We start from the raw sequence: 56,303 nt of genomic DNA on the forward strand, positions 1-56,303 counted from the left end.
TGCCATCTAAGACCATCCCTTTCATTGAGCCTGAACATCTCAATTTTATCGGGATGGTCTTGTTGGTCAAACCCTCGATCCCTCCACCCGCATAGCGGGTGGTTTTATGTTTCGCACGCTATCGCGTGCTCAACTGACTAAAGTCATAATAAAAAAAGCCGCGATTTACGCGGCATCATTACCATATCTCCTGGTGCGGTGCATCCTAATGACCGCCCAGTCGTTATCAGCCTCAGCGTCTCTTGATCTGAATTGCGATATACGGTGGTGTACGATAACAACGGAAACGAGGTTGGAATAGAAGTTTTTCTCCATATAAAATCTTTTCCCGACTCTTCGCTCTCGGCCTTCAACTCTTCAAGCAAAGCTGCGATATCCGTCTCGGAGCCCCCATAAGCGCCGAATGGAGCCAGCTCATATGGCGAAGTCGCTTCAGGGCATGATGGTGCCTGGATTTTACGGGACCTAATGGAATTTTTAACAAATGGGCGATTTCTTCAAGCGTGCAGTCCTGATAATACCTGAGGACGACAACCTCTTTGAGCTTCAAAGGCAGCGCTTTGAGCATCGGAATCAGCTCCAGGCGGTCGCTAAGAAGGGATACTCGATCTTCCTGGCCAATTGAGGCGGTTCAGAAGACATCCCTTTCATCTTTTCCAAAATGCGAATCCTGCGCCAGCTTTTCCGCTTCCAGCTCCGAACTTGCTGGATAATCAATCCGTTGAACCAAGAACTGAATTTCTGCTCCAGCTGATAATTGTCCAGGCTCTTGAACAATTCGATATACACCTCGCTCATAATATCCGGAACATCGTGCTTGTTGGGAGCCAGATAATAGATTAAACCGAAAGCCTGATCACGCGTTAAATCATAAATTGTTTGGAACGCTTCTTCATCTCCCTGACTCACCCGGATGAGCCAAGGTTTGATATCCATTTCATTCATAGGGCCGGCCTCCATTTAAGGACTTACACCTGATATTGGCTCCATGCCCAATAAGGTTCAATTTGATGTCAAAAAAGAAAAAACGCAGCTTTCCAGCTGCGTTTCATCTAATTATGCTAGGACCTTACAGTATGACGATTAAATAGAAGAGCGCTGCTAAGACAAAACGATATAGAGCAAACCATTCCAATCGAAGTCGCTTAATCAGTTTGATGAACGTCACTACTGCAATCATGGCCACAATAAAGGATGTCGTAAAGCCAACTAACATTAGAAAGAGATCGTCAGCATTCAGCAAATCACGACTATCGTATAAATCTAACAAGCTTGCGCCAAACATAACAGGCACGGAAATAAGGAATGTGAAATCTGCGGCGGCTTTTTGACTAGTACCAAGCAATAGTCCACCGGAAATCGTGGACCCCGATCTTGAAAATCCCGGCCACAAAGCCAAACATTGGAACAGGCCAATCCCGAAAGCTTGTTTGTAATTAATCCCATCCATCGTATCAGCGGTTTTAGTTCTCCTGCTCCGTGCTGCGACGATCATCAACAAGCCACCGGCAACTAGACCGATCAAGACAGGGGTTGGGCCGAATAATAGGCTTTTTATTGTGTCTTTGAAGACAAGATATAGGATTAATGCTGGTAACATAGCCAAAATCATATGAATAACATTTAATCCTTTACTTTGGGAAAAATCCATTTTAATCAGATTAGCCCCAATCTGCAAATACCTTTTCCAATAAAGAATTAGAACTGCCAAGACTGCACCCAACTGGATCACAATTTTAAAAGTTATTGCAGCGTCTCCCTCAAAGCTAAGCAGATGGCCTGCTAAAATCAGATGTCCAGTAGACGATACCGGTAAAAATTCAGTTAAGCCCTCTATTATGCCTAGTATTATTGCTTTAACTACATCAGTCATCAATGGATGTCCTCCTTCGGAAAAAACTCGTTCAAGCCTTTTCCAGTATAAGGTAGACGTCTATATATTCCCATCGATTAACCTAACAATATTCCATTCCGTATGACATTCTTGTCACATTGCTCAAAAGGATAGAAGAACAACAGAAAGAAGCCGATATACCATAGCTTACGGCTCCTTATCCAAGTCTAACTATGAACAATTACGTTATCCAGTCACACGATTCACAATTTTTAGAACAGTGTCCCGCGTTAATTTGCTTCCGCCCGCAGAAATGAGTTTGACGGTAGCATGAGCTAACGCTAGTGGAATCTTGCAAAATTTTAACGCTGGACCATCCTTTAGGTCTGCGACATAAGAATCGGCGATTTGTAAATTACGGCATGTGTACTGGTGCATTTCATTAAATCCCCAACCATCAGGAAAGAAGTCAACACCACGTTTAAGATCCTCATCTCTATTTCGGAGTATATTTACTGCTTGTAGTCCTCTTCCGAAGGCAATCGCCTTTGTTAGATCAGATTGCGTCCCGTCATGCCATAACCAAAGTTCTGATAACATCTCTCCAACCATACCAGCCACGCTATAGGTATATCTGTCCAGATCCTCTTCTGTATGAATATTCCACCCGTTCTGAACCCAATCAGACATATGTAACGACATCTTTGCGATGTAATGATTTACGATGGCGACTCCGGAAGACGGACAAAGAAGCACCCATTTATCTAGCTGCATCGTAACTTCCGGTAATACCGCCCGATAAGGTGATAGTAATCTTCGTGTTGCTTCCATAACTTCCATAACATCCTGGGATTTAAATATTTCAGAAATCCCAAAAAGTAATTCAACTTTCAATTCGTCAGTGAGTTCATGATGATCTTCGATTTCGTCTATTGCTCGCATACATAGATAGGCAGATGCAACTGCCTCCCTTATTCCTAATTCCAAATAGCTTATGGGTATATAAAAAGTACGGCTCGTCTTCTTTAACATGGACATTGCTTCATTCAGGTCGACGTTATTAATGAGTACTCCCTCCAAGTATTCGTTCAGTTTTAAAATTACTCATTGCTTTACTATGATAACATACGTTGATATGGTCAATCCAAATACAATAATCTAGACTTGTGTTTTGATCCGATTCGACGATCAATTTGACGAACTTATATACTTAAAGCAAAAAAAGCTGCAATTTATGCGACTTTCAAAATCTATTTAGTCATCACTTCTATTCTACTTTAATCCCTCTTTTTTCCAACTCAACTCCAATACATTTAAATTCATGATCTGTAATATATACATTTTCATTTATAGGCAGACCATTTGTTGCAAGTCTGGAGGAGTCTTCTAATGTTACATATATTTTATCCCAACCTTTAAACTGTTCAGGTATGCCATCTAATAATGCTTCTTCACAAACGATCATTAGCCCTTCTCTAACCAAGCTCATAGCACAGTCAAGATGAAGGATTGTATGATGAAGGGGTACCTCGACCACCTTATATCCAAAATTACTCACTAAATTCCTCATCCATCGAATACCAATTTCATTTGATGCAAGTCCAGATCTACCTACAAATATAGTTTGATCCAGTACTAAAACATCTCCTCCCTCTAAAAATGGCCCATCCTCTGAGTATTGCCCTTTTGATATATCTGGTTTTGGAATAGATAAGTATAAGCACTTATTGTTGTCTGATTCCATTGCTAATATATTTCTAACGGGTAGTATCTCATTTCTTCTATGTGGAAATTTAAGAGACCCTTCTATTAAAAAATGTCCTACTGTGAAAAAGGGATCTCTTATAAAGAAATTGCTATAACCATCCTCTTTTCCTATCTCCTTTTCATAGTCCGTTAGCAGCCTAGGAACTTTGACTTCTACATTATATTTTTCTAAAACTTTCTTTAAATTACGCAACAATCGTTTGGGATATTAGTGAGGAAGAAAAATTGAGGTTTCCCGGGGCACAGCGTTTAGTCGAATTCCGACTCGATGGAGTCATCCAAACAGAACAGGTCATCCCATTTGACGGGAACTTATTGGGCTACACTCCTCACAACCCAAGTGATGATTTTTTGAAGAAGAAGCAACTCTGACGGTGGAAAAGGTTTAAGAGGCGATTTACTCCAAGTAATACTACTGGGGATAAATCGCCTCTTACTTCACCTATTCAGTCATCACAATATTTCGATATACCCTTCTGTTCCATGCACGCGAATTCGTTGCCCATCTTTTATCAGCTTAGTGGCATTTTCCACCCCGACCACGGCGGGTAAGCCATATTCACGCGCGATAACGGCTCCATGGGTCATCAATCCACCCACTTCGGTGACCAGGCCTTTTATGGATACAAATAAAGGTGTCCAGCTGGGATCAGTAAAGGAGGTGACTAATATATCTCCATCATCCAGATCCGCATCTTCCATGTTTAAGATGACACGTGCTCTTCCGGATAAGGTCGATCATTCGTTTGGTTTCTTTGGCTTTTTGTTCACCATCTGGCAATTGCTTCAATCGCTCTAATAGTTCTTTTTCTTTTTTTAAAGCCTCCTGTTGCCCCTTCTCAAATTTTCGACCGCTTTCATTAGGTTCAAAGTTTTTGATGTTACCCAGAATCAACGGGTTGCTATACCTCCAAGCATAAACTTCATGAACAGCTGAAAGACCGCCAGCCCGGCGGTCTTTTTGTGATCAAGGATAAAATTGATGTACTCCAGAATGCCGATATCGAGCATCGAAGCCGTTAGTGTGCCATCATTTCATGGGCAATGCTATGGCCATCCATTGCGGATGGGTAATAGGTAGGCCAATTCGTAACCTCTTGAAGTAAAGCCTCGCGGTCGTCTCCCCAATATAAATGGAAATGATCAGACTTGCTTGGCGTGATGCGATGGTCGCTAAATTGAATGTAGCGAGGCAGTCCCTCGATGTCATCAACCGACTTAAATATGTAACGGACCCCGCGGTTACCTGCTTCGTAAGTCAATATTTCGTATCCATCGGCTTGGTATTCGACCGACTGCTCCTGACCGTTCGTGAAAAACGTGACGGTGTCACCTTCGATGACAATACGTTCCGTATCGGTCTTGTAGCCGACTTCATAATATTCCTTGTACGCTGCCGCCGTCATTTTTCCGGTATCCTCCGCTTTGTGCACAAACACCTCATCCAGTGTTCCATCCAGCAAGTATGGATAAACCGATTGCCAGTCTCCTTCCCAATCTGACAGTGTACGATGCTGGATTTGGCTGTCATCAAAGAACCCCTTGTAGATCGCTTCTGCTTCCTCATCATGATTGTGGTTGTGGTTGTGGTCGTCCTCATCATCATGACTATGATTGTTGCTGCTTTCATGAGTACCGCTGTCTGCCTCAGTCTCATTGATAGGACGATTCTCATTAGGATCAGCGCTTTGACACCCTGCAAACAATAACCCCAATGCTACTAAAATTACTCCCATCCCAAGTTTAAGTTTCATACTTAATCCCTCCATTTAATAGTAATCATTACGATTAAGGATTATACGGTGGGGATTTGCCTTTGTCAATATAAATCGTAATAATTACGAAATAGAAGCGACTCAAAAAAAGGACCATCCCACACAGAATGGCCCTTCTGGTTATAAACGATGCTTTACCTGTGAAAGGTTGGTCTCTAGAGCATGCCTTCCGCTTCTCGGACGAATCGGGACATTATTTTTACGTGCCCATCTTATGGCATTGGCAACATCCTGTGTTTTTTGAGCGAAGACAAAAACTTTAGGGAATCTGTCCGTATGTGGATCCCAATTCTTACGAGCGGCTTCATAACCAGGATCACCCTTAAAAATCACTCGCCCTGTAAGCTTAATTATTGTTTTGGGTATAAAACAAAAAAAGCCGCGGATTCCGCGACTTCTTATGTGTGTTACTTTTGCACAATCTGAATAAGGTTGCCACATGTATCGTCGAATACAGCTATTGCGAGTTCGCCCATTTTTGTCGGCTCCATCGTAAACTCCACGCCTTTTTCCACTAATCGTTTATACTCTTGTTGAATATCCGCCACACCAAACATTGTCGCTGGGATCCCATCGGCAAATATCTTCTTTTGATAATCCTTGGCAGCAGGATGGTCATTCGGTTCGAGTAAAAGCTCGGTACCGTCTTGCTCATCGGTAGAAACAAGCGTTATCCACCTAAATTCTCCGACGGGAACGTCCTCCTTTTTTAGAAACCCCAGCTTTTCTGTATAAAACTCCAGTGCCTTGTCTTGATCTTGTACGAATATACTGGTAACAATGATCTTCATTTACTCTATCCATCCTTTCAGCAAATTTTTAAGTGGTTCGTTGTTGAATATAACTACTCGATATTTTCCCTTTCGTTTTGATTTTACGAGCCCTGCATCTTCTAATGTAGAAAGATGTTTGGCTATCGCTTGTCGCGAAATGGACAGGTCGTGCTTCATAATGAGACGTACCGTTAGTTCATACAACGTAAGCTCGTTGCGTTCGGATAGTTCGTCTAAAATAAGCCGCCGAGTCGAGTCTCCTAGTGCTTTGAATATTGCGTCTTTGTCCCAATTCATATATCCATTATAAGCAACCCTACGGTTGCTTGTCAATAATAAGCAACTGTAGGGTTGCTTAATCAGCGATCGCGAGGTCGAACTATGCACATCATGAGCGATTGGATGAAATGCTGCAAAAAGCAAAAAACACGCCGCAAGGCGTGTTTGCTTTTCGAGTTACTACTGATGAAGACTTTAATATTCTCCCTTAATGACGAAAAATGAGCCTCGAATCGTTCCAGCTAATTTAGACTTCTGCCTGGCAAACTTAAACTTTCCTTCTAACTCCGGTGGTACCTCCATCCCCTCAGAAAGCTTAAAACCAACGGCCCGCTTCTTAGGGTCATCAATCGTATACATGACGTTGAGTCCAAGACCATCCTCATAAAAGACGTAGGCAAATTGGATATTCTCCACTTGAAAACGCGACGTTTCTAATGGTTTGGCCGCAAACTCAATATCACGTTCTTCTTTTAAAATTCGGTTTACATAATCCAGGGTCTCCTGGCTTTCGCTTGCTGGTACAACCGTAAATTCATGTTTGTATTTGTTCATAAAGTAACGGGCTTCATTCGCTCGTAAACCAGCAAGCGCTTCTGCTACGGGGGAAGATTCTAAACCAACCGTAGACACGTTTTTAAAATCAACGATATAGGACATATTCATCCCTCCTAAAAAATTTTGTGAGCGTTACTTCTTAGAACCTGCTTCGAGCAAAGCTTACATCGGAAGCGTTCACTTATTTCCTAACAACGGGAATCCATACTTCACCAAATACTAGCCCGTTTCGCTGCCCCATCTCAACCGTTGCATTTGGCCCACCAACATAGGCAAAATTCTGTGCTTCCGGCAAAACTTGTCCGAAGGCAATGCCAGTAAGTGTATTACTCAATTCTTCAGCCGTCTTCCCTTCCCCTTTAACAACAAGGTATTCCCCCTTAGGAAACTGAATAACCCTGGTTGCTTCGGGTAGAGATGCCTCTGTCATAACACCAGCATAATACATCATCTTATTATTAACCGCTTCGTTCACGGCAAAAATGTAGTCATTTGCGGCGATGGTCTTCAGAGTATCAAGCCTACCATCTTGTTTCACAGCCTCCCAAAAGTCTGCTTTCTCTTGGTTTATGCCAGCATAGTCTGTGTAATCGCTCTGCAGCTCAGTTCCAATTCCTAAAACGATAAAGCTGTCTTTTTCCTCAAGCGTAAAATTTGTCATATTCAAAACCTTCCTCTTTTTTAAATTTATCAAATGATTTGTCTTTTCACTTGATGGGTTTATAATATCCTTAAATCGTGTCAAAAAATGATACTGTTTAGGGGAGGCCCTATGAAAAAAGTTGAACGGATTAATATTATTATGCGCTATATCAATAATCGTGCCCACTTTACCATATCTGAAATCATGCAGGAATTTAATATTTCTCGCTCGACAGCGATTCGAGATATCAGAGAAATCGAAGCGATGGGGATGCCACTTGTCGCTGAAGTTGGGAGGGATGGGGGTTATTTTGTCATGAACAACTCTGTCCTGCCTACAGTCCGCTTTACAGATAATGAAATTAAAGCTTTGTTTATTGCCTTTATGGCGACAAGAAATCAACAACTCCCTTATCTAAAGAGTCGTCAATCTTTAGCTGAAAAATTACTAGGGCTCATCTCGGAAAACCAGCAAGATGACCTTGTTCTGTTAAATCAGATATTGCTTTTTGAAGGAACCAACCCTCATAACCCCGACCTTCTTGATCTGTCTGACCTGCCCCATCCGATGTTAGAAAAGCTCATTCAGATCCTGCTTTTGGACAGATATTTATGGCTATCCATCAAAGAAGAGAAGGTAATCAAGTCTTATCCCATGTATCTCTTGCATCTTTATCGTGAAAAAAGCTTATGGCTAATTGAAGGTTTTGACTTGGAGGAAGAAAAGAGGCGGATTGTACCTGTCGACAATCTCACCCATGTAGAACCATACCCTACGAAGAAAAGAGTAAGTAAGAAAAAGATATTAGAACAACTAAGTAAGCAGGAAGAAGAAATCAACCTTGTCCTTGATCTCGGTCCAAAGGCGATTGCCCAGTTCAAAAAATACCATCCTTTAAAGTTTTCAGTTTCATATACGAATCCGTACCAAACCACAGCCACCTTAAAGACTTTTATCAATGTTCATCATTCAGAAGAATTAACCGAAATAACCAATTGGCTGCTTTTCCTAGGTGGAGATATCAAGGTCAGGGAGATACCCGGAGAAGTCGTAAAAGGTTTACAAGAGCGCTTAAGCTTATACTGCCCATAAGCAGAGCTGTGAAACGCCCCCTTCAGCGATACCCTTTCCGATGTATTTCTTTGCAAGCAGCATTCATAAAAAAATCCGCTTTAAAAGCGGATTTTAATGAAACTATGTTCTTGTCTTCCGGCAGTTCTTCTGTTGTCAGAGGACAAGAAATTATATCCCTAGAGCTATTTAATACCGCCCAAAAGAAGGTTTATTCGATAATTTTCCTGTAATAATAAAGCAGTCGGATCACAAACTCCGGCTGCTTTATGTATAGAATGGTTTGCTTATTTTAATGGCTGGGAATCGTTCCCTTATCAAACCTTGAAGATGAACGTATACATCTTATTCTTGCCACCATGCGAAACTGGACTTTAGTCGAGGTCTGCTACCTCCTGCAGTCTGTTTCGAATCACGGAGATATTCGTTACAATATAGCCAAGTATTTTTGAGGAGCGATTGATCATGAATTACGAACATAAAGTACAGAGGGAAATTGCCGACTGGGAGCATAAAATGTTCAAACCGCCAGGATGGCTGGAAAAGACATCGAAAACCATCGGCAATCGGATCAATCATTTGATTCCCCCGAAGGTGCACAGCATCATTACGACCACCATTCGATCAATCGTTCGCACGGCATTGTTCGGTGCGGAATATACGCCAAGTCGCGCGGTGGAGCGTACACTGGAATTGGAGGCTGCCGATCAAGAAGCGAAAGAGTTGTTTGCCCTGTACCAAAAAATCGCTGTTGCCGAGGGCGCTGGAACAGGGGCTGGCGGCATTATGCTTAGCATGGTGGACTTTCCAGCTTTAATTGCGATCAAGATGAAATATTTGTTTGAGCTGGCCCATGTTTACGGTTATGACACTAAACACTTCTCCGAGCGGGTATTCATTCTCAAGGTATTTCAAATGACATTTTCCGGGCCAGAAAACCGTGCAAGGTTGCTCGATTCCATCAAGCATTGGCAAATAGAAAAGGAACAATGGCGCTCCGATGCCGAATACGCCAAGAATATGGACTGGGAGACATTTCAGATCGAGTATCGCGACGCCATGGACTTTCGGAAAATGCTGCAGATGGTGCCTGGGATCGGCGCTATTGCAGGCGCATGGGCAAATTACAGCATCCTTGAGGAATTGCGTGAATTCGCTATGAACGCTTACCGCCTCCGCAGATTGCATGATGATTTCGTGGTTGTGGATTGATCCCTCTCTGTCGTCATATACATCCAAGGAAGATCGTTGCTTGGGAAACAACAAAGACAGCTAATCCATATGATTAGCTGTCTTTTGGTTTGCCTTCAATTGTCATTACTTTGCGATGAATGCGCCCACATCCGAAATTGCGAACCCCATCCCGAAATTCCAATACTACTATATTTTGGCAAAACGAATTATAATCCTTTTTGTGATCACATTAATTCTAAGTCAGACAGCCATATTCCACCGCCATACAAAGGAGGGATGCCGTTTCAAGCCCAATTGCCGAAGTTGACTTTATCCCCATACTAAAGGAGGAACTCTGATGATGCGAAAGAGAATGCCTTACCTGCTGATCCTGTCGTTGCTGCTGACCTCTTGTTTCATCTTCGGTACGAAAGCCGAAGCTGCAGACTATACGCAGGGCGTCGATTTATCCGGAAGTACAGCTACCGTATGGTTCAAATCCGCCGTCAATACGAGTTGGGTCGATGTGCATTATAAAGTGAACAGCGGAGAACAGCAAAATCTCAGAATGGCTTACAACGCTAGCAAATCCCGATATGAACAGGCCATCTCTGGCATGGCCACCGGCCACGTGATTGCGTATTCTTTTACTTACAATAACGGAACTCCAGCCTACGACACCGGTGTCTTTACTTACACCGCCGGATCCATTCCACCTCCCTCTACTTCCGGCTCCATTTATGACATTCATCCGTCCTCAATTCCCATGCCTCCAAACGGATCCGTCTCGGTGAAGATCATGAACGGGACCAATGGCGCTTATACCGACTCGCAAATATACTGGGGCGTTCTCGGCATCAATCCCGTTAACAATCAGTGGAGCTATCTGGACCTCAATGGCAATCTGATCCCCATCTCCAGCGCCTTGAATGATGCACCAGAACATCTAACCAAGAACGGCATCAACTACGCCAACATTTATCACAAGGTCAGCGATGCTTCCTGGGTCACCTTGCCCCGGATCACGTCAGGTCGAATGTTCCTTAGCGTTGGCACTCCAATGTACCTGAAGACCTATAACGATGGATTCGCCGGCCCCGATCTGAACAATCCGACCGATCCAAACCGCGCTATCTATTTCGATTTCGTCGAATTCACGATTGACGCGGCTGGCTATCACGGCAATACGACACGTGTAGACGGATTCGGTTTTCCAATCCAGCATCGACTTATCAACAAAACCGGTTCCTTCGATCAAACCGTAGGTGAGTTCGAAAACGAAACCCGAAACGGAATCTTCGCCAAATTCCAGGCCGAAGTTCCTGCCCCCTTCAAATCGCTGGCCACGATTCAAGCACCTTATCGCATCGTCGCGCCGATTCATGGTTCTTTCGCACAAGGTGGCGCTAATGCCAACTATTTCGGCGGGTACGCTCCATACAGTACACAGGATATTTTCCGATGTGACGGCGCTTTAACGGATGCGGCAACCTGTGCAGCCATCAATCGCCATGTATATACGACTAATGACTGGAATAACGTGTCGAATTACTATCAGGCTGCGCCTGCCAATTATTACGCTAAATTCTGGCACGACCACAGCATTAACCGTTTGGCCTACGGGTTTCCATATGATGATGTCAACGGCCAGGCCGCTTACCTTGAAGTGGGCGATCCGAAGGGTCTGATCATCCGCATAGGCTGGTAAATCTTCAGTGAACGCTAAAGCGTTGGAAATCGCCGATAGGAAAAAGAAACGCCGTCTTGGTATGAATGAAGTTTCCTTTTTCCTGTTTAGTAGACCAATGTTGATCAACATCAGGCATCCATCTAATCGGCAAATGTATATGTTTTTGTCTACCGACAGTTGATAAATTCAATCTTCAATTATAAACAAAAACGATGCCACAAAGTCATCGTTTTTGTTTTTTAACTATCAAGTGATTGCATGAATCCCACTGTTTACGCTTTAGTTGTAAAACAGCAGCCATTACTCTGGTTAGCCATCCCTTCAGTTTTGTTGCTCAACGATTACATCGCTTTCGGAACGTTTGATGAATCTGTCGGTTTAGGAGAACGGATAAACATCAAGGCTAATATCGCACCCGCAAAAGCAACGATTCCAGACCAAAGGAAAGCTTGCTGAAAACCATGATTAAGAGCTGCCACAGGATTAGAATCTGATATGGAAGCCGTTGTTGATGCAGCGATCGCAACCATGATAGCAAGGCTTATAGCAGATCCTATCTGATAGCTTGTATTAGCAAGTCCGGATGCAAGCCCCGCTTCTTCAGGCTTGGCTCCCGACATAGCAGCCATCATAGAAGGAATATAGGCTAGAGACATTCCGAGAGCACCTAAAAGTGAAGCTGGAAGTACATGGATAAGGAAACTGCCATCCACAGGCGTATTGGTCGAGAACATGAGCATTGAGCCTCCAAGGGCTGTCAATCCAATCACAATGTTTGCTTTTATACCGAATCTACCGATCAATTTGCCCGTAATAACGATCATGAAGATAGCAATCAAAATCGTCATCGGAAGCAGACCAATCCCTCCAGCGAAAGCTGAGAACTTTAGTACCTGCTGCATATAAAGGTTCAGGAAGTACCATAATGGTATCCAACCACCAGATAACATGATAAGCGCGATATTGCCGGCAGCCAGGTTAGGCGCCTTAAAGATTCGAAGGGGTACAAGCGGTTCCTTTTTGATTAGCTGAATGATGAGGAAAAGAATAAACAATATCACTCCTGCGATAAGTGTCCACACGGTGATCGGTGCTCCCCATCCATTATGTTCTGCAGTCACGATGCCGTAAACGATTAAAACCAATGATGCTGTGACCGATATGGATCCTGCTATATCGATGCTTCCTTTTCTGCGTATACCTTTTGCTAAAAGACCAGGAGATAAGAGTAAGGCGACAATCCCAACAGGTACATTAATTAAGAAGGTCCATTGCCAACTTAGCCACTCCGTTATAACACCACCCAGAAATACCCCTGCTGATCCTCCCGCAGCTGCCGAAGCACCCCAGAACCCCAGCGCTTTACCCAATTCTTTAGGATTACCGCTGAACAACATCATCACGATGGTTAGAGCTGAAGGTGCTATTAAAGCGGAACCGAATCCTTGCAGTGCACGACCGATGTTTAGTGACTCTTCGTTCCATGCAAAACCAGCGAGTAAAGATGCTACTGTGAGAATCATGAAACCCCACATGAACATACGCCGTTGTCCAAAGAGGTCTGATAATCGGCCACCGAGTAGTAAGAGCCCCCCGAAGAAAATCACATAAGCGTTAAAGACCCATTGTAAACTTTCCTGAGTATATTCAAGCGCTTCTTTGATTGCTGGCAATGCAACTCCGATAATCGATGTATCCATAATCACCATAAAATTCGCAAGACATAACAATGCTAGTGCCATCCATCGTTTTGGATCTGCTTGTAAAAGAACCTGCTCTTGTTTTGACATTATAAATCCAACCTCCTTTAGCTACTTATCACCAGGTTCTTTTGATTCAATAAATTAACGCTCGCGGCGGCCGCCTTAGAAAGTGAGTTAATTTCAAACCATTATTTACCGGTGAGATTTGTAATTATAGTATACCCCCCTATCCTATAGTGTCAATAAAATTTTATTTTTAAAATAAGTTTTTTAACTGTTGTAAATTAACCGAGAATAGGCCAGTCGAAAAGATACAGTGATAATAAAAAAAGCGCAGAACATGAAGTTCTACGCTTCCAACTCGAAGAGGAGCATTAGCGATGTCGCATGTAATTCAAAATTCTCAGCCTTGTCTAAAAATGAGCGTGGTCCGGATACGCCGGCAGCGTGCATACGAAGCTTAGCTTACGGTACATCTCCATTGCCGTCTCCATATCTTGGACAACATGGCCGACACGATGAATTTTGTCAATTTCAGTCCCCATCGTACAACCTCTTCATCATCTAATATATTCAAACAAACACGATATAGCTGAACGCTATTTCATTGTTACAAGCATGTTTTGGTCATGATAAAATCCTTCTGTTCTTCATTCCCCATATAGAAAGAATGGGAACCTGTTTGAACAAACCCCATGTTCTTATAAAAAGCAATAGCATTTTCATTTCGTTCCCATACGCCTAACCAGATGCTCTTTTTATTACGTTCCATGGCGATTTCCATGGCTTTATTGAGCAGAAACTTGCCAAGCCCATGTTTTTGATATTGGCCCTTAATATAAATCCTCTCGATTTCAAGAGAGTCATTGCCCATCATTTCAGTCTGCGCATCATGGATGTTTACCTTTAAATACCCGGCGATTTCCCCATTATAATAAATAAAATAGAATTCTGAAGCGGTATTGGATACCTCTATTGCTAGTTGGTTAATGTTAAATGCTCTTTCTAAGTAGGTTTTCATATTTTCAGGTGAATTTTGATCCCTAAATGTCTCATTAAACGTCCCAATACTGATGTCTTGAAGTAAGCCCAGGTCTTCTGACGTGCACTTTCTTATTGTTAGAGTCAATTGGCTTCCCCTCCCTTTTGTAATTCAATACAATCTCTTGTTTCCCTTTTTTACAAACTCCCAATCTTTTTCTACGTTTTTTCTGACCGTCTGCAAGAGATTGAGCAGAGTTTCTGCTTCGCTTACGGATAATCCCTCTAATGCAACCCGATTGGAATAATCATGTTCTCTTTTTATAAAAGGATACACCCGCTTCCCTTTCTCCGTTGGAAAGAGCCTTTTGATTTTTCTATTATGTTGATCTTCTTTCTTTTCAATAAAGCCGTGAAGTTCAAGCTTCTTTATGGCACGGGCTGCAGTTGTCCGATCTACTTTTATCATCTCCGCTAACTTCTCTTGAATGATTCCTGGATTTTCACATACTCGCACAAGGTACAAATACTGTCCTTTCGTCAGGTCATATTCTTTAAATTCTATATTGCTTATTGAATCTAATGCCCTTGCGATCATGCCGATCTCACGCAGAATTCCCTTCATACACTGGCTCCTTCGTTCTCATATATGTTGTAAATGCAATAAAAATAGATATAGTTTAATCTATTTATGTTGCATTTGCAACAAATAAGATGATAAATAGATCGCGTGCGTAAAATGACCAGTATAAATTGATTCACTCGACTTATAATGCGTATTAACCTTGGATGGCGAAGGACACGGCACTTTCAGGCGGCGTTCCATGAACAAATGACCACTTCAATGAATTGTCCTGATTCATCGAAATGGTCATTTGATTCAAGCTGCACTCGTATTCTTGACGGCACCGTACCAGAAGAAGAAATCCATGAACTGATCAAACAGAGCTATGTTTTAACTATGGCGTCTTCTCGAGGTTAATATGGTTCACTTCATTCCCATCCGAATGATAGATGAGCTGTACAACCCCAGTGGAGAACGTTTTTGCATTTACCAGCTTTAAATTCAACCTTTGCTTGATATCCATAAACAACGGTTTTCCTTCTCCCAAAATGACAGGGTGAACCGATAATCTGAATTCATCAACCAGCCCTAACTGAATAAAGGTTGTAATAAGGCTTGCTCCCCCATATAACCAGATGTCTTTACCTGGCTTATTCTTTAATGCATGTACTTCCTCAAGGATATGATTGTTGATGTAAGTTGCTTTATGGTCGCTCCCTTTTTGCGTCCTGGAAAACACATATTTTTCTTTACTGTGAACGATTGACCATAATTCTTGTTCAGTTTCCGGATGATCCGTTTCAGGTGTAAATTGCCCCCATAAATCATAACTTTTTCTGCCATACAAAATCGTATCGATTTGATTTAAGAAATCCATAAACCCCATCTCCGGGTCCATAATGCACCAATCTACTTCCCCATTCTTCCCTTCAATAAAACCATCTAACGTAACTGCTAAATCTAAAATGATTCTTCGGCTCATGATTTATTACTCCTTTCGGGATTTACCACTCATTGTATCCCATCATTATGTCATCTAATGTCTTATTTAATAAGAACGGGAAGACTTTTCATTCTTGTGTCCATTGACCCAGTGCAAGTATAGACTTATTTCCTAAAAAATTGATTGCAAGCCGTGAACCTCGGCATATATGATAAGATCACGAATCCGTTACGGATTCCATAATCCGGCATGGATTCTACCATTTCATGAGGAGGATTTTATCTGAAACGTAATCTTATCGTCAAAGTAATGACCACAGCCGCGCTGCTGAGCGCATGCGCGTATCCCGTCCACGCGGGTTCCATTTCGCTGAGCGATATCAATCAATCCTACGCCAAGGATGCGATTCTGGAATTAGTGGAACAGGGCATTATCAATGGAAAGGGCAACGGCAAGTTCGATCCGACCGGCAAAATCGAGCGCCAGGACTTTGCCATTATCTTGGCGAAGGCATTAAACCTTGATGTGTCGCCGAAGCCGGCGGATTCAACGTTCAGCGACGTCCCACAGGACCACTACTCCTACTCATTCGTAGAGGCTGCGGTTAAAGCCGGCTTAATCAAAGGCCAGGGCAACGGGGAGTTTGGCATGGGACAGAACCTAACTCGACAAGACATGGCGGTGTTGTTTGTTCGGGCATTGGGCGTTGAGGTTGAGGGCATGGGCAGCCAGCTGAAATTCTCCGATGCGGCGAGCATCTCCTACTATGCCAAGGATGCCGTTGCAGCCGCCATTGAGCTTGGGCTCATGAACGGCATGAATGGAAAGGTGTTCAACCCAGTCGGTCAAGCGGACAGGCAATCGGTCGCCTTAGTCGCCAATCGATTCCTGAAAGTGAAAGAGCAGCTAGATACCCCGTCAGAACAGCCAGTCCAGACGCCCAAACCCGACGAGGTAACACCTCCTCCTGCTGAGAAGCCGACGCAGAACCCAACGCCGTCTACCGGAGGCAGCAGCGGCGGATCAACCGCGCCAAGCTATCCGAATCCGGGCAACCCAAGCTCGCCAGATAGCGCTGCTCCGATTGTAAGGCTTTTGTCTGCCTCCTCCGTTCTCATAGGGGAGAACGTGGCGGTCACTAGCAATGAAACCGGGTTCGTTTACTTAGTCCCCTATTCCCTAAACGCCAACACGAAAGCGCAGCTTGAAACCTCTGTCGCCGAAAAGCTAGCCAGTAAATCCGTCGTTGCAGCAGCTCAAGCGGAAACACTCATTGCAACGGCGAATCTGTCAGCGGGCGACTACAAAGCGTATGCGGTCGACGCTGCAGGCAATGTGTCGGCGCCAACCGGCAAAATTACGCTTTCAGCGCTGCAGTTGGAACAGCCGGCCTTGCATTTTTCCGATGCACGGACGCTCGTAATCACATACAATGAGACCCTTAACCCCCTCTTCGTTCCAACTGCCCATGAATTATCGGTATATACCAAGGATGGTGAGTTACAATTACCGAAAGAGGTTGAACATATTAACATTACGGGCCGAACCGTTATTGTTGCCCTAGCGGAATCACTGCCGATGGCAAGGCCGGTGGAGGTCGTATATGATCCGTCTTCAGCCGCCACCGCGATCCGCAGTGCAACAGGAACGATCTCACCTGCATTCGGGCCGATCATGGTTCAGTATTTGCCGGACAACGTAAGGGAATTGTTTGAAGCGCTGATCACCGAAGCCGAGGCGCTGCGCGACACCTCAATTCCAGGGAACACGGCCGGCACTTACCCGTCGTTCGCGTTTGAGCAATTAAACCAGGCGATCTTGAACGCCTACTCCATCGCAGACAACCCGAATTCGCCTGCTGCAAGTTTGGCAATCGGTTATAACGATCTGATCCAACAAATGAAAGCCTTCAAAAACAGCCGAATAGAGCCCCTGAGGGTCTCTCTTGCCGAGGAAAGTGCATCGTTTGTATTAAATAGCAACATGTTGCGCGTGAATGGCATGTCAGCCCAAATTACGGACTCCTCGCTAGACGAAGATCGATATGATATAAGGAGTATTAGAAACCTTATCGAGGTAACGAGAGGCGATGCTTTCATAGAATTGGAAATTCGTTATGACTCTGTCACTAATAGGTACGAGATTCAATCAGAAGGCCAAACGATAGGACATATCGAGATCGAGACTTCGGATCCATCGCTCATCCAGTTAACCGCCCGTGATCATGGCATCCATGTAGCACCTGCTCCGAATGTCGATCAAGACCGCCCGGTCTCCCTGATCTTTAAAGTTTTCGAGAAGGATGCAGAAATCGGCAAGGTCGAATTGCCCATCCGATTTGATTCCGAGCCTCCAACGGTTACAGAAGTTACTTACGACAGCGCTCAAGGACTCTTCTTATTCCAATCCAGTGAACCGGTATACTCTTATCCTCAGACCATTCAACTAAGAGCACAAGTGGATTATTCCGGTAACGGCGATTTCAGCCAAAATTCCATCGATATCTTCCCGTTAGTGGACGGAGAAGACTTCAATTTAGAAATCACACCGGATAAACGCGCCGTCACACTCCAGCTTACCCGTATGGGCATTTCCAAGCTGGCCACCCAGCTTCCAGGAGGAAAGTTCAAAATCATGATTCTCGGCATGAGTGATTTCGCCATGAATTGGCAACAGAAGATTCATATCATTGACTCGCCGAAAACACCATAATGTAACAAATGGAAGCCCGGATTTTTCAAGGAAGTACCCAAGTTGTTCATTGCCACTCGTATATCCTCACTCTCGCAAAGTTAGATGGATTTGTTGTGTAAAAAGAGTTGAATTCCCTTCCAACATACAAAATCCCACTGATTCTTAATTTGATCAGTGGGATTTATTATCTGTGCGGACCCTTTAGATGAATATGTATTAATTTACTTTATAACAGGCAGCGCCTTTGTATGTGGGGCGGAACTGAGTCAAATACTCCAGGCTGTTGCTCGTGTGTTGTCGATCAATCATTTAATCCCTTTCCATTCAAGATATGCGGGATATATTTTTCAACCCTGGACTCTCGCGTTTTGGATTGCTTGGGTGCAGAAAAATGCAAAATGTAGGCTCTTTGCCGTCCCGGCGTTAATGCTTCAAAAGCCGTTTTTAAGCCTTGAATTTCAACGAATTTACTTTCTAATTCTTCCGGTATGATATATTCCGTATTCTTTTTAAAGCTCACTTGCAAACCGGCTTTCTCAACTTCGATGGCTTCAACAATATATGTTTTCAGGATAAGTTGCATTTCATCGATCTCTTGAACATTGGTGAACCGAATCTGACGCGCTGCCTGAACATTCACCGTTTGCTGGATTAGGATTCCATGGGGATCTTTTAACAACGCGCCTTTATGAAACAGAAGCGCACAGTAATCCTTAAAGCCATGAATCAAAACGATGTTTTTGTTATCTAACGTGTAACAAGGATGCATCCACTTAAAATCCTCGGTCAGTCCGCAGTCAAGAACGATTTCTCTCAGCAGATTGAATTCTTCCTTCCACTTCTTAAGCTTGTTAAAATAGGGATCAATCTTGGAATTCCTTTCACCTTTTATCATCGAGGTACCCCCTTTATGTCCTTGTTCGTTTCGCTAGAGACGTCGGCAATTGATCGAGGCTGCTCAAATTCTTTTCTTGCCAGTAACTGTCCAAGCCTTCTTCACCTTTGTGCTCCGCCCACCGTTGGAGTGTTTCTCTCTCCTTTTCGTACGACATGAATGGTACCGCATAACCGCAGGACGTCTGGACTTTATGTATATCGACTGTAATGATCTGCCGGACTCCAGGCATCGGCTCGAACATTCCGTATAACAACTCCCACTCGGTGTGTTCCGGAAGAATTACCGTTCCGGTTCCGTACAGGCGCAGAATATTCGGAGGTCCCTGGAATGCGCAGAACATCATCGTGATACGACCGTTCTCTTCAAGATGGGCACTAGTCTCATTGCCGCTCCCGGTCAAATCCAAATAGGCGACCTTACGATCGGACAAAATCCGGAACGTGTCGTATCCCTTCGGCGACAGGTTGACGTGCCCATCCCGCGACATGGGAGCCGTGCCGACAAAAAACAGGTGCTGCTTTCGGATAAAGGCCATATGCTCGGGGAGCATGGCCGGAAACTGTTTTCCCATCGTATCCCCTCCGATGAACTTGTATTAGGTTCGATTCACGCGTGAACACCGACCCAGGTCGAGCGCTCTGAGCGTTCGGACGGATCGCTGGCTCCGGTCGTGATCTCGCTCTTGGCTATACGTTCATTGTATTCGAAGCCGCTACATAAGTATAATATATTCTTATCACGCATACATACACTCCGGTTATGAATAAGGCGACTAACTCTTCACAACTGTTACGGATGCGCTCTGCCTCGATTATAGTACATGCCTTGTTCGTTATCGACCAACAACATGCCCTTACATTTTACAACTGAATTTCCCCTCCCCCCGCTTATTTATACATCGATATCTAACCCATATCTCTTACGAATCTTGTGTCCTACTTCCTTTTTACTTTGACTTTACTTGATTTTTACTTCCATCTATTAAGCTAACATATGGTATCCAATACCGAGTTTATTTTGGGAGGAATAATTAATGAAGAAAATAACTTCTGTGTTAGTCTCCGCTATGCTTTTTGCATTACCGGCCACCCCTGCTTTTGCTCAAATGAATGATGATACGGTCAAGCAACAGGCTCAAGCGTTGGCTTCGGAGATCGTGTCCAATTATGATGTTAGTGGCTTGCAGTATGCCATCATGGATCATGGATCCATCGTGTTATCCGATAGTGCTGGCGTATATGATAAAGCTACCAAGAAACCAGTAACTAAAGACACGATGTTCGGAATCGGCTCGGTCAGTAAAATGCATGTAACTGCCGCAACGATGATGCTAGCTGATTCGAATAAAATTGATATTGATATACCCCTGAACACATATATCAAGGATTTTAAAATGGCGGATGAACGATATAAAGAGATTACGCCACGAATGTTAATGAATCATTCTTCAGGGCTTTATGGGAGTCACTATGGAAACAGCATGTTTTTTGATGATAACGATACGAAAAATCATGATGAATTATTGGTAAAATTACAATCAGAAGTTTTAAAGTCAGACCCAGGCGAATATTCAGTATATTGTAACGATGGGTTTCAGCTGCTTGAATTATTGGTTGAACGAGTAAGCGGTTTAAGCTACACCGACTTCATTGAACGATACATTGGCACCCCTCTGAATTTAGACTCTACTAAAACACCACTCGATTCCTTTGATAGAGAACGGCTGGCAAAAACATATTTTCCTGGGCTCGATCAGGCTTTACCCGTTGAGAATGCCAATGTCCTTGGGACAGGAGGCCTCTACTCTACGGCAGAGGAAGTAAGTAAGTTTGCTGAAGTATTAATCGGGAATCGAACGGATATTTTATCTGAGAAGTCTGCAAAGGCCATGCAAAATCATGAGTATCGAAATGGAATCTGGGTTTCTGAAGAGACGAACACCGTGAATTACGGTCTTGGTTGGGATGCCGTTCGTTTAGCACCTTTTAGTGATTACGGAATAACAGCATTATCCAAAGGCGGGGATACCGTTATGTATCACGCAGCTTTAACTGCCCTACCCGAACATGATATTTCTATGGCTGTGCTTTCATCTGGAGGGAGTTCAGTTTTCAATAGTGCATTTGCATCCAACGTTTTATTAGAATATTTAAAGGATAAAGGCATCATTCAAGATATCCTGCCCGATAAAACATTTGATCCTTCCATAAAAGTGGATATGCCATCGGAATATCTCTCTTATTCTGGATTATACGGTTCCGTGGACAGAACAATAAATCTTGAAGTCAAGAACGGAGAAATTGATTTACCTGCTCTACAAGGCGGAGAGATACCATCACAAACATATGTATACACGGGAAATGGACAATTTAAAAACAAGGAAGGAAATGTAGCCATAAGCTTTGATCTACAAAAGAACGGAAAAACGTATTTAAAGGTTAACGCATATACGAATCTACCAGGTTTAGGCCAAACCGTTACGGTAATGTATGAATATCAAAAGCTGGATCCCAATCCTCTAAACGATACAACTAAAAAGGTATGGGAGCATAGAAACGGAAAAAGTTATTATGCATTGGATGAAAAGATAACTTCTGGATTTTATCTAGCATCACAGGTCTTAAATAAGAAAATATCCGTTGATGTGGAACATGGGTACGCAAACGCCACTAAGATTGTGGATGAGAATCAAGCCGTAAACGCAGTTGAAATTCCTATCATGTATGGAAGGGATGCATTTGATTTGAAGTTCTATACATTGAACCGTACGGAGTATGTAATGGTCAATAGTCAATCCTATATCAGTGAAGATGCGATTCAACCCATATATGCAGGGAACTCCTCGATCAGCAGCATACCATTCAATGGTCAGGCTGTTTGGTATAAGATTGATGAAAAATCAGCCAATCGAGCCATGACTGTGGAGGCTCCTTCAAGTGGAGGATTTGCCGTTTATGACGGAAAGGGAAATGTTGTGAACTTTTCAAAGGCAAGCAACAATCACTCGGTTGTACTGCCTGAAAGCGGGATGATCGTTTTTGGTGGTAAGGCGGGAGATGTATTTCAAATTAATCTCAAGGCTAAGTAGGCTAGAACTTGTATTGGGAAGCCTTGATCCGAATGGACCCGGCTTCCCAATATGCACGGCAGTGTTTATATCGATTATGGGGTCTCGTAGTTTTTTAACGGCATACCTACGTATTCCTGGAAGGAGCGAATCCGCTCTCCCTCGAACTCGAAGACGATTGCAAGCTCATTACGAAAAGGCCGCCCATTCAACAAACCTTCCGAGCGAAATACCACCACCCCGTTGTCCTCACTCTCAAGCTCGATGAGCGGAGTCAGTTGCATCTGAAATACGGAGCGCTCGAACCTGATCAATTCCTCGAACCGCTCTTTGCCTTGCTGTTCGTGGTTCCATCCCTCTAACGGAAGCGGAACGAAGAAATGGAAATCTTCCGTAACGGTTGTGAGAAAATCGGTTGTATCCCCTGTTTCCAAAGCCTGCTTAAAAGCATCAAACACTTCACAAGTTCGGGATTGGACAGAGTCTAGAGATTTCTCCATGAACAAATCCTCCTTATTAATGGTTTGTTGTACTCTCTAAATATTGAGTTTACATTGAGTCGTTTTGATTGGTGAGACGCCATGTAAAAGGAATCTTGCGTAACATTGGTTAGTGCGACACAACCTTTAGCTGGCTCGATATCGTTCCAAGGTGAATGGCTTCGTGAATCAGAGCGAAGTTGAACAACTCGCCGGCGGTGTTGAATTGGAACGGGCCCAAAGCATACGGATTCGAAAGCTTCTCCCCCAGCATTTCATGTGTCAACTCAGATAAGCGAGAAAGCTGCGCGGTTAACAACGCGACCAACTCTTCCTTCGATGGAGGAGTAAACGTCCAGTCCAAGGGCTTTGTTCCAGAGTTAAACAGCGTTTCGTACGAACCCGGTATAGCAGCCGGAGAGCCGAAGCTTAGCGTAGAATACTTATCCATCCAATAAATCACATGGCCGACATTCCAACGGATTGTATTGTTGAATCCCAGCCCTTGAATGTCGAACAGTTCCTCCGGGATCGCCTGCACCTGCTGCAGCACCACTTGACGTACGGTTGTTGCCGTGTTGATAACCATGTCAGACATGTTAATTTCCTCCTTTGTTATGAGAACCTTTTGATATTCCCAGTTTAGATCTCATGGAACCTTCCATCAATGCAGTGGGCGTTACCGGAACGTTAAGTATCAGTTAACGATTATTCGTTGACAGAAAAACAAGATGGAGCAACAATGATCAGTGAACACGATACAGCGATACAATAGAAAGCAGGTGAAAATCGATGGAGTTAAAACAACTGCAATATTTCATGGCCATATGTGAAGAGCTTCATTTCACGAGAGCAGCCGAAAAAATGGGTGTCAGCGCACCCAATATCAGTCAGCAGATAAGAAGATTGGAAGAAGAATTAGGGGTTCTGTTGTTCGATCGTGTGGGTAAAACAATTGTTCTTACAGACGCTGGAGCAATTCTTCGTGAACATGGTGCTGCCGTGTTCAGGCATCTGCAGCAAGCGGGCGACGCCATTGCTGATCTGAAGCAAACGCAAGGCGGATCTCTTTCCATCGGGGTCTTGCCGGGTGACGCGGATCTCATGTTTAATGCCTTGCTACTGAACTTCCATCAAACCTATCCCACCATCTCCCTGTCCCTTTTGGAAACCACAAAAGTAACAGAACAAGTTCTGGACCGAAGCATCGATGTCGGCGTAACCATTGGACCTGTTATCGATGATCGTCTCACGTCAATTCCTCTGTTTCATGAAGAGTTCTCATTAGCAGTAAGTTTGAATGATCCCATTGCCACGGAGAACTTCATCCCCTTGAAGAGGTTGCAAGCCTTAAAGATGGTCATGTTTCCAGCAGACCACCAATGCCGGAAGCTGATCGACCGATTTTGCATGGACAACGGGTTTACTCTACAGCCGCACATGGTGACAACAACGTTATCTTCCCTCCTTCAGATGGTACAGAGCGGAGTTGGCGCTTGTGTTCTGCCGCGACTTCTATTGGAGAATCTTCACAATCCCGACATCAAGGTTGTGCACCTGAGGAACCCTACGCCTTCTCAGGACATTTGTCTGATCTACCGTAGCGACAGGTATGTCGGATACGCCATGCGTACGTTTATCAAAACTTTGAGAGCCTACATCGAGACAGCTATCCAACATTCGAAGTCTTCATAGAAGGCAGCACTTTTCTGATCCTTCGGCGATATAGCAAGAGAAACGAGCCGGCAAAGTCTGCCCCACTTCTTCTATCTCAACACAGAATACGTTCATTCAAAATCTTTTTTTAGTACTGCACTGCAAATTTAGTCAATATATTCTAAAGACATGATCGCGATGGCTTCTTCTATTTTCAGGGAAGGAAGAAATGGATATGCCGATACGTCCGCCTATCTTGCAGAGCGGCGATACCGTTGGAATCGTTACCTTGGGTAGCCCACTCGCTGCAAACATCATTAATGCACGAATCGAATATTTGAAAGCAACGGGGCTTAATGTTGTTTTGGGTCAATATGTATATGCGCAGAATGGATTTCTTGCTGGCACAGACGAGCAGCGGGCTTCCGATTTAATGATGATGTTTCGAGATGAGCAGGTCAAAATGATACTGCCCACAAGAGGCGGTACAGGAGTGGCCGGAATTCTTCCGTACCTTGATTATAATGAGATACGAAATCATCCAAAAATCGTTACGGGTTACAGCGACATCACGGTACTATTAAATGTACTGCATCAATACGTGGATCTAATAACATTCCATAGTCTGCTGCTTATTGACTTCAAACCCGAAACGCCCGCTTATAATTTCGATCAGTTTTTTTCTGCGACATCCGTATATTCATTAACCCGGTCCATCTTAAATCCACAGGGGATGCCGCTGATAAGCCGTGTTCCGGGCAACGTTACGGGGCAGCTTGTAGGTGGTAATCTGACATCGTTTGTCGATACGTTAGGCACGCCTTTCGAAATCGATACAAGGGGGAAGATTCTCGTTCTTGAAGAAACACACGAACCCACCAATACCGTCTACAGGTACTTGAATGATTTGAAGCTTGCCGGAAAATTTCGTGACTGCATCGGCATTATTATGGGAGAATGCTCAGGCTGCCAGGCGGCTTATGGCAAATCCTATGAAGATGTAATCAACGAATTTGTTGTACCTCTCGGTAAGCCGCTTATAACGAACCTTGCTACAGGTCATGGTGTTTATAAAACCGCTTTGCCGATTGGCGCAACCGTTAATCTCGATTCAGTTCATAATAGAATAACTATAGTTGAACCTACCGTCAGCGTTTGACATCGGAAAAGACGATGAGCTGTGTCATGTCTAGCGACAAGCCTCGCAGCGCGGAGCCTGCAAAGAAAGTCCTCTGCCCTTATAATGATGTACGGTTCAGACTAACAAGCTGTAAAAAAACAGCCTTGGCCGACGAACGGCCAGGGCTGTTTGCAAGTTTACATACGTGCGAGTCGACAACTTTGTTTGCAAAGGAGCTAACATGATCCCTGTTGTCTGCTCATCGACCTGTGTATGGATAGGATAAACAAGGTCGATGAACAAATGGATCTGTTCCCGAAGTTTGGCTAAATTATGGGCAGCAGCTTATCGCAAAGGGTGTCCTCATCGATCCGTCAATATGCTGCTTGCTCATACAAATCAACAGGCAATGCCTGCACGAACGGCGACCAATCGCCCGTTGTGTATACATGAAGTCGGTGCATGGCCCGCGTACATGCTGTATACAGCAGTTTGCGATCATTTTCCCGGCTGTAAGCTTGAGGTGATGCATCATAAATCAGAACCGCATCAAACTCAACACCCTTGGCGAGATATACGGGAATGACCATCGCTCCTTTTTCAAAGGTAACCGTCTCCTTCGTAATGAGCTGCAACGCTTCGCTTCCTTGCACCTGTAACGACTCAAAGGCTGCGCGGCTTTCAGCCGCAGTCTTCGTTGGCCAACATTTGCTGGAGCAGTTCGTCGCCAATCGTTACGATCGCATCAAACAAATGGCGGATTTGTCCATTGTGAAATATGGACGAATTGATGCTATCTTTAACAACGCTGGTATTATGCCCACAGCTCCGCTCGCTGAGAACAGAAAACAAGAGTGGAAAGCCATGTTGGACGTAAATATTATGGGCGTTTTGAATGGAATCTCAGCCGTTTTACCAATCATGCAAAAGCAGCATTCCGGAAAAAATTATTACAACATCTTCGGTTGCTGGTCATGTTGTTTATCCAGAATTCATCATGAAGAGAATCGAAAGTGGGTACAACAAAATTCTGCAAACCCTGAGCTCAGCATGAAATCCGAAGATATTGCAGATGCGGTTGCTTATGTAATAGGAACACCAAATAGCGTATCCATAAGCGAAATGGTTATTCGTCCAACAAAGCAGCCTATTTAAATACATCTCATGATTCAGCGAGTGGGTTTATTAGCAACCATGGAAATTAACATCTTTATCAAGAAAGAGGTTGTCCTTCAAGTCACAAAATGTGACCTCGGGCAACCTCTCTCTCATTTTACAAGCTCTGTCCAATTCGAAGGTGCAACGGGCTCTGCCCAAGTCAGAGAAAGCAACCCTTTCGGGTGCTATGGAAAGCTTAAACGGCTCTTAATGGTTTGTTTAGATAAAAAAGTTTCCTATAGAATTTCCGTGTTCTTGTGTTGTCACACAAATAGCTCGACACCAAGGAAAAAGAGAAAGCCGCTAACACTTGTATAAGCACTGAGGAGGTATTGTTTGGAATCCTTATTGAGGCGTCTTTCAATAACGGATCGGAATGCATGTAGAATAGCTATTACAAGAATAACGTCCTGATAAGCCGATAGTCTCCATTCCATAACAAACCTCATGTAGAAAAGGCCGATTAGAAAAACAACTACAATGATGGACTCCCCAATTAGATGAAATCGATTAATGTGCTTATACAGCAGCCCATCTGAATCGTAGGATACCTTCAGCTTTTTTTTGATCCATAAGTACCCGGACGAAACGACGATCGCATACAAAATGATACTGAGTAGGAACATTCTAAAGTCCCCCTTTCCCAAAATAGAGGCCAGTATCACTCAAGACCTGACTTGCTTCATTTTTTCAAATTACACTTATCTGGCAATAGAGGTTTATCATTCCTTTAAACTACACTATTTTCTTATTTGAATCAATGCGTAAACAAAACAGCACCTATGGAAAACAAGGTGCTGTTTTGAGTCTGAGTCCAATGATTGTTCCAACAATATCTGCTTCTTAAGCGCCCATCAAAATTTTTCAGGAAATTGTTTGACAATGCCTACCGTCAGAATATCCGCTAAATGATTCATATGGATCTCGTTTTTGTCAGTTGCTGCAATATCCGCTTTCCAATCTCCTTTGATACAGCTAACGACGATTTCCGTAATCAACTGAAGGTGCGTATACAGCATATCTTGCAGCGTTTTAAACTGCCAGTTCGGATTCGCTGCGCTTAAAAATTTGGCGATATCGTCGGCGTTTCTATGCCAATCTGCCTCTAACTTGGTCACATCTGCCTGATTGCCCGCTTTGGCAGCGTCTACAATTTTCACTGCGATCAGAATATGCTCTCTTAGAAGATCAGCCAGCTTATTGCCTGCGGCTTCTCCATAATATGGCTTGATTACATTGCCTATGTCCTGCTGGTTCCGCAATAGCCGGTCCAATACATCCTTCTGATCAGGTCGATTGGATATGGCGCTGACAATATAGCTTCTTGTCCATATTGTGTGGTCGATCCACACTTTCTGCATATCGGTTTTTAGCTGCACCATTTTGGGACTTAGGCAATCCTTCTCCTTAGCAACCTTCGCTTGCACAGGTACTACTGGCGTCATGGCAAAAACTAGCGCCAAGGTTAACAGTATTGCCACCAATCCGTTGAAGCATCCCATTTTATACAGAGGATGATTTACGAGACAGCTGTCATTAGATACAGGTTTCAATTAACAAGAAAAAACACTCGTAATGGAGTATTTTTCTACCGGACTACTTTAATTACAGGAACCCATAACTCGACTTTTTTTTCTTCTGTAAACACCTGTTTTTCTATACCTGCTTCGATATCAGGACCTACTTGTATCACTGGCCCTTCAACTTGCTCATACCCTGAGGAAGGAAACCATTCTCCATAAATACGGTGCCATTTCTCCTTCCCCCACGGGACCATAACTTCAAATACGACCCATGTCATAGCTGGTACAGATAATTTAGAGAAGTATTCTGGACAGGGTTCTGTTGAAGCAACTCCCATGTAATAATCAAAATCTTGCTTCAGTCGTATTGCATCTCCAACATTCACATGCAAAATTCCATATGGTTCTAAATTGTTAAGTGTTTTCAATAAGTTGTACGTTTCCTTGTCTGTTGATCCCCAGACCTGTGCCACACCAGGATGTTCTCCAGAATCTACTGGTGTAACTCTATTACTTATCCCAACCACTTGAAATGCGTCCTTTTGCTCAATTCTAAACCTCATGGGCTCACTACCTCCTATTGATAATCGAAAGGTCATTGGAGGAAAAGCTTGTAGTGAATGGCTGGTATTTCTTGCCTCTGTTGGTGTAATTCCATGTAATCCTTGAAAAGCGCGAGTAAATGCGTCTGGAGAATTGTAACCGTACTTAATGGCAATATCGATCACTTTGACTGTTCTGTCCTGCAAATCAAATGCTGCGAGCGTAAGACGTCTGCGGCGAATATATTCTTGAAGAGGAATACCTGCTAAATATGAAAACATTCTTTTGAAATGAAAAACCGAACAGTAAGCACGTTTAGCTATCTCTTGTTCATCAATCTCATTCTCGAGATTCTGATCGATGTAGTCTAATGCTTCATTTAAATTTTCGAGCACATTCATCCAACGACCTCCCTTCATCCTAAGAATAGCAGGGAATGATATCAGACATCCGGCAGATCCTGTTCAATTTCTGCAGGGTGACAAACAACTCTATGAAGTTTTCAGTGCATACAGCTGCGAAATTATCCGATCGAGTCTCTCTTGGATGAGGATCGCTTCCACATATCGGGCAGGAATCCCATCATATCCGTAGTATATACCTGCCAACCCACCCGCGATGGCGCCGATGGTGTCGGAATCTTCTCCTAGATTTGCCGCCTTCTGTACGACTCCTGCAAAATCTGATGTATGGAGCAAAATATGTAGTACCCACCGGAAAGTATGCACCACAAAACCGCTTGCCGGGCAATCCGGCTGTGCTTCAATGATGCCTTCGTATTCGCTTCCCACCACCTCGGCCATGATGGCTGCTCTTAAATTTTCGCCCTGTAGAAGGCGTTGCGCCATTCGATTGTACAAAACGCAGACTTCGGCGCACCTTGGATCATAATGCGTCATCCGTGACTGCAAGATTGTCACTCGGTCAATATCCAGCAGGTCCTTATAGGCAAGAGCCACCGGCAGGCAGCGCATGAGGGATCCATTCCCACCGCTTTGCCCCATATCCATGTGCGCAACAAAGGCCGCTTCAAACCAGTCTCCCTCGTATTTTTGAAAAACATGACGGATGATATTCCCTATGTCTTTGGGCCGTGATTGGTACCATTCCATAAAGAAACGCCCGATCGCCTCCAGCGGCTCATCAGGGTTTTCGAGTATCCCTTCTGCCACGCAAAGCGTCATCATCGTATCATCGGTCACTTCCCCCGGTTCCAACTGCCACACCCCGCCGCCGATAATCTCCGTCAAATAGCCGTGCTTCTCCTTAATCTCTCGCTCGCTCATAAACTCCGTCGTTCCACCAAGAGCGTCGCCTACAGCCACTCCATACAGGCCGCCCTTGATGCGATCATATAATTTGTTATCCATGCAACCACCTCATACTCATGTCGGAAAAGAAATCAAGCAGTGTTTCTTCACGGTCATCGTAGTGAACGGATAGGAATTGTAATGTCTTGGTTTATCCGGACCGGGGCAGCTTCCCGGTACATTACAATTTCATAGGTTTCCAGCTTGGGAGCGAAAACTCGTACTTCATAGTAATCGTCCTGTTCGCTTCTCACTCGTGCTTCCCCTGAATCTATCCCGATGCCTTTATCGAAACGCTCCTGTAATTCGGGATTTAAACTTGCTTTGGCTTCAGGGTACATTGCAAACAAAATACCCAAACGCTTGTTATGATCGTTATTTTCCTTTTTAATTTTCAACCGTAAATAGTCGTTCTTGTAACTCGCCCCGATTATCGTTAACTCCTGGTCTTTAAAGCGGACTTTCTTTGGATACGTTTCGTCTAGCGAAAGGGTAAACGATCCGCCCGGGCTCTTTTCTGTCAGTAGCACTTGATCCAAGTGCAGCGTAAGAGAATTCACCGACTCATCGAAGTAAGGGGAGCCGGTAAACATAAGCTTGTTGCCGTTCATCCGTTTCCCACCGGGAACATCCACCATGTTCTGCGGGGTGTCCGTATGCAATTGGTACTTCTTCCCCTTATCATCCGTTACAAATGGGGCGGCTCCAGAATGGCCGAATAACAGATAGTAATCCGCTTCATCCGCGATTTTGATATCGAGATAGGTATTGGTCGGTGTAATTTTTATATGCTCCAGCGTCATTTCCCGCAAATCCGGATCCCCCGCCACCTTGACGGTCTGATGAATCGGTATGATCCGATCCTCCAACCAGTCCGTATGATGAAAAGGAACACTCATCTTGAGTATATCTGTTGTTTGTTTACCGTCTTCATCAACGTAGGGTCGAATACCGATTTCAAATTGCAATTCTTTAGGGTTTTGGTTTAAAAACATGTTGACATCCTCTGGATTTACTTCACCAATCCGGCTGATGACCAGTATCGGCTCCTTTGCATCACCGCTCGATTCGATCACAACGCTAGCGCTGCTGCCTCCATCAGCAATTTCAGGAATATTTACGGAATAGACCGGTGCTTCCCTGTTAAGATCTAAACTGCCGTCCTGTCTTTTAAAGACATGTTGTTTCAAACGGTCGGATTTAATGAACACTTTATATGACAGCCTATCGCTCGTCAAATATACATCGCTGATGCTGACTGTCACCCCATCAAACTGTTTCACGACAGGTTCAAACGGACTGTAGCCATGGGATTGGGCGTTCTCAACGCCATCATGACCGCGCAGCGTGTCCAGCCAATCCGAAACGATGGAGAAGCCGGGAATCCCTTTGACCATAGCGGCAAGAGCCGGAGACTTCTGCACGGTGAAACCCAGAGATAAGGCCAATACCATGCAGGCTGCAGCTATTGTATACCTTCTTCTGCCGCTTCGCTGCCGGGGCTTCGTCACCACCATGTCCTCCTCCGGCTGCTGATAACAAAGCGGTACCTCCTTGGCAAATTGAATTAAAGAATCAGGAAGCGGAATTTCATCTAACGATTGCTGTATATTTTTCTTCAGCTGCCGTTCATCCTGGTTTAACATTCGATCACCTGCTCCATTTTTAGTCGGGATGCCGTTTGGCTCAGCTTTAGTCTGGCGGCATGAAGCCGCGATTTAACCGTCCCGGCCTTGATGCCCAGAACGTCGGCGATCTCATCGATGGACAGCTCCTGGTAATAATACAGCGCAATGACGGATCGATGGTGGATGTCCAGTGACATGACGCATTCCAGCAGTTCGGATCCCCTCTCTTTTTTCAGTACGGCTTCGAGTGGTGATTCATGCTCGTCCGGAAGCTCCAGCTCATCGATATTTCCCGAAACATTAGCGTGGCGTGACCTTTGTCTGACCAGATCCAATGCACGGCAGGCCGCCAAATGATTGAACCAGGATTTGAAATTCCTTATTTTTTTCCCTTTGATAATGGCTTGATAAGCTTCGATCAGCGTGTTCTGTACCGCATCCTCAGCCAAATGAGTGGAGCGCAAAATAGCCGCGGACGTACTGTATACTCGGCTCAGCAGAGGTTCCACCAGCTTAAAAAAAGCATCTTTATTGCCTTTCCGGCACAACTCAAACAATCGTTCTTCGCTTTCCATCCTGTCAACTCCCAAAAGTACTATACAATAAAGGCGAACAGAATGGAGGTTCGGTTCATTATTTGTGCAAAAAAAAAACAGAAACGGCACTGATGGCCGTTTCTACTTCCTGCATATGGTTGGCTTTTACTGGAGCTTAATCCTCATCTCCAACTCTTTCAAAAACGTAACAGGCGTCATTCGCTTAGTCATCACCTGAAGGGCCGCATTTCGATCAACCGCCGGGAATTCAAGTTCGTAGCGGTAGACACCGTCTTTTAAGCCGATCAATTCCTTACGAGTTAAATCCAGGGCCTTTCCATTTTCCACGAGCCAAGTTCCAACGTTTTGAATGGATGCCGTCTCCCCTTTGATCGACAACGTTAGCACGGTCCGGTTCTTTTCGAATTTCACACCCGTTACGGTCATGGTTCCAATCTTGCCCTGATCCAGCTTAACCGGATAGGTATCCGATAGCTTCGCCGTTACGGTGGCTTTTTGCGCTAACTTTGTACTTTTATCATCATAATTGCCTCCTACATAGGGCTTGATGATAAGTTCCTTCGGTTTGCTCTTTAATGCCCCCAGTTTCTCTTTATAATAACGGTCAAACGTGCCGTCCGGTTTTTCGCGCATTTTGTCTTCCGCCTGAATACGGTCGTAAATCCATCCGTTGCTATCCATGACGACATAGTTCATAAGCATAATATTGCGGTCCATTTTCGGATCCATATTTTCAGGGACATTCCGTGAAATGACATATTCCATGAATTGCGGAGTAGCTGTTAAAGATTCCAGTTCAAATACGGCTCCCCCGTATTCCTTTATAATAGCCGGATTCAGCTTGAATCCGGAGCTTCCTACGCTTTGCCCTGCTTCCGCTTGGGAAGCCGCATGAACGGCGTGCGACGACAAAGTTCCTCCGATTAATAACGCTGCACTTAGATATACAATGGTTGTTTTTTTCATGATTATTTCCTCCTTTATCTGATGAAACAAAACACATATCCGGGCTCCTTTATCAATTTGGACCAAGATGGTGCATTGTTGTTTCTACACTATAGGCGAAGGAAATAACAAGAAGGTTCAGACATGAATCATTTTAGTCCGATGGATAGATTGCAAGTCACGCCATACTGACCGTAGCTTCATGGGCTGCTTGTGCTGGAAGTTAATCACCAGAAAATGAAGAAGAACCGACTCATTTTTCATAGCCGGCTCTTTTGCATCAAACCTTATAAATATCGCGAGATTATATCTCTTGTGCAGTAAGTACGTTATCCGGCGCTTTTTGGTTCATAATCGGCACCATGACCAGTGCTCCAAGAAGAAATAGGAATCCGGCTCCGCCATATATCGTACTCAGCGAAAAGGCATCCTTTAACGCACCAGCGAAAGACATGGAAATGACCATCATGCCTACGAACATCGGATTCAGAACCCCATTCACCCGACCGACAATGGAAGCATGTGACCATTTCAGGATCATGGTGCTGATTCCGATATGAATGCAAGGGAAAACAAGCCCATTTAGAAATTGAACGGTCAGCGTGACCGTAACGCTCGTCGAATAACCGACAATGGCTGTGCAGACCGCGCCTGCCAGCATGCCTATTGCAAGAAGAACCTGCGGCGGAACCCGCTTCGCAAAGACGGCAACGATCCCCCCGCCGATCAGCATGGCTACGCCATTCACCATCAGCAGATATTGCAGGAACTCCTCGCTCCTACCCAGCCGCTCCGTTACGATAAACAGGTTGAGAGCTTGGGCTACGCCAACAGCAAGTCCTGCGAGAATGAACGCGAGTCCGAGCATGCGCAGCACTTGGCTTTGCCAAACATAGCGGAAGCCTTCCGCGAAATCTTTACGGAATTGCCCTTTGACTGCGGCCGTTTGAGATTTCATATTATCTTCAGGAAGGCGAATCAGGACGAGTGCGGAAAGCAAAAAGACCACGCCCATCACAGCGATGGATGTTTCAAGGCCAAACGTGCTGTAAACGAAGGTGCCAAGCATAGGGCCAAGCACCATGAAGATGGCCATCAGCGATTGGAACAAAGCCATCCCTTGCTGCAGTTGTTCTTCAGACACATGATACTTAAATAACCGCATACTTGAAGGTTGCGAGAACTGCGAAAGAATAGCCGAGATGAATGCGACAAGGTAGACGGATTGCCAAGAACCGTAATGTATGGTAAGAAGCACTACGAATACCGATACCGCGGATAATAAATCGCACCAGATCATCGTTCGCTTTGGCCTCCAGCGGTCCGCAAATGTACCTCCGATGAACGAAAAAACAAAAATAGGTGCGAATTCTGCTACGCTGATAAGCGAAATGGCGTATGGATCGTTATTTGTTCTATCCGCAACATACAGGAGGATCGCGAAATTACGTACCCAGATGCCGATCTGCAGGAGTACGCTTGATAATAAAATCGTCTGCAGGAACCGATTGCGTAGAAGGCTTGGTGCATTGGTGCTTTTGTCGTGCCTATTCAATCTTTTCAACCTCCAATTTGTCTTTAAAAGATGTCCGCCTTGATTATGGGTATGTCTCTCCTTTCCATTCCTTATTATAAGGACCTCATTATCGTTGACCTCCGCCTGAAGACTGAAATCTATAACAATTGCTGCGCTATCTCCCAGACATGTCCTGCCGGATCTGTGAAGGCAGCAGTGCGTACCCCCCATGGTCGATCCACTGGACCATTAAGTAGAGCAACACCTTGTTTATTCAATTCATTACATACTGCATCCACATCTTCCACCCTAATGGTAAACTGGAAACGAGATCCGGATTCTCGGCTTGCAACTGTTCCAGGATGGATCAGACCGTATGCCTCGGAAATATTCAGGAGGTTAATGCTCATATTTCCGAAATCAAATACTGCAGACACTTCGTCTTCATATGTGGCGGAAAATCGAAATACTTCTTGATAGAACGCTCTCACCCTTTGCAAATCCTCCACAAACAACGTTATAACATCTACATTCATCGACCCTAATGTCTTCATACGTACACTCCTTCAACAATCAGATTAAATGGAAGGTTTTACACTATCTGATTTGAACCAGCGTTTCCCGTTAACGTCAGTTGGTATTTGGAAAAATCAACGCCATCAGGACCGTGCATGATAAACTCCCGTGTACCGTCCGGCTTCATATCAAACTGCTGAATAGTCATCGTAAAACCTTGTGGCCCCACCACTTCGATAGGTGTTCCTCTTTCGTCCAAACATCAAACACAAGATCACGTGAAGCATCAAATACGCGGGTGATCACAATCTCGCATTCACCTACTTGCGTCGCAATTTTGTTTGTTGCATTTGTTTTGGTTCATGTCCATCCTTCCAATATGAATTTGACTTGTTGACAACTCCTATTTTCGATCATAGCAAATTAATAATGCATGGATTTCTTTTAGATTGCTCTTTTGAATAACACAATGATTACACTCGAAAACGCCCAGTTTCCTTAAATAATTGATTCAATAAAACTGCCCGTTATCTTCAGGTTTGGCTTCCAAGGCCGATTGGAATTAGAGTATCATCTGCTCAGTTAGAATATAATTTTTTTGTCTATATCCGCTGACAAAAAAAGCCGCGATTTCCGCGACTTCGTATGTGTATGTGTTCTTGTCTCTTACAAGTGCCCTGCGACTATTCGGCGCTTCTCGTTCACTTGCCTTCCTCATCGGCTGAGGGACCGTAGATGCCCGGCACCGGAATATCAAGCAGCCGCAAATATACCCCGAGCTGCGCCCGATGGTGAACCATATGGCTTAAACCGAAGGTGCGAAGCGCGACCGCCCGCGGTTGGCGCAGAATGATATGGTCGCCGTTCCGCAAGGTCCATTCCTCTGCGAGCGCTTTCTCATCGCATTCGGCTAACAGCTGTTCAAGCTTGATAACGTTCGCGTCAAATTCCTCCAGCATGTCTTCGCGTCTTTCCAAAGCTTCCCGCCGAAGCGGCACGGTCGAAAGATCGAATTCCGGGTAAAGAAAAATCGCGACTTGCCAGTTCAGCAAGTTGATCAGGTGCGTGGCGAGCCCGCCTAACGTCATGGATTTGACGTGCGGTTTCCACGTCATATGCTCCTCGGGTAAGCACTCCAGGATGCGGCGCGTATGGGCCAATTCGTGCAGAGCGTCTCCGATGATCAGTTGTTTCACCATAAATTCCCACTCCTCCCTAATATGGTTAGCATACTATAAATCCGATCGAGTGAAAAGGCTTGTCTCGGTCGTTCGGCATCCGATAACGGACTACATTTCCAGAACATATGTCCCGCATTCGAGGACTCAGTAATCCCCGTCATCGGCCGCTGGCCCAGGAGCAGACGGCTGATCGCATCCGCGTTATAGCCGAAGCCGTGCCAGCTACTACTATTATCAGTATGATATCAGTCTTTATCTTCGTATTCAGCCCTTAAGTACGTTAAAATCTCCAAGGTACTCGGTTTTTCTTCGATGGCCCTCCGATACGGAAAGGCCATCTGCCTGCAATGAAGGAAAGCACGGAACTAGAGTTGACCGGTCTGTGACTGTTTATTTTTCACAGGCGCAAACCAACCGAGAAGAGCTATCGCCACCAAGACACCATAGAAAATAATGGTCCAGACTGTGCTATGTGGGAAATCATGATTTAACACTCCAATATCTTCATGGGCCAAAGTAATCACAGCGAGCTTGACACCGACCCATGCCACGATGGCATAAGCCGTGGTCTCCAGTGCTGGCCGCTGCGCAAGCAGCTTTACAAACCATGTGGCAGCAAATTTGATCAGAACGAGCCCGGCGATTCCGCCAAGCACGACAACCAAGAATTGTCCTCCGTCCATACCGCCGAAATCCGGAAGCGGGGAATCTGGGAGACCCAGTGCCAAAGCCACTGCAGCAAGAATGGAATCAATTGCAAAGGCAAGATCTGCAATAGCAATTTTGCTTACCGTTGGCCAGAAGCCTTTACCGGCAGCATCTTTCTTTACGTCCTCGCGAATATTCGTGTTTTCCTTACCGAAACGCGCTTTGATGATGTGCTTTAACCCGAGGTATAGAAGATAAGCAGCTCCGATCGCCTGTATTTGCCAGACATTCGCAATAAACGATATTGCAAACAGAGCAGCGAAGCGAAAAACAAAAGCCATAATGATCCCATAATTAATAGCCTTCTTCTTCTGGTCCTCCGGTAAGTGCTTCGCGATCACTGCCAGTACAAGGGCATTATCCGCCGATAGTAAACCTTCCAATCCAATTAGAATTAGTAATGCCCAAGCATACTCCAACCAAAGTGATTCCAACAGTACTTCTCCCCTCTTAACTGAGAAATTTTATGGTTAAACCTCTGACTAAAACAACTAAGCTCCAGTTAAAGCAGCAGAGGTTTATTCCAGTTTTGATTATGCCATGACTCCCTTTCGTTATTACGTTGTCAAGTAACGTCTCGTTTCATTCATTTATGGCCCAACTTTTCAATTTACTCTCTACAAGGCGACTCCTCGATCAGAAATCAAAAATCCCCTTTTCCAAGGGGATTTCCTTATGTACTCTTATTTCCGCCAAAAAATTGAACAGTCTGCCTTACCTACAATTAAACTCGATCATTTTCTCAAGTAAAAAGAAATCAACCGGACTTTCCTACCGGATACGTATCAATTCTATTGATTATCCTGAAATGTTATTTGATATCTAAAGGAATGGATATAGTCTTATCGTACGTTTTAATATATTGAAATCCTTCCAGTAGCAAGTGTTCTGGTTTATCCCTTGTGTTAAATGAATACGTCTGCTCCCACAGGATGTTACCGTTATTCAGATCCCAAGGTCTTGAAGTGGACATCGATGATACGGGAACTGTGTTACCAGCTGCTAGTATGGATAAATTATCCGTTTCCAAGATTGTAAATTGTTTTCTGGCGATAACGATGTCATAACCTGTAGCGGTTTTTGTTACACTTCGAATCCATAACTTTTCTTCGCCTATCTTGATCGATTGATCTGATGGTGAGGCAAGGGAAATCGCTTCTTCCACTTTCTGAAATCCTTCGAATGCTTCGAGTATGAGTTCAATGGTCTTAACCTTCTCTGTAGGAAGTACATCAAATTCAATTTCGAATCCTGGGATGCCCGCTTCACCATTATGATTCGACCGCATTCCCCAGCGCTTTAATTCTGTTCCATTCACATATAGCTTTGTTTTCTCTGATATTCTCGGGTAACCCTTATTCTCCAGTTCATAATGTCCCTTCACAATCGTTGAGGTTGGTGAAGCCGTAATGGAGTCATAGTGAATCGCCCCCTGATCGACAGGAATGGATTTAGATATTTTCTGTTTTACAATGCTCTTCATCGCTTTATTCGCTTCAAACTTGAAGGAGATCGGATAGGAAGACCGTTCCCCATTATCCAACCACTTACTGAATGTAACAGTTAATGTTCTGGAGAATGGACTAACAGGCTCGAATTTATATACTCCCTCATATTGCGATTCGCCTTTGTTATAATGGCCGCTCCCTTCTTTCGGATCTGAATCAGTCAGGAACCCTTGCAATTTATCTACATTGTAATCAAACGATCCATCGGTATCAATAACGGAGCCTACGGGAAGCTTAATGGTGTAATACATTAGAAATGCATTATCGTCTGAAATAACACCATTGACAGTAATAATAGTGCCGTCATCAAACGTTTTGCTCTTATTGACCGCTTGTCCGTACCCATGCTCCGCCACTTCAGAAAAGCTGAGAGCGATCAATTCGTTTTTTTCAAGCAACTTGGCTCCATAATAAGCGAAGGCAGGATATTGATACATTCCGGCAATCAGAAGGAGGGCTGCTGCAGTTGATGCAATCCAAGGCAGAGCTATATTCCTTTTTCTTTTTTTGGCTGGCACATTCCGAAGTGCATTGCGGAGTCTGTTCTCAAGTTCTGATGGGGCTTGTACCATGTTAAAGCTCTGTTTGTACTCCTGTAATTTCTCCTCGATCGTTCTCATAACGATCACCTCCAATCAAGACTTTGAGCTTTTGTATTCCTTGTGACATTCTTGATTTGATTGTTCCAAGCGGTGCGCCCGTCATGTCCGCAATCGTCTGATACGGCAGGTCGTGGATATAACGAAGTTCGATTACTTCCCGTTGCTTTGCAGTCAGATGAGATAACAATAGCTGCATATCCATCTCAGATTCTGTTTTACGATATGGATTATCGTCAGTGAATCCATCAAGGGATGATTCTTGTTCCTCTTCCATTGGAAGAAATCGCTTCTTTTTACGAAGTAATGTTTTGCACCGATTAACGAGAATGGTTTTGCTCCAGCTATAGAATGCTGCGCCATTTTGCAGATGACCAACCTTTTCATAAATTGTAACGATCATGTCTTCCATCGCATCCATCGCATCGTGCTCGTTCCCCATATATGAATAAGCAAGACGATAATAAGCGTCCTGATCAGCCATGATTAGTTGTAATAAAGCTTCCTTGTTGCCTCTTTGGGCTTGTGAGACAAGACGGCTTACTTTCATTTTCTCCCTCCTTTTCATAGATAAGAGATGACTGAGGTGATAAAAGTTCATTTGGCACAAAAAAACCTCCGCAACTATGTCAGGGAAATTCCTACATCCCTGGAAGGTTGCAGAGGGGAAATTGTTCCGGTACGGATTTCTTGGCGATATTAATTTGGGTTCGGGCACATATTTCAGAACTAAAGCCTCATCTATATGTGCATGTTCTGACCTTTTCTTACATACCTATGAGAGAATACTCATGTTTTCAGGCGAAAGAAGGGATATCATGAAGACAAGATGGGGCATTGCTTTGTTGCTCTTTATGATCGCGGCTATAATTCTGTACCGGCAAGTTCATGATCGTCCCAAAGTAGAAGATCTTTATACCGATGGGCAGCTTCGCATGGAAATACAAACCGTTCACTCTGTTGCAGAACCCATGAAGGAGTCGTCCTTTCAGGTTTTCATTACCGAGCTGCCTGAGAAGCCCGTTGTTAACGCCGATATCAAACTCAACCTCAAGATGCCAGATATGTTTTGTGGTGTGTTCCCCGCCGTAATTGTCGAATCAAAGCCGGGTGTATACAGTGCAACGGCCGTACCTGTTATGCAAGGACTTTGGCAGGCGGAAGCGGTCCTTCGTTGGGAGAATGAATATGTCACGGTGAAGACGTTGTTCAAAGTTCGCTAGTCCTGCTTACCATAACCATGGGTGAATTCCCGGAATCCATCCGTTAGCGCTTAGTCCCTTTAAAATAGACAGCATTCCCATTGTAAAGGCCAAAATCCCTCCGAATTTGCGCATTCCTCTGCGCCACTTTTTCGTTAGACTGCCGGCAGACACCGCCGTTAGGAGCAGAATGGGAAAAGTCGAAAGTCCAAATACCAGCATGATCAAGAGGCCTTCCAGACTGGAACCGGATGCCGCTGCATTCATCTGCATCGCATAGGTCAAACCGCATGGAAGAAAACCGAGCAAAAGGCCGGTTAAAAATGTCGCTAACAACTCATACCGCTGACCAAGCCGTTCCAATTTCAGGTGAAAAAAAGAGTGTCTCGGCAGATGAGCGTTATAAATGGGCAATGTGTACCGACGAAATGTCCACAGCAGAATGAGCAGTCCGCCAATGATGCTGGCCGCTCCTTGGAAACCTACAAAGCTGCCAGCCACATCCAGAAAGGAGCCCACGATCCCCATAAAACCTCCAATCACCGTGTACGTTGTCACTCTGCCAGCGTTGTAGGCTAACACAGAAGCAAGCGGAGAACTGCTGGTTCGAAGGGCCAAAGACGAAACGATCCCCCCGCACATCACCAGGCAATGCGGCGCCCCCATCAAGCCTGTCAGTGCCACTAACAGCAATCCGCTCCCCGTCAAGGCCATGCTCTTACACCCCGCTGTACCCATAACTGGGGGCCAAGCGAATGACCTACAACCAGCAAAGAGCTGACTTCCATACCGGTTGGAATCTCTGCTTTTGGCTTCAAATCCTGTCCGAGCCTTCCTCCATCTATTTTCGGTTTCCCCCACATACGTAATATCGTTCCAAGAAGCATTCCATCCCCCTTCCCGGCCACATTATATATGCCGTTCTTCATAGGATTGCCGCATCCATTCATTGTATGAAGGTGCGCAAATATTAAGAATAGCTATGAGGCTGCGTGATTATGGGGTTGGAGAAATTAGAGCTAGGTTTTCTACTAATATATTGATAGGTTACAAATTATGGTATATGCTATAAGCACTACAACTGAAGAGGTGCATATCCTAATGAAAAAGACTTTTGTATTACTTTTGATGCTGGCATTGTTCATTCCGTCACAGGCTTTTGCAGCATCCGTTTCTACGTCTGAGATTCATAAACTGTACTTTAAGGACTATAACGCACAGGTGAAAAAAGTGAAGGCTGCCCAAAAAGCATACAAGCACCCTGTGTGCGTGAATGTGACCTCGCTAACCACTCAATTTAAACAACTTTCTACTGAATATAACAGCCTTAAGAAGGCTAAAGCCAGTAAAGAAGCGTTGAGCCAAGCGAAAATGTCACTTGATAAGGCAAAAAAAAGTCTCAGCGAAGCAAAGAAAACTTGTAGCAAGCAGACATCCGACATGAAAAAAAGAAGCAACGTCATGCTAAAGAAATTGAACAAATACAAATCCGACAGCATTCAAGAGATCAAGTCTTATATGCAAGGCAAAAGTAAAATGTCTTCGGAAGAGTTCAGCAAGTACATATCTGGAATGAACACTTATATCAATACCAGCATCGAAGAAATTTTAGTTTTCCTTGGAGCACCAGCGGCAGGTTGAATCCTGTCGCTTTTTTTATTGCAAACTTATTGAGTTCAAGCCAAACGCTAGTCCCACATCGCATACCCTTATATGCCACACCACTCATTACATATTCATGCTTTCAACTAATGTGGTCCGAATACCGGGGCTAATTTAGATGCAGACAATTGCTCACTTAAACCGAAATATTCACAAAAATTCATAATCATCGGATTCCATTTCGAAGGATCAATATAATTTGATTGGCCATCTATAAGAGGATTTTCCTCGATATGAACCTTTTCGATATGCACTTCGATGGCAACAAGTGAACTTGGTTCTTCAAAAGGATGGAGCTTTACAAACCTGGCTTCCAGATGGACGGGGCATTCTTTCACACGCGGCGCTTGAACAAGCTGGGACGGAAGTTGATTTAACCCTGCGACACCAAATTTATTCGCCTCGAACTTATATCCCCTCTCTGCTTTCGACTCAGGGACTGGGTTGCGACCTGTCAACAGGGTCAGACGATCAACTGCGGGAATCAAGTCAATCGACGGGAGATTAAGCACACACTCACCTTCACGGATCATATTTTGCACAGTCTGAGACTTGCTGCTCATTCCAAGCATACATGATTGATTGAGCCACCAGGCAGAGGACATCGGAGCCAGGTTGGGGGTGCCGTCTTCGTTGATCGTACTTATCAACACGACCGAAGTCCCGAAATAGTGGATTTTGGGGTTGATTACTTTATGCATAACAAATTCCATCTCCTCGTCATGATTTTTAAGTAATGTATCACAAGCTCCTTGTTGGAGGATAGGGATATGGAATAAGACCGCAAGATATAAAAAGTGGGTGATGATTGAAAACAGCCGACCATTAGGCCGGCTGTTACGTGTCATTTACTTATCACTGGTTTGTTTGTTGCTTCTGCGAGCGCAGGGCCATCAATAGAGCTACAGCGATGAGCACGAACGCGGCAAATGCCAGCATCGGAATCGTCAACCAGCCGAACCAATTCAAGTAGTCATTCAAGCAGGAGACCGGCCCGCATGCAGCAATACCCGACTCTTTGGGGAGCTTTTGAATAATACTATGATATGTAGATATGCCTCCGCCAATGATAACCAGGGGCAGGATATATGGGACGATGTGCGTCTTTTGCCGATATGCTGCGATTCCCAAAACAATGACTAATGGATACATGAAGATCCGTTGATACCAACATAAGACGCATGGCGTAAAATGCCATACTTCACTAAGAAACAAACTTCCGCTAGTTGCTACAGCTGATACAGTCCATGCAAAAAATAACCAAACTCCTGTTTTATTCATTTTTCAAGCTACTTCCCTTCTATTCCATTCTTGTTCCAGCAGCCTTACGACTCGGTATTATTACATGATTTTCTCATTTTCTCTTAATTATCTATATATGAAAATGGCTCATTCGGGCTATATGTGATCATGAGTCAAAAAAAGACTGCCGGTCATATTTACCGACAGCCTTCTTAAGATTTTCATTTTCCATCAATACAATACAATCATCCAGGCATTGGGGTTCCCTGATTCCAAAAAGCCAATAGTCTGTCATGGTTGAAACGTGGCCAGCTGGCGCAGCATGTTCGTAATATTGCCTCGGTGGTAGGTGCCATGGGAAGTTCTTTGATTCTTCCCAGGATTGTTTGGTTGGCCCATGTGTGGTAGTTATACTTTTCTACTGATTGATTCGTCATTCGTTCCATCAAGTCACGGATAGTTATTGTTCCGAATGCTGCCGAGCCAGCTTGCTATTAGGTTCCCTTAACATTTCAGCTCTGTTTTGCCCATTTTCAAAAAAACATTGCTCTACTCATCCGCGCCGATGTTCACAGTGTCTCCTTGCACTCTTGGCTCACCGTCAATGTCCTGCGTTCCGATGATCGCGTGATCCGTCGAACCAGCATCAATCGCTGGGGACGAAGACTGAAGATGAAAATCGCCTTCGGGAGCATTTACGAATTTAGGATCCATGAACAAAGAATGCGCATCGTTGCCGGTTCCCGCTTTGTATGCGGAGAAGCCAGTATAGTCTTTGCTCTTCCATGTCCAGAATGCATCTGCACTACCGCCTGGAGAATAATATAGATTGTAATCCACGACGTTTCCTGAATTTTTGGCATATTCATTGTAGATCAGCACGCCTGTGGAACTGGCCACAAAGATATTGTTCTTGATCACGTTATTTCTCGTATCATACTGGACATAGAGCTGGCCACTACCATCACCTAAAATATCGTTATTGTAGACGGTGTTGTTTACGACTTTACAATTCACCGTTGAGCCCCGCTCCTCGTCGTATCCACCCATGGCGATCCCCGTCAACCGGTTATTGTGCACCATGTTGCTTCGAATCGTAATATTGCTGGTGGATTTGCCCGCATGCTCGGAGGCAATTTCAATGCCGATATCATTGTTGTAGCTGTAGTTCTGCTCAATGATGCTGTCTTTGCCGCCATCAACATAAATACCGCCAGCTGAGTTACTGTTATTCGGGATTTTTTCCCCATAAGAAGGATTATTGTTGGAAGAAATGTTGTATATCCGATTACCTTTCACCAAGCCATTTCGGGCCTGGTCGTATGCTTCTTCCGGCGCTGTCCCCTCGAAACCGATAATATCGATCCCGATGTTGTCGTTATCGTGAATGAGATTGTTCGTTACCGCGAACTTATCTACATTACCATTCAGTACCAGTGTCTCACTGGAACCCAGGACAAGATTGTACAGCTCATTACCATGAATCGTAATGTCATGAAGCGATTCCGGAGCTTTGGTGCCATATACGGCGATACCATGAGCATCTCTTCCAAGCAAATCGCTGCCGGTTGGTGTGACCGTGCTCTTGATATCGTGGATCTTGTTGTTGGTCAGATTAATAAAGCCGCCTGAGCCTTGAACATAGATTCCAACAGGCACCGCATTTCTGGAAGTCGTCGTATAATTGCGAATCTCCAAGCCCTGAATAGTAATGTAATTCACATCTTTTATCTCGATTAGCCCTTCGATCCCGTTGACTGAAAGTCCAGCACCATCAATGATGGCTTTCTCCGAACCGTAGTTCGTGAAAGTAATGGGACCTTGTGAAGCTGTCCCGGAGCGTGTTATCTTAAGCTTCTGATTGTATACGCCGTCCCGAACGTAAATCATGCTACCCGGATCAGCCTCGTCAGCCGCATGCTGCAGCGTCTTCCATGGCGCACGGATCGTCCCTGGATTGGAGTCGCTGCCATCGCTGGCGACATAATATTCTGTACTGGCTGCCGACACGGCGGTAGGTTGCACATTTCCAGAATCTAAACCAATTACAGTCATGCTCAATCCCACGAGCATAGCCTTTACTAATTTCAACATCGTTCCTCATCTCCCATCTGTTCATATTTATATTACATTGAGGTCATCCATGAAGTCACGACGAATATGGAAAAAGCCAAAAAAGCCGCCCACAAAGCACGACTTCTTGTGCATGTATACCGTGATCCCTTTGAGATCTAATTTCTATTTATAAATAACTCCTTTCATTTTGATCCTTTAATTGGAGGCAGTGCGATGTTTCAAGACATGTTTCGGCAATATGCCTGATTCTTTATAAAGAAGCTTCCCATCTTTGAAAATAAGGGTGGTCGGTATGCTCATAATCTGATATTGGGAAGATGTCGCCGGGTTATCGTCTACATTAACTTTAACTACTTTAATGGAACCTTTTGCTTCCCTTTCAAATTCCTCAAGAACGGGTGCAAACATTCTGCACGGACCACACCAAGAAGCCCAAAAATTCACTACGGTTACTCCTTCGGTTTGGATCATCCCTCTAAAAGTAGAATCTGTTGCGTGTTGAATCGCCATCACTATCATCCTTTCATCTTCTTGGTCTGACTACGTAACACGTGCGTAGTCTCGATCAAATTTTTCTTGTGTACATGCTTTGATCTTGCATTCGAACCAGTACTTTGCCATAACGACCACTCTGTCGGATGGTTACTCTGCCGGACGGATACGCTTGCTCCAAATAGTCTGCAACCAATTTCCGATTCTGATCATCTGCAGCAAGACCGTGACTGCGAAGCCAGTTCATCATTTCTTGTAACGCCGCTTCTCTTGTAACTTCCGTCGTTTTCGTTTCCCGTGTGATAAGGGACTCATAGGAATAGCCTTTGAGATACAGCAGATGAAGCAAATATCCGAACTCCAAGTGCTTCGATTGGAAGGGCTGACCGGTGATGAGGGGCCAGATTTCATTCACCAAACTGAGCTCCATAGAGCCTGCCGGCATACTGATATAACAATAATCCCGGGCGCATTGTAAAATCTTTTCGACGCTATCCCAATCCAGAATGACCGGACACATCGAAACAAAGACAAGATTGAAGGCATTGTCCCAGTCTCTGGCCAGCACGTCAATATCTTCAAAAGGTTCCGGTACAATCTTCACCTGGTCATCGGCGAATTTTGTGATATTTTCCTTCAGCAATTCGATCAATGGCAGAGAGGATTCTACGGCAGTTACGCGGGCCCCTCGCTCTGCAAACGGCACCGAAAATACTCCCGAAGCGGCGCCAATGTCCAGTACAGAGGCGTTGTCGAATTGAACCCCTTGTCCTTCAAGCCAATTCATGATCCGTGTGGTCCGTTTTCTTCCCTCTTCATTAAATGATTGCTCATTGAAGGTCTTCGCCTTATGATCAAAGGTTCGGGTCGGGTCGATTCCGGTCTTTTTTATCTTGTTCACAACGCGTTCGCCGTGTTCTTTCCATGCCTTCTCCCAAATGGCTTCATTAAAAAAATCGTTCATAACATCCATCTCTCTTCCGCTATAATTTCTGAGGGCAGTGAAAAGCCCGCCTAGCCGCCTCCAATAAACTCCACATCGAATGTTGGTTGATCATTGGTTTTTTACTTTTACGGATCTACATTATCCATAATTGGAGCGAAAAATAACCTTCTCGCATACGCTATTGTTCCGTTGCTTATGAGCCTGATCCGGTACGGATTGTATTGCGGATGTTTGATATCCATAATACACGATTCAACTTCAGTTTGCAATACCATTTTTAGTCGCAATTTGCTTTATCTATATGCTGACAGTGGAATCCGGGAGCTGAATGGTATAACCGATTATTAGACACGAGTAACAACAGCCGATCATTTCGATCGGCTGTTTTCTGTCATCAGATATGACAAGAACCTATATCTTTATTAGAGCGATCCATGGTGACCCCAGTTAAGATTGTCTGTTGTTAAAAACCGACACCATAAAATATAAGTACACAGCATGCAGGAGCAATCCGATCGAACAAAAGAGCATTGCCAGGAAAGGCTCATTCTGCGTCATGAAATAAGGTACCTTGGCAGGCCAATACGTTGGGAGCCAAGCACCTAACATCTGCCAAGCTCCAGGAACGAAGTAAGCCACTACAGGGCCTGCTATGAACAGCCCTCCTATTTTAGACAAGGCTAATCCTTCCACCTTATTCGCTGAGAATGCAGCCAGGAACAACGAAAATAATGGTGCCTCCAATGCCAATAACAGCAAAACCCCTAGTTTATCCCAGTGAATATCCGACAAAGTGGAAAAAGACAAATATACCATGGATAAGCCGGTGCATAACAGAAAAGGAAGTGTCACTCTATATAGCAAATAACCTTTACGCATTATAGGAGTAACCGCATAATATGCAATCACATTCTCATCACGTTCGTCGAGCATAAGGAGGCCCGTGAGCATTCCTGTCAGCATAGGGATCGTAACAACCAATAGCGATGCAGCAAAGCCGCGGTACGGCTCCAAATGAAACGAATAGTTTACATCGAGCCAATGGACGGCAACAGGGAATCCAAACCTCGATAGAAACAGAAGTACTAGCGGACCGAACAAAGCTGCCAGCAGAACGGGGTCCTTCCATGCATGCCGTAGATCCTTTATCATAAGGGTTTTATATCTCCCCATTAAGGCCCCCCTCCCTCACCTACCCGCATCAGCACATGTCGTGTATAGGATCGTTGTGCCCAGATGTAAGCCGCAAAGTTCCAGATCAACAGGATACATAAGGAATATAGAACACTGCCAATAGATAGTCCTCCACTAGGAGACACTAATAACCGGAGTGTTCCTTCGGTTGGAAGGACGAGTAACAGGTCTTCATGCCACAATTGAAGGAAACCAAACAATGGAAGGATGAATGGCAACGCGTAAACCTGCACCATCAGAATAAAACCGTTAATTGTCCGTTGGCGTGCCGCCACCCCAATCGACAGCAAGGTCATGAAGGTTGAGGTTAAGACAATACCGGCAGAAAAAGCAAGCGGATATTCAGGCAGACTGCCGGTCGCCATATGAATGACCCAGCCTGCCGCAAGGGATAACACCGACAGAGACGCCACCTTCGCCAGCAAATATTCCCGAATGTGTACCGGCGCTACAAACAGCGGATCGTGGACGCCTTGGTCCCTCTCCAGGAGGACCATACCGCCAGCCATGATAAGTCCCAGGGCGGCGGGATCACTGAAGGTCAGCACAATCGCTGTTTTCTCTTGGTAAGCCTCGGGTATGAATCGGAGCAGAATCCAATAACAGGAACAGACGAATACATAAACCCAATAAAAACCGTGGCGCCACTGGAAACGGAGATCGAAAACAAATAAGCTTAGGCCTTTCATACAAGCTGCCTCCCCGTAACCTCAATAAAAATTTGTTCGAGCGATGCCTCTTGCGTATGAATGGTTTCGGGAGGGAAATCCTGTATGAGCTGAAGAAATTGGATATTCTCACCGATGCCATCGAGAGAAAATATGGCCTCCTTTACATCACCATCCCTGCTGTATTCGACTCGGACCTCTTTTCTTCCCTTGCGAAGTTTCAATCTTCTGGGTGAATCGATTAATTTGATTTCACCGTCGACGATAAAGGCTACCCGATCACAAAGCTCTTCTGCCGCTTGCATATTATGCGTTGTTATAAGAACTGTCTTGCCGGCAGCCTTTTTGGCAAGTATCAATTCCTTCATTCGCTGGGCATTGACGGGATCTAATCCGGAAGTAGGTTCATCCAGAAATAGTATTTCTGGATCATGCTGTAACGCTCGACAGAAATTCAACCTCATCTTCATGCCCTTGGATAGCTGGGAAACCTTCATATTTGCGGCATCCGTCAGATCGACTTGTTCCAGCAGTTTCATTGGGTCCTCAGTCTCCCCCCTGTAAAGGGAACGAAAGAGCTTTAAATTTTCGAGAACCGAAAATTTGCTGTAGAAGTTCGGGAATTCAAAAGCTACTCCGATTTGCTCGTAATAATCGGGACCCGTATCCCTGATCTCGTTACCCATGACTTTTATACTTCCTTGATATCCTTTCAGAACGCCGATGAGCAGTTTTTGCGTTGTGCTTTTACCAGCGCCGGACGGGCCGAGAAACCCAAAAATTTCGCCAGCCGGAATGACAAAATCAAGCCCATGCAGGGTCGGCACTTTTCGATTTGGATACGTGTAATGAAGCCCTCTTACTTCGATCACGACGCTCCATCTCCCTTCACCCCTTCAGACACTGCAAGCATGCCGGCAGATAATAACTCGACTAACAATTCGACTGTAGATGTAAATTGCTCTTCTCCAATCTCTTTCTTGTGCAGCGTAAGCAGTGCCAAGGATCTGATCATGCCCACGATGGATTCGGGTGCCGTACCAGGTAAAATGCCTGCCTGCTGCCAAGCCGAAATGACAGGCAAGAGCGCGTCTTGATCCTCCGTAAAGTTACGCTCCAGCAGCGCTTTCGGCAGTTTCCTGAACAACAGCTCCATCTCCCCGCGATCCATCATCTGCCGAAGCAGCGGACTCTCGTCCATCAGCCTTAGGGAATACAAGAGAAACCGTTTAATGCTTGCTTTGCTGCAGACCTCCTCAGGAGGGAATAAATCCAGAACGGCATTACGGATTCGCTGCTCCTCCTCCAGAATCAGTTCATAATATATTTCCTCTTTGGATCCGAAAAACATATAAAACGAGCCTTGGGCAATGCCGGCGGCCTTTGTTAGATCTTCAACGCTCGTTTTGCGGAGACCCGCCGTTTCGAAATGATGGCGTGCCTCAGTCAGCAGTTTTTGGCGAATCCATTCGCGTTCTTCATCCGAAAATTTTCTGGGCATGTTGCATTTCACATCCTTAAATTAATCATATCATGATTATGTGAATAAATTTATTTTATATTCATAAAATACCCCCTCATTTCCCGCATGTCAATACATTTGGTGTTACGGGACCTTTAGGTTACAATAAATGGAGATTTTATCCTTTGACGAGGGGTGCGTTATGCATCATTTTAATGAGGTTTTCGTTCAATTGCTGATTTTGCTTGCGATATCGATGGGGGTTATCGCGATAGCAAAAAAAATGAATCAGCCTTACTCTATTGCACTTGTTATTGTAGGCCTGCTGCTTGGTTTGATCCATGTACCGGTGTTGGATGAGGCCGAATCCTTTATAACTCAATCGAATGTGTTTCAAGCGATCATTATCTCCTTGTTCCTGCCTATCCTTCTTGGAGACGCCACGTTAAAGCTTCCGTTCTCCCATCTTCGTAAACAAGGAAAGCCGGTGATTGCTCTCGCGTTTGGCGGCACCTTGCTCTCTTTCCTTATTATTGCCCTAGCCATGTATGGGTTTATGGGATTGCCTCTGATTGTTGCATTTACCTTTGCTGCTTTGATGAGTGCCACGGATCCGATCAGTGTCATCTCCATTTTCAAATCTTTAGGCGTACCAAAAAAAATTGTGACCATCATCGAAGGGGAGTCGCTGTTTAATGACGGAATTGCCGTTGTGTTATTTCAGATCTCCTCTGTTTATCTGCTCACGTATCTGGAAATGAGTTGGGTAGGAATCGGCAGCGGTGTACTGCTTTTTCTAAAGTTTAGTGTTGGTGGTATCGCGGTTGGAGGCGTGTTAGGGTATCTATTCTCACAGCTCATTCGCTTCTATGATGATTATCCGCTGGAGATTGCTTTCTCTATGCTCCTGTTCTTCGGAAGTTTCTTTATTGCCGAGCATTTCCACGTATCCGGCGTGATCGCCGTCGTTGTGGGTGGCTTAATTTTCGGCAGTTACGGAGCGCGCATCGGGATGTCGGATACAACCAAGATGAACATTAATTCGTTCTGGGACGTCATCACGTTAATAGCAAATTCGTTGATTTTCTTAATGATCGGTCTCGAAATCAAGCATATTCACTTCGCGGACAAGTGGGCGTTAATCGGGGCAGCCATTCTTATCGTTTTAATTGGAAGAACATTGGCCGTCTACGTGAGTCTGTATTTCCTGAAATCCTTCCCTTCTTCATGGAAAGTGGTTTTGAATTGGGGCGGTTTAAAGGGCAGCTTGTCGATCGCACTCGCCTTAAGCTTGCCCACAACTTTCGACGGTCGCAACGATATACTCGTGCTCACCTTTAGTGTTGTCCTCTTCTCACTTCTCGTTCAGGGGTTAACCATCAAACCTTTGGTTAAGAAGTTTGGATTAGCCAGCCCCATGAAGGAAAAAGAAAGGAATGATTTCACTGTTGAATAATGAAAAAATACTTGTATGCGTATATTACGGTCCAAACGGAGAACGCCTTATTCGCCGAGGTGGTGAATTAGCCAGTCTGCTTCAGTGTCCCCTGTTTGTGTTAAGCGTTATACCCAAACGTGAGAATGAGCTCGATCAGGCACAAGAAAGGTATATGGCCGAGTGGCAAACGAAATGTGATGAATATGGGGCAACCTTTATCGTCAAAACGAATGAAGATCGAAAAGCTTCGGAAATTATTGCGGAAACCGCCAAGAATCATCATATTACCCAACTCATCATCGGACAATCCGGACAAACGCGATGGCAAGAAATTACGCGTGGTTCGTTTGTCAACGAACTGCTAAACCAGATAGGCGAAACGGATTTGCACATTGTAGCGGTTCAAAGGATGGATGATCAGATGGCTGACACCCATGAACGGGGAATTCGAGTCACCGTGTTCAAAGATGGTTCTTATTATCTGCTTGGCAATAAAGAATCCGAAGGGGAGCCTATAGCCAATGGGCTATTTTTCAAAGAATTAAATACCGATTTTGACACCGGTTTGCTGAAAATAAAAACAGATCACGAGATCCAATATTTAAAAATAAGTCGTGGAAAAGTGGTAGACTCGTCTTTTTTCCAAAACAGAGAATGGGATGAGAAACCCAGCGATCATTAAAGTATGGGAGTGGAACTGTGAGAAGACCATATATGAATTCGAACGATCGAAATATACAACATTCCGCTCCTGGCAACATGGAATTCTTCATCAACAAGCTTTAAAAATTTACACAATTGATATCGGCAGTATGCTGGCAGCATCTCTCAAGAGTGAGCGTTTAACCGTCTTTCAATAAACTCTACGGTTCGATCAATACCTCTCTCCTCTTGAATTTTGCCTGACAGTGCCATTGAATTGGCTGCCAGTGTTGAATCACTTGTTAGCTCCGTTATTCGATCAACCAAACTGGCTACAGACATTGATTTTTCAGGAATCGGCTTGGTCGATACACCTAACTCATACATACGTTTTGCCCAGAAAGGCTGATCCGCATTAAACGGAGATATGGTCATCGGCTTCCCTGCCTTCAGAACGGCCGCTGTCGTCCCTGCTCCACCATGATGAATAACGCCTGCAGCGCGTGGAAACAGCCATGCATGCGGTGCTTCCTGTATACACAGGATGTTCTCGGCCCCATCCCCAGAAGCTTGCATTCCACTCCAGCCAACCACAATAATGCCGCGTTGCCCCGTTCGTTGTAATGCTTGCATGGTCATTTCCAGCACACGATCAGGATGCTTTAGAGCCATAAAGCACCGGGATATCACGTCCGTTTACGCACAAATCATCGGAGAATATACTTCGCGGAGGTAAATTCAACGTCTCGCTTCTCCATGTATTCATCAATTTCTTGAAGGATAATAGCATTAAACGGTTGAGGTGATAGCTTTTTTCATTTATCCATCGATTTCTGAAGGTGAAAGGTAAAATGGGATTGGTAAAAGCACCTGTCGGTGCAATGATCGGAATCGGATGAGACGCGAATACGGGAACATTCAACTTTTGGGCAATATCATATCCAGCGAATGCTTTGGGATGATAGATGAGGCAGTCCCCATCTTGTGAAGCGGTCCACAGGTCATCGAGCATTTGCTGCATCATAGGATATATAAGCTTTTTCATCTGCTTCATTATCTCGAAGGGATTGCTGCCCAGCATGCGTTTTCCTTCCACAGATTGCGCTAGTTTCATGATATTTGCCCGAATGGGTGCGAAACCGACACTATGTCCGCGAACAAATCCCTCGAAATCCTGGGATGTGCATATAACTACATCATGTCCGTTGTTCTGGAGAACTCGGGCAAGGGCAATGAACGGCTGAACATCTCCCCTTGTTCCGATGGTGAGCAACTTTATTTTCACTCATTTCCCTCCTTACGATAAATGCCGTACCTTAACATATCCAAATAGGATTTTGTGTCTAAAACCGCACTTATCTCGAGTTCTCCTGTAGAATTCTCGTCAAACGATTTAGCCATTTGCTTCGTAATTAGAGATTCCAGGGAGAGCAATACGAATTCGATGGCTTGTTTGGGGTCGATCCCTTCTCTAAAACGGCTCTGATCGATCCTGCTTGTAAGTAGGTGTATGGAATCCTCGTTCATTTGCTGTTGTTTGACCAGAAGATCCGCTTTCAGCTCTTCCGGCATAACCACAAATGTTTTAGCCATAAATCCAAACCTGATGGGGTCACTTTTAAATACATCCATCTTTTTTTGAGATAATTGCTCTATCGCCTGAAACAGATCCTCGGAGAGGTCCATGGGTGACGAAGTCAGTGTATGGTAGTAGTGCTTCAAGCATTCATCCACCACCGTTAAATACAAAGTTCTTTTATCCGAGAAATAATGGAACAGAATTCCCTTGGATACGCCAGCTGCTTTGGTAATTTGATTGGTTGAAGCTCCTTCATAGCCCTTGTGATAAAACTCTACTAAAGCTGCTTGCAAAATGGTTTGTTTTTTATTCGGCTCCATTATTTTAGTACTCCACCTCCACCGATTGACCACATGGTCAATATGATTCGACCTATTGTAATACACGTTGACCATGTGGTCAATAGTTCGCTAGATACCAACGGCTAACGAACAAAAAACCGCCCTCTTCAGAGGACGGCGAGCGGTTTATAACATTTTTTGAGCGAATGAATCAACCTTAATTATGCCTTGTTCCGGCTATTCTCCGCGAACGACACGAAAACCCTGGTCGGGGCCAAAGCCATTGGGATCGAACTTACCTCGGAAAGATATCTCGTTGTTGCTGACGTCGCCGATCCAACCTCCACCCTTTACTACTCGGAAGGAACCGCTTGGACTATCCAAGTCGCCATGCCAGTCCCAGCACCATTCCCTTACGTTTCCAGACATATCGTAAACCCCCAACTCGTTGGGTTTCTGGGTACCGATCGATTTTGTTGTATTATGATTGCTCTCTATGATAGGCCAGTTCCAATCCCCAGATAGGTATTTGTCTCCGGCGTTTTTCCAATACCATGCGACCTCGTCGGCATTATTGCTTCCGCTGTAGATGTAACCCTTGCTATTCTGACCTCCGCCTGCAGCATATTCCCACTCGGCTTCTGTAGGCAATCGGTAACCGTTAGCTCCCTCATTGATCGTGACAATCCATTTGATATGATCGTTATCATTCCTATTATTCGGATCTTTCTTACCCTTGTCTATGTTGTAATATGGTTTTAAGCCCTCTAGAATACTTCTTTGATTACAATACTCCACAACGTCATACCAACTCACCATTTCCACCGGCAAATGGTCGCCTTTGAATGCAGAGGGATTACTATTACTGCCCATGACTTCCACCCACTCTTTTTGAGTGACCTCATATTTGCCAATGTAAAAGTTCGATACGGTTGCGTTTTTTTCAGCGTAGTTAGACTGGTTGTTCTTAGAGGTCCCACCTTCCACAAATACAAAACCATCTATCTTTTCAGACTTCACTTGTGAACAAGCGCCGATCACAACCATTGTTGCTATTAAAAAGAACATTAATAGCTTTCTCATTGATATATCTCCTTTATGCTGATGCTGATAGGAACACTGATAGGCCATAACGGCATGTAACTCGCCTCCCCCAGTTACGTTGAAGGCCGTTCGTATGGTGAGAAACGGCCCGCAACGTATCCGGACTTAGGGGTAAACGAAGGAAACGGCCACCGGTCTGTCTCCAATGTGGGGGATTGAAGTATCCTTATGGTCGATTCGTTGTTGATACCATGTCAGACAGCACAAACCCCGCTTACCCTCAGAGACGGCCCTACCACTCCCGTTCGCTTGAGTTTATTGATGGCGATGGGTTACCACACTGTTACGTTTGAGCTCCCGCTACTTTGATAACCCTCTGTTGCTAACACCTGATATGACCAGTTGCTTCCCAGATTCATTCCCTTGCTTGCCCATGCGTTCACGTGGTTGCTGAAAGTGATGGACGAGTTGACCCCGGTCTCTCTTTTCGATTGTCGAACACTCCAGTACTGGGCAAACGTTTGTGTGCCGTCAATGGAAGGTGCGTTGTATCTCATGGTCGTATAGATGTCATATGTGCCCCCATCACTGGTTACCGTGCCTTTATGAGTCCCGGTAGGTCGATACGTACCCCAACTGTCAACGACGTAATATTCGATGAGTGCGTTTCTAGTCCATCCATAGAGAGTCAAATATCCATTGCCGGACGGCGCCCACACGCCGGCATTGTAGTTAATCGTCCGGTTTGGCGATCCCGTATTCCAGCCTTTACCGACAACAAAATTCCCGGTGTTTTGCCAGGTCACGCTGTAATTACCGCCGGAGCCGTTAACGGCATTAACCGTTCCGCCGCCATCGGTCCAATTTTGCCAATAGTCGGTCGCAGCACTTGAGGTCGTTGCAAACAAACCAAAACTCATGGTAGCTGCAAGAATGACAGTCATCAACTTCTTACTGAATTTAAACATAATCTACCTCCTCATATTTTGATTTATCTTTTTCCTTTTACCTCCT

At 44.6% G+C, this 56,303-nt stretch carries 61 protein-coding genes and 4 pseudogenes; 12 read left to right on the plus strand and 53 right to left on the minus strand.

Translation table 11 applies throughout. The features are described from left to right. Positions 1-349: 349 nt before the first annotated feature. From AB4124_RS30655 to AB4124_RS30710, 12 genes and pseudogenes are all read right to left on the minus strand, one after another. Positions 350-568 (minus strand): sigma factor-like helix-turn-helix DNA-binding protein, encoded by a 219-nt coding sequence (locus AB4124_RS30655; protein ID WP_441975178.1) that lies wholly within the window; start codon positions 566-568, stop codon positions 350-352. A 5-nt stretch (positions 569-573) separates the two neighbouring features. Then, complete coding sequence (locus AB4124_RS30660; RefSeq protein ID WP_441975179.1) at positions 574-945, minus strand: sigma factor; 372 nt, start codon at positions 943-945, stop codon at positions 574-576. Between the two features lie 124 nt (positions 946-1,069). Further along, positions 1,070-1,873: an undecaprenyl-diphosphate phosphatase gene (locus AB4124_RS30665; RefSeq protein ID WP_441975180.1), complete on the minus strand. Its 804-nt coding sequence runs from the start codon at positions 1,871-1,873 to the stop codon at positions 1,070-1,072. Positions 1,874-2,080: 207 nt separating this feature from the next. Next, positions 2,081-2,872, minus strand: coding sequence for a squalene/phytoene synthase family protein (locus AB4124_RS30670; protein WP_076321522.1), 792 nt, complete (start codon positions 2,870-2,872; stop codon positions 2,081-2,083). Between the two features lie 229 nt (positions 2,873-3,101). Then, positions 3,102-3,794, minus strand: coding sequence for a dimethylarginine dimethylaminohydrolase family protein (locus AB4124_RS30675; RefSeq protein WP_441975181.1), 693 nt, complete (start codon positions 3,792-3,794; stop codon positions 3,102-3,104). 260 nt (positions 3,795-4,054) lie between these two features. After that, positions 4,055-4,499 (minus strand): annotated as a pseudogene (locus AB4124_RS30680) (PEP-utilizing enzyme); the annotation flags it as partial. Between the two features lie 121 nt (positions 4,500-4,620). Beyond that, positions 4,621-5,355, minus strand: a complete 735-nt coding sequence (locus tag AB4124_RS30685) for a metal-binding protein ZinT (RefSeq protein WP_441975182.1) — start codon at positions 5,353-5,355, stop codon at positions 4,621-4,623. A gap of 156 nt (positions 5,356-5,511) precedes the next feature. Beyond that, positions 5,512-5,742: pseudogene (locus AB4124_RS30690) on the minus strand (FAD-binding protein); the annotation flags it as partial. Between the two features lie 41 nt (positions 5,743-5,783). Then, complete coding sequence (locus tag AB4124_RS30695; protein WP_430112334.1) at positions 5,784-6,167, minus strand: VOC family protein; 384 nt, start codon at positions 6,165-6,167, stop codon at positions 5,784-5,786. Continuing rightward, positions 6,168-6,446, minus strand: a complete 279-nt coding sequence (locus AB4124_RS30700) for an ArsR/SmtB family transcription factor (RefSeq protein WP_076321527.1) — start codon at positions 6,444-6,446, stop codon at positions 6,168-6,170. A gap of 177 nt (positions 6,447-6,623) precedes the next feature. Continuing rightward, a complete protein-coding gene (locus tag AB4124_RS30705; RefSeq protein WP_076321528.1) occupies positions 6,624-7,088 on the minus strand; it encodes a phage tail protein in 465 nt (154 codons plus the stop codon). Between the two features lie 79 nt (positions 7,089-7,167). Next, positions 7,168-7,647 carry a GyrI-like domain-containing protein gene (locus tag AB4124_RS30710; protein WP_339290205.1) on the minus strand — a complete coding sequence of 160 codons (480 nt, stop codon included), beginning with the start codon at positions 7,645-7,647 and terminating at the stop codon, positions 7,168-7,170. A gap of 111 nt (positions 7,648-7,758) precedes the next feature. Between AB4124_RS30710 and AB4124_RS30715 the strand changes: the two genes are divergently transcribed. From AB4124_RS30715 to AB4124_RS30725, 3 genes are all read left to right on the plus strand, one after another. Beyond that, the gene (locus tag AB4124_RS30715) at positions 7,759-8,721 is read left to right on the plus strand and encodes a helix-turn-helix transcriptional regulator (protein ID WP_430112338.1); all 963 of its coding nucleotides are present in this window, start codon (positions 7,759-7,761) and stop codon (positions 8,719-8,721) included. 444 nt (positions 8,722-9,165) lie between these two features. Further along, complete coding sequence (locus AB4124_RS30720; protein ID WP_430112340.1) at positions 9,166-9,912, plus strand: EcsC family protein; 747 nt, start codon at positions 9,166-9,168, stop codon at positions 9,910-9,912. Between the two features lie 319 nt (positions 9,913-10,231). Next, positions 10,232-11,581, plus strand: coding sequence for a glycoside hydrolase family 64 protein (locus AB4124_RS30725; RefSeq protein WP_441975183.1), 1,350 nt, complete (start codon positions 10,232-10,234; stop codon positions 11,579-11,581). 323 nt (positions 11,582-11,904) lie between these two features. Here the strand turns inward: AB4124_RS30725 and AB4124_RS30730 are convergent, their stop codons facing one another. From AB4124_RS30730 to AB4124_RS30750, 5 genes are all read right to left on the minus strand, one after another. Beyond that, positions 11,905-13,353, minus strand: coding sequence for an MFS transporter (locus AB4124_RS30730; protein WP_441975184.1), 1,449 nt, complete (start codon positions 13,351-13,353; stop codon positions 11,905-11,907). A 326-nt stretch (positions 13,354-13,679) separates the two neighbouring features. Next, positions 13,680-13,811 carry a hypothetical protein gene (locus AB4124_RS30735; RefSeq protein WP_441975185.1) on the minus strand — a complete coding sequence of 44 codons (132 nt, stop codon included), beginning with the start codon at positions 13,809-13,811 and terminating at the stop codon, positions 13,680-13,682. 65 nt (positions 13,812-13,876) lie between these two features. After that, entirely contained in the window at positions 13,877-14,395 is a 519-nt protein-coding gene (locus AB4124_RS30740) for a GNAT family N-acetyltransferase (RefSeq protein WP_441975186.1), read from the minus strand. 24 nt (positions 14,396-14,419) lie between these two features. Continuing rightward, positions 14,420-14,872, minus strand: a complete 453-nt coding sequence (locus tag AB4124_RS30745; protein WP_441975187.1) for a MarR family winged helix-turn-helix transcriptional regulator — start codon at positions 14,870-14,872, stop codon at positions 14,420-14,422. Between the two features lie 334 nt (positions 14,873-15,206). Further along, a complete protein-coding gene (locus AB4124_RS30750) occupies positions 15,207-15,794 on the minus strand; it encodes a dihydrofolate reductase family protein (RefSeq protein ID WP_441975188.1) in 588 nt (195 codons plus the stop codon). A gap of 270 nt (positions 15,795-16,064) precedes the next feature. Here AB4124_RS30750 and AB4124_RS30755 point away from each other — a divergent pair, with 270 nt between their 5' ends. Then, a complete protein-coding gene (locus AB4124_RS30755; protein ID WP_441975189.1) occupies positions 16,065-18,467 on the plus strand; it encodes an S-layer homology domain-containing protein in 2,403 nt (800 codons plus the stop codon). Between the two features lie 283 nt (positions 18,468-18,750). Here the strand turns inward: AB4124_RS30755 and AB4124_RS30760 are convergent, their stop codons facing one another. Genes AB4124_RS30760 through AB4124_RS30770 form a run of 3 tightly spaced genes read right to left on the minus strand, consistent with a single transcriptional unit; the run spans position 18,751 to position 20,091 of the window. After that, positions 18,751-19,344: a YdeI/OmpD-associated family protein gene (locus tag AB4124_RS30760; RefSeq protein ID WP_441975190.1), complete on the minus strand. Its 594-nt coding sequence runs from the start codon at positions 19,342-19,344 to the stop codon at positions 18,751-18,753. 13 nt (positions 19,345-19,357) lie between these two features. After that, positions 19,358-19,918, minus strand: coding sequence for a pyridoxamine 5'-phosphate oxidase family protein (locus tag AB4124_RS30765; protein ID WP_441975191.1), 561 nt, complete (start codon positions 19,916-19,918; stop codon positions 19,358-19,360). Between the two features lie 35 nt (positions 19,919-19,953). Next, positions 19,954-20,091 carry a hypothetical protein gene (locus AB4124_RS30770; protein ID WP_441975192.1) on the minus strand — a complete coding sequence of 46 codons (138 nt, stop codon included), beginning with the start codon at positions 20,089-20,091 and terminating at the stop codon, positions 19,954-19,956. Between the two features lie 289 nt (positions 20,092-20,380). On the opposite strand from AB4124_RS30770, the gene AB4124_RS30775 reads away from it, so the two are divergent. Further along, positions 20,381-22,435: a serine hydrolase domain-containing protein gene (locus AB4124_RS30775; protein ID WP_441975193.1), complete on the plus strand. Its 2,055-nt coding sequence runs from the start codon at positions 20,381-20,383 to the stop codon at positions 22,433-22,435. 74 nt (positions 22,436-22,509) lie between these two features. Here AB4124_RS30775 and AB4124_RS30780 read toward each other — a convergent pair whose 3' ends face one another. Further along, positions 22,510-22,914, minus strand: a complete 405-nt coding sequence (locus AB4124_RS30780) for a nuclear transport factor 2 family protein (protein WP_441975194.1) — start codon at positions 22,912-22,914, stop codon at positions 22,510-22,512. 109 nt (positions 22,915-23,023) lie between these two features. Then, a complete protein-coding gene (locus tag AB4124_RS30785; protein WP_441975195.1) occupies positions 23,024-23,491 on the minus strand; it encodes a DinB family protein in 468 nt (155 codons plus the stop codon). Between the two features lie 194 nt (positions 23,492-23,685). Between AB4124_RS30785 and AB4124_RS30790 the strand changes: the two genes are divergently transcribed. Then, positions 23,686-24,588, plus strand: a complete 903-nt coding sequence (locus AB4124_RS30790; protein ID WP_441975196.1) for a LysR family transcriptional regulator — start codon at positions 23,686-23,688, stop codon at positions 24,586-24,588. A 196-nt stretch (positions 24,589-24,784) separates the two neighbouring features. After that, on the plus strand, positions 24,785-25,708 hold the full coding sequence (locus AB4124_RS30795) for a S66 peptidase family protein (protein WP_441975197.1): 924 nt from the start codon (positions 24,785-24,787) through the stop codon (positions 25,706-25,708). Positions 25,709-26,043: 335 nt separating this feature from the next. Here AB4124_RS30795 and AB4124_RS30800 read toward each other — a convergent pair. Next, a pseudogene (locus tag AB4124_RS30800) lies at positions 26,044-26,367 on the minus strand (ATP-binding domain-containing protein); the annotation flags it as partial. Positions 26,368-26,377: 10 nt separating this feature from the next. Between AB4124_RS30800 and AB4124_RS30805 the strand changes: the two are divergent. Beyond that, on the plus strand, positions 26,378-26,824 hold the full coding sequence (locus AB4124_RS30805; RefSeq protein WP_441975198.1) for an SDR family NAD(P)-dependent oxidoreductase: 447 nt from the start codon (positions 26,378-26,380) through the stop codon (positions 26,822-26,824). Between the two features lie 266 nt (positions 26,825-27,090). Here AB4124_RS30805 and AB4124_RS30810 read toward each other — a convergent pair whose 3' ends face one another. From AB4124_RS30810 to AB4124_RS30870, 13 genes are all read right to left on the minus strand, one after another. Further along, positions 27,091-27,453, minus strand: coding sequence for a DUF4181 domain-containing protein (locus AB4124_RS30810; protein WP_441975199.1), 363 nt, complete (start codon positions 27,451-27,453; stop codon positions 27,091-27,093). A gap of 228 nt (positions 27,454-27,681) precedes the next feature. Further along, the gene (locus AB4124_RS30815) at positions 27,682-28,329 is read right to left on the minus strand and encodes a glycosyltransferase (RefSeq protein ID WP_441975233.1); all 648 of its coding nucleotides are present in this window, start codon (positions 28,327-28,329) and stop codon (positions 27,682-27,684) included. Positions 28,330-28,415: 86 nt separating this feature from the next. Then, on the minus strand, positions 28,416-29,294 hold the full coding sequence (locus tag AB4124_RS30820) for an AraC family transcriptional regulator (protein WP_441975200.1): 879 nt from the start codon (positions 29,292-29,294) through the stop codon (positions 28,416-28,418). A gap of 90 nt (positions 29,295-29,384) precedes the next feature. Further along, positions 29,385-30,263 carry an ADP-ribosylglycohydrolase family protein gene (locus AB4124_RS30825; RefSeq protein WP_441975201.1) on the minus strand — a complete coding sequence of 293 codons (879 nt, stop codon included), beginning with the start codon at positions 30,261-30,263 and terminating at the stop codon, positions 29,385-29,387. A gap of 53 nt (positions 30,264-30,316) precedes the next feature. Beyond that, a complete protein-coding gene (locus AB4124_RS30830) occupies positions 30,317-31,849 on the minus strand; it encodes a DUF4179 domain-containing protein (RefSeq protein WP_441975202.1) in 1,533 nt (510 codons plus the stop codon). Continuing rightward, positions 31,843-32,406, minus strand: coding sequence for an RNA polymerase sigma factor (locus AB4124_RS30835; protein ID WP_076321556.1), 564 nt, complete (start codon positions 32,404-32,406; stop codon positions 31,843-31,845). Before AB4124_RS30835 ends, AB4124_RS30830 begins: the two co-directional genes overlap by 7 nt. 126 nt (positions 32,407-32,532) lie before the next feature. Continuing rightward, positions 32,533-33,354, minus strand: a complete 822-nt coding sequence (locus AB4124_RS30840) for a hypothetical protein (RefSeq protein WP_441975203.1) — start codon at positions 33,352-33,354, stop codon at positions 32,533-32,535. A 283-nt stretch (positions 33,355-33,637) separates the two neighbouring features. Next, positions 33,638-34,888: an MFS transporter gene (locus AB4124_RS30845; RefSeq protein ID WP_076321558.1), complete on the minus strand. Its 1,251-nt coding sequence runs from the start codon at positions 34,886-34,888 to the stop codon at positions 33,638-33,640. Positions 34,889-35,007: 119 nt separating this feature from the next. Further along, positions 35,008-35,403, minus strand: coding sequence for a VOC family protein (locus AB4124_RS30850; RefSeq protein WP_076321559.1), 396 nt, complete (start codon positions 35,401-35,403; stop codon positions 35,008-35,010). 663 nt (positions 35,404-36,066) lie between these two features. Then, a complete protein-coding gene (locus tag AB4124_RS30855; RefSeq protein WP_379405992.1) occupies positions 36,067-36,564 on the minus strand; it encodes a DinB family protein in 498 nt (165 codons plus the stop codon). 347 nt (positions 36,565-36,911) lie between these two features. Beyond that, positions 36,912-37,688: a TerC family protein gene (locus AB4124_RS30860; RefSeq protein ID WP_339290251.1), complete on the minus strand. Its 777-nt coding sequence runs from the start codon at positions 37,686-37,688 to the stop codon at positions 36,912-36,914. A 377-nt stretch (positions 37,689-38,065) separates the two neighbouring features. Further along, a complete protein-coding gene (locus AB4124_RS30865) occupies positions 38,066-39,280 on the minus strand; it encodes a DUF4179 domain-containing protein (RefSeq protein ID WP_430112367.1) in 1,215 nt (404 codons plus the stop codon). Between the two features lie 55 nt (positions 39,281-39,335). After that, positions 39,336-39,911 (minus strand): RNA polymerase sigma factor, encoded by a 576-nt coding sequence (locus AB4124_RS30870; RefSeq protein WP_441975204.1) that lies wholly within the window; start codon positions 39,909-39,911, stop codon positions 39,336-39,338. A gap of 268 nt (positions 39,912-40,179) precedes the next feature. Between AB4124_RS30870 and AB4124_RS30875 the strand changes: the two genes are divergently transcribed. Then, on the plus strand, positions 40,180-40,584 hold the full coding sequence (locus AB4124_RS30875) for a FixH family protein (RefSeq protein ID WP_441975205.1): 405 nt from the start codon (positions 40,180-40,182) through the stop codon (positions 40,582-40,584). A 6-nt stretch (positions 40,585-40,590) separates the two neighbouring features. On the opposite strand, the gene AB4124_RS30880 is transcribed toward AB4124_RS30875, so the two are convergent. After that, a complete protein-coding gene (locus AB4124_RS30880) occupies positions 40,591-41,277 on the minus strand; it encodes a sulfite exporter TauE/SafE family protein (RefSeq protein WP_441975206.1) in 687 nt (228 codons plus the stop codon). Then, the gene (locus AB4124_RS30885) at positions 41,268-41,492 is read right to left on the minus strand and encodes a hypothetical protein (protein WP_441975207.1); all 225 of its coding nucleotides are present in this window, start codon (positions 41,490-41,492) and stop codon (positions 41,268-41,270) included. Before AB4124_RS30885 ends, AB4124_RS30880 begins: the two co-directional genes overlap by 10 nt. A 172-nt stretch (positions 41,493-41,664) precedes the next feature. Between AB4124_RS30885 and AB4124_RS30890 the strand changes: the two genes are divergently transcribed. Beyond that, on the plus strand, positions 41,665-42,204 hold the full coding sequence (locus tag AB4124_RS30890; protein ID WP_339265256.1) for a hypothetical protein: 540 nt from the start codon (positions 41,665-41,667) through the stop codon (positions 42,202-42,204). 107 nt (positions 42,205-42,311) lie between these two features. Here the strand turns inward: AB4124_RS30890 and AB4124_RS30895 are convergent, their stop codons facing one another. The 10 genes and pseudogenes from AB4124_RS30895 to AB4124_RS30940 form a co-directional block, all read right to left on the minus strand. Beyond that, positions 42,312-42,926 carry a flavin reductase family protein gene (locus AB4124_RS30895; protein ID WP_441975208.1) on the minus strand — a complete coding sequence of 205 codons (615 nt, stop codon included), beginning with the start codon at positions 42,924-42,926 and terminating at the stop codon, positions 42,312-42,314. A gap of 154 nt (positions 42,927-43,080) precedes the next feature. Then, entirely contained in the window at positions 43,081-43,506 is a 426-nt protein-coding gene (locus AB4124_RS30900) for a disulfide oxidoreductase (RefSeq protein ID WP_076321569.1), read from the minus strand. A 235-nt stretch (positions 43,507-43,741) separates the two neighbouring features. Beyond that, positions 43,742-43,827, minus strand: a pseudogene (locus tag AB4124_RS30905) (DinB family protein); the annotation flags it as partial. 189 nt (positions 43,828-44,016) lie between these two features. Next, on the minus strand, positions 44,017-45,561 hold the full coding sequence (locus AB4124_RS30910; RefSeq protein WP_441975209.1) for a right-handed parallel beta-helix repeat-containing protein: 1,545 nt from the start codon (positions 45,559-45,561) through the stop codon (positions 44,017-44,019). Between the two features lie 177 nt (positions 45,562-45,738). Further along, the gene (gene trxA, locus AB4124_RS30915; RefSeq protein WP_430112374.1) at positions 45,739-46,053 is read right to left on the minus strand and encodes a thioredoxin; all 315 of its coding nucleotides are present in this window, start codon (positions 46,051-46,053) and stop codon (positions 45,739-45,741) included. A gap of 55 nt (positions 46,054-46,108) precedes the next feature. After that, complete coding sequence (locus AB4124_RS30920) at positions 46,109-46,999, minus strand: class I SAM-dependent methyltransferase (RefSeq protein ID WP_441975210.1); 891 nt, start codon at positions 46,997-46,999, stop codon at positions 46,109-46,111. Positions 47,000-47,428: 429 nt separating this feature from the next. Next, a complete protein-coding gene (locus tag AB4124_RS30925) occupies positions 47,429-48,133 on the minus strand; it encodes a hypothetical protein (RefSeq protein ID WP_430112376.1) in 705 nt (234 codons plus the stop codon). Between the two features lie 20 nt (positions 48,134-48,153). Further along, on the minus strand, positions 48,154-48,864 hold the full coding sequence (locus AB4124_RS30930) for a fluoroquinolone export ABC transporter permease subunit (protein WP_441975211.1): 711 nt from the start codon (positions 48,862-48,864) through the stop codon (positions 48,154-48,156). Next, the gene (locus AB4124_RS30935; protein WP_441975212.1) at positions 48,861-49,715 is read right to left on the minus strand and encodes an ABC transporter ATP-binding protein; all 855 of its coding nucleotides are present in this window, start codon (positions 49,713-49,715) and stop codon (positions 48,861-48,863) included. The genes AB4124_RS30930 and AB4124_RS30935 overlap by 4 nt, the downstream gene beginning before the upstream one ends. Beyond that, positions 49,712-50,344: a TetR/AcrR family transcriptional regulator gene (locus tag AB4124_RS30940; RefSeq protein ID WP_441975213.1), complete on the minus strand. Its 633-nt coding sequence runs from the start codon at positions 50,342-50,344 to the stop codon at positions 49,712-49,714. Before AB4124_RS30940 ends, AB4124_RS30935 begins: the two co-directional genes overlap by 4 nt. Positions 50,345-50,507: 163 nt before the next feature. On the opposite strand from AB4124_RS30940, the gene AB4124_RS30945 reads away from it, so the two are divergent. Both AB4124_RS30945 and AB4124_RS30950 read left to right on the plus strand, forming a co-directional pair. Further along, positions 50,508-51,761, plus strand: coding sequence for a cation:proton antiporter (locus AB4124_RS30945; protein WP_441975214.1), 1,254 nt, complete (start codon positions 50,508-50,510; stop codon positions 51,759-51,761). Next, on the plus strand, positions 51,742-52,425 hold the full coding sequence (locus AB4124_RS30950) for a universal stress protein (protein WP_441975215.1): 684 nt from the start codon (positions 51,742-51,744) through the stop codon (positions 52,423-52,425). The genes AB4124_RS30945 and AB4124_RS30950 overlap by 20 nt, the downstream gene beginning before the upstream one ends. A gap of 146 nt (positions 52,426-52,571) precedes the next feature. Here the strand turns inward: AB4124_RS30950 and AB4124_RS30955 are convergent, their stop codons facing one another. The 5 genes from AB4124_RS30955 to AB4124_RS30975 all read right to left on the minus strand — a co-directional run bounded on the left by AB4124_RS30955 (position 52,572) and on the right by AB4124_RS30975 (position 56,257). Continuing rightward, positions 52,572-53,018, minus strand: a complete 447-nt coding sequence (locus AB4124_RS30955) for a glycosyltransferase (protein WP_441975216.1) — start codon at positions 53,016-53,018, stop codon at positions 52,572-52,574. Between the two features lie 19 nt (positions 53,019-53,037). Beyond that, positions 53,038-53,670 carry a glycosyltransferase gene (locus AB4124_RS30960; protein WP_430112386.1) on the minus strand — a complete coding sequence of 211 codons (633 nt, stop codon included), beginning with the start codon at positions 53,668-53,670 and terminating at the stop codon, positions 53,038-53,040. Further along, entirely contained in the window at positions 53,667-54,284 is a 618-nt protein-coding gene (locus AB4124_RS30965; protein WP_379405960.1) for a TetR/AcrR family transcriptional regulator, read from the minus strand. Before AB4124_RS30965 ends, AB4124_RS30960 begins: the two co-directional genes overlap by 4 nt. 198 nt (positions 54,285-54,482) lie before the next feature. Continuing rightward, positions 54,483-55,328: a formylglycine-generating enzyme family protein gene (locus tag AB4124_RS30970; protein ID WP_430112390.1), complete on the minus strand. Its 846-nt coding sequence runs from the start codon at positions 55,326-55,328 to the stop codon at positions 54,483-54,485. Positions 55,329-55,621: 293 nt separating this feature from the next. After that, on the minus strand, positions 55,622-56,257 hold the full coding sequence (locus AB4124_RS30975; protein WP_441975217.1) for a glycoside hydrolase family 11 protein: 636 nt from the start codon (positions 56,255-56,257) through the stop codon (positions 55,622-55,624). Between the last annotated feature and the right edge of the window lie 46 nt (positions 56,258-56,303).

The organism is Paenibacillus sp. 2KB_20 (assembly GCF_052115765.1).
GTDB lineage: Bacteria > Bacillota > Bacilli > Paenibacillales > Paenibacillaceae > Paenibacillus_AQ.

What these genes read in the sequence shown, in the direction of transcription:
- AB4124_RS30955 (WP_441975216.1), bottom strand. Translation starts at nt 53,018, where the DNA reads ATGCAAGCATTACAACGAACGGGGCAACGCGGCATTATTGTGGTTGGC.
- AB4124_RS30930 (WP_441975211.1), bottom strand. Translation starts at nt 48,864, where the DNA reads ATGAAAGGCCTAAGCTTATTTGTTTTCGATCTCCGTTTCCAGTGGCGC.
- AB4124_RS30965 (WP_379405960.1), bottom strand. Translation starts at nt 54,284, where the DNA reads ATGGAGCCGAATAAAAAACAAACCATTTTGCAAGCAGCTTTAGTAGAG.
- AB4124_RS30705 (WP_076321528.1), bottom strand. Translation starts at nt 7,088, where the DNA reads ATGTCCTATATCGTTGATTTTAAAAACGTGTCTACGGTTGGTTTAGAA.
- AB4124_RS30910 (WP_441975209.1), bottom strand. Translation starts at nt 45,561, where the DNA reads ATGTTGAAATTAGTAAAGGCTATGCTCGTGGGATTGAGCATGACTGTA.
- AB4124_RS30895 (WP_441975208.1), bottom strand. Translation starts at nt 42,926, where the DNA reads ATGCATAAAGTAATCAACCCCAAAATCCACTATTTCGGGACTTCGGTC.
- AB4124_RS30925 (WP_430112376.1), bottom strand. Translation starts at nt 48,133, where the DNA reads ATGATAAAGGATCTACGGCATGCATGGAAGGACCCCGTTCTGCTGGCA.
- AB4124_RS30725 (WP_441975183.1), top strand. Translation starts at nt 10,232, where the DNA reads ATGATGCGAAAGAGAATGCCTTACCTGCTGATCCTGTCGTTGCTGCTG.
- AB4124_RS30820 (WP_441975200.1), bottom strand. Translation starts at nt 29,294, where the DNA reads ATGAATGTGCTCGAAAATTTAAATGAAGCATTAGACTACATCGATCAG.
- AB4124_RS30875 (WP_441975205.1), top strand. Translation starts at nt 40,180, where the DNA reads ATGAAGACAAGATGGGGCATTGCTTTGTTGCTCTTTATGATCGCGGCT.
- AB4124_RS30765 (WP_441975191.1), bottom strand. Translation starts at nt 19,918, where the DNA reads ATGGGAAAACAGTTTCCGGCCATGCTCCCCGAGCATATGGCCTTTATC.
- AB4124_RS30920 (WP_441975210.1), bottom strand. Translation starts at nt 46,999, where the DNA reads ATGAACGATTTTTTTAATGAAGCCATTTGGGAGAAGGCATGGAAAGAA.
- AB4124_RS30835 (WP_076321556.1), bottom strand. Translation starts at nt 32,406, where the DNA reads ATGGAAAGCGAAGAACGATTGTTTGAGTTGTGCCGGAAAGGCAATAAA.
- AB4124_RS30880 (WP_441975206.1), bottom strand. Translation starts at nt 41,277, where the DNA reads ATGGCCTTGACGGGGAGCGGATTGCTGTTAGTGGCACTGACAGGCTTG.
- AB4124_RS30840 (WP_441975203.1), bottom strand. Translation starts at nt 33,354, where the DNA reads ATGAAAAAAACAACCATTGTATATCTAAGTGCAGCGTTATTAATCGGA.
- AB4124_RS30735 (WP_441975185.1), bottom strand. Translation starts at nt 13,811, where the DNA reads ATGGGGACTGAAATTGACAAAATTCATCGTGTCGGCCATGTTGTCCAA.
- AB4124_RS30950 (WP_441975215.1), top strand. Translation starts at nt 51,742, where the DNA reads ATGATTTCACTGTTGAATAATGAAAAAATACTTGTATGCGTATATTAC.
- AB4124_RS30970 (WP_430112390.1), bottom strand. Translation starts at nt 55,328, where the DNA reads ATGAGAAAGCTATTAATGTTCTTTTTAATAGCAACAATGGTTGTGATC.
- AB4124_RS30750 (WP_441975188.1), bottom strand. Translation starts at nt 15,794, where the DNA reads ATGAGCCGAAGAATCATTTTAGATTTAGCAGTTACGTTAGATGGTTTT.
- AB4124_RS30830 (WP_441975202.1), bottom strand. Translation starts at nt 31,849, where the DNA reads ATGTTAAACCAGGATGAACGGCAGCTGAAGAAAAATATACAGCAATCG.
- AB4124_RS30695 (WP_430112334.1), bottom strand. Translation starts at nt 6,167, where the DNA reads ATGAAGATCATTGTTACCAGTATATTCGTACAAGATCAAGACAAGGCA.
- AB4124_RS30685 (WP_441975182.1), bottom strand. Translation starts at nt 5,355, where the DNA reads ATGAAACTTAAACTTGGGATGGGAGTAATTTTAGTAGCATTGGGGTTA.
- AB4124_RS30755 (WP_441975189.1), top strand. Translation starts at nt 16,065, where the DNA reads ATGACCACAGCCGCGCTGCTGAGCGCATGCGCGTATCCCGTCCACGCG.
- AB4124_RS30760 (WP_441975190.1), bottom strand. Translation starts at nt 19,344, where the DNA reads ATGATAAAAGGTGAAAGGAATTCCAAGATTGATCCCTATTTTAACAAG.
- AB4124_RS30850 (WP_076321559.1), bottom strand. Translation starts at nt 35,403, where the DNA reads ATGAAGACATTAGGGTCGATGAATGTAGATGTTATAACGTTGTTTGTG.
- AB4124_RS30710 (WP_339290205.1), bottom strand. Translation starts at nt 7,647, where the DNA reads ATGACAAATTTTACGCTTGAGGAAAAAGACAGCTTTATCGTTTTAGGA.
- AB4124_RS30715 (WP_430112338.1), top strand. Translation starts at nt 7,759, where the DNA reads ATGAAAAAAGTTGAACGGATTAATATTATTATGCGCTATATCAATAAT.
- AB4124_RS30945 (WP_441975214.1), top strand. Translation starts at nt 50,508, where the DNA reads ATGCATCATTTTAATGAGGTTTTCGTTCAATTGCTGATTTTGCTTGCG.
- AB4124_RS30780 (WP_441975194.1), bottom strand. Translation starts at nt 22,914, where the DNA reads ATGGAGAAATCTCTAGACTCTGTCCAATCCCGAACTTGTGAAGTGTTT.
- AB4124_RS30890 (WP_339265256.1), top strand. Translation starts at nt 41,665, where the DNA reads ATGAAAAAGACTTTTGTATTACTTTTGATGCTGGCATTGTTCATTCCG.
- AB4124_RS30785 (WP_441975195.1), bottom strand. Translation starts at nt 23,491, where the DNA reads ATGTCTGACATGGTTATCAACACGGCAACAACCGTACGTCAAGTGGTG.
- AB4124_RS30900 (WP_076321569.1), bottom strand. Translation starts at nt 43,506, where the DNA reads ATGAATAAAACAGGAGTTTGGTTATTTTTTGCATGGACTGTATCAGCT.
- AB4124_RS30810 (WP_441975199.1), bottom strand. Translation starts at nt 27,453, where the DNA reads ATGTTCCTACTCAGTATCATTTTGTATGCGATCGTCGTTTCGTCCGGG.
- AB4124_RS30655 (WP_441975178.1), bottom strand. Translation starts at nt 568, where the DNA reads ATGCTCAAAGCGCTGCCTTTGAAGCTCAAAGAGGTTGTCGTCCTCAGG.
- AB4124_RS30870 (WP_441975204.1), bottom strand. Translation starts at nt 39,911, where the DNA reads ATGAAAGTAAGCCGTCTTGTCTCACAAGCCCAAAGAGGCAACAAGGAA.
- AB4124_RS30790 (WP_441975196.1), top strand. Translation starts at nt 23,686, where the DNA reads ATGGAGTTAAAACAACTGCAATATTTCATGGCCATATGTGAAGAGCTT.
- AB4124_RS30670 (WP_076321522.1), bottom strand. Translation starts at nt 2,872, where the DNA reads ATGTCCATGTTAAAGAAGACGAGCCGTACTTTTTATATACCCATAAGC.
- AB4124_RS30745 (WP_441975187.1), bottom strand. Translation starts at nt 14,872, where the DNA reads ATGAAGGGAATTCTGCGTGAGATCGGCATGATCGCAAGGGCATTAGAT.
- AB4124_RS30940 (WP_441975213.1), bottom strand. Translation starts at nt 50,344, where the DNA reads ATGCCCAGAAAATTTTCGGATGAAGAACGCGAATGGATTCGCCAAAAA.
- AB4124_RS30730 (WP_441975184.1), bottom strand. Translation starts at nt 13,353, where the DNA reads ATGTCAAAACAAGAGCAGGTTCTTTTACAAGCAGATCCAAAACGATGG.
- AB4124_RS30770 (WP_441975192.1), bottom strand. Translation starts at nt 20,091, where the DNA reads ATGCGTGATAAGAATATATTATACTTATGTAGCGGCTTCGAATACAAT.
- AB4124_RS30815 (WP_441975233.1), bottom strand. Translation starts at nt 28,329, where the DNA reads ATGGGATGCTTCAACGGATTGGTGGCAATACTGTTAACCTTGGCGCTA.
- AB4124_RS30795 (WP_441975197.1), top strand. Translation starts at nt 24,785, where the DNA reads ATGCCGATACGTCCGCCTATCTTGCAGAGCGGCGATACCGTTGGAATC.
- AB4124_RS30700 (WP_076321527.1), bottom strand. Translation starts at nt 6,446, where the DNA reads ATGAATTGGGACAAAGACGCAATATTCAAAGCACTAGGAGACTCGACT.
- AB4124_RS30775 (WP_441975193.1), top strand. Translation starts at nt 20,381, where the DNA reads ATGAAGAAAATAACTTCTGTGTTAGTCTCCGCTATGCTTTTTGCATTA.
- AB4124_RS30855 (WP_379405992.1), bottom strand. Translation starts at nt 36,564, where the DNA reads ATGGTGAAACAACTGATCATCGGAGACGCTCTGCACGAATTGGCCCAT.
- AB4124_RS30720 (WP_430112340.1), top strand. Translation starts at nt 9,166, where the DNA reads ATGAATTACGAACATAAAGTACAGAGGGAAATTGCCGACTGGGAGCAT.
- AB4124_RS30660 (WP_441975179.1), bottom strand. Translation starts at nt 945, where the DNA reads ATGAATGAAATGGATATCAAACCTTGGCTCATCCGGGTGAGTCAGGGA.
- AB4124_RS30885 (WP_441975207.1), bottom strand. Translation starts at nt 41,492, where the DNA reads ATGAAGAACGGCATATATAATGTGGCCGGGAAGGGGGATGGAATGCTT.
- trxA (WP_430112374.1), bottom strand. Translation starts at nt 46,053, where the DNA reads ATGGCGATTCAACACGCAACAGATTCTACTTTTAGAGGGATGATCCAA.
- AB4124_RS30975 (WP_441975217.1), bottom strand. Translation starts at nt 56,257, where the DNA reads ATGTTTAAATTCAGTAAGAAGTTGATGACTGTCATTCTTGCAGCTACC.
- AB4124_RS30825 (WP_441975201.1), bottom strand. Translation starts at nt 30,263, where the DNA reads ATGGATAACAAATTATATGATCGCATCAAGGGCGGCCTGTATGGAGTG.
- AB4124_RS30665 (WP_441975180.1), bottom strand. Translation starts at nt 1,873, where the DNA reads ATGACTGATGTAGTTAAAGCAATAATACTAGGCATAATAGAGGGCTTA.